Genomic DNA, 57,671 nt, shown 5'->3' with positions numbered 1-57,671 from the left:
GGGAGGGAACGATGAGCGAGGCGGCGTACGTGCTCGACGGACCCGACGCGGTCGGCGACCCGACCACCTCGGAGGCGCCGGCGTCGAGCCTGAGCGAGCGGGACCAGGAGATCCTGGCGTTCGAGCGGCAGTGGTGGAAGTACTCGGGCGCCAAGGAGCAGGCGGTGCGCGAGCTGTTCGACATGTCCGCGACGCGCTACTACCAGGTGCTCAACGCGCTCATCGACTCCCCGGCCGCGCTCGCGCACGACCCCATGCTCGTCAAGCGGCTGCGGCGGATGCGCTCCACCCGGCAGCGGGCGCGCACGGCGCGCCGGCTCGAGGGTCTCTGACCCGGGACGACGGGCCGCGCGTGAAGTCCGGGCGAACAGGGCGTTTAGCCGAGAGCCCCGACCGGGCTACCCTGTCGCCGTGACGAAGAGCCGCTACCCGTACGCGCCCGACGAGTTCGACGCGCCCGCGCCGCAGGGTGCGCCCGTGGGGGTGCACCGCACGCCGCGCAGCGGGTGGAGCAAGACGTGGCCGTTCCTGCTCGTCGCCGTCGTCTTCGCCGGCCTCGCGTACGGGGGCGTCGCGCTGCTGTCCGACAACGGTGCCACGGACGACCCGCCGCAGGCGCAGTCCACGGAGCCGCCGCCCGCGGAGACCGAGGAGCCGCCCGCGGCGGAGGAGCCGCCCGCGACCGAGGAGCCCCCGGCCACGGAGGAGCCGCCCGCGACCGAGGAGACGCCCGAGACCCCGGACCTGGCGACGCTCATGGCGGCGGCCGACCCGAGCGCGTTCGTCCGTGTGCTGAACGACGGCGGTCCGGAGGGCGAGTCGCGCGTCGGCAAGGATGCGCTGGTGTCGCAGGGGTTCACGAACGTCGAGTTCGCGCCCTATCCGGACGGAGGCTCCGGCCAGGACGTCAACACGGTCTGGTACGTGCCGAACCGCAGCGACACCGCCGCTGCCGTCGCCGCGACGCTCGGCATCCCGGCCGAGAACGTCCGGGAGGAGCCGTCGCTGCGCGGAGGCGATGTCGTCGTCGTCGTGAAGTCCGAGCTCGCACCCGTCGGCTGACCTACCCTGTCGGGTCCGGCTGTGGTGCCGCGACCCGAGCTCTGCACCCGCGTGACCTGCTCGTTCGGCCCGGAGTCCGACGAGCGCCACCTGCCGTTCGACCTTCCGTGCACGCCGCCTGCGGGCTAGGCTCGGGCTACCACGGGGCGGCGGTCGCCTCGCGGGCGACGATGCACGAGGAGACGTACATGGCTCAGGGGACCGTGAAGTGGTTCAACGCCGAGAAGGGCTACGGGTTCATCACGCCCGCAGCGGGTGGGCAGGACCTCTTCGTGCACTTCAGCGCGATCCAGACGGACGGCTACCGCACGCTCGACGAGGGCCAGGAGGTCGAGTTCGAGCTCGGCCAGGGCAGCAAGGGCCCGCAGGCCGAGCAGGTGCGGCCGCTCTGAGCCCGGCTCCGAGGGTCGCGTGACGGAGGATCTCGACGCCGTCGTCGTCGGTTCGGGCCCCAACGGCCTGGCCGCCGCCGTGACCCTCGCACGCGCCGGTCTCTCCGTGCGCGTGCTGGAGGCGCAGCCGACGTCGGGCGGCGGGGCCCGCACGCTCGACCTCGGCCTGGCCGACGGCGTCGTGCACGACGTGTGCTCGGCGGTGCACCCGATGGCGTGGGCCTCGCCGTTCTTCGAGGCGTTCGACCTCGGCGCGCGCGGCGTGGAGCTGCTCGCGCCGGAGGTCTCGTACGCCCACCCCCTCGACGGGGGTCGCGCGGGCGTGGCCTATCACGACCTCGAGCGCACGGTCGAACGGCTCGGGGTCGACGGCGCCGCCTGGCGCGCCCTGCTCGGCCCGCTCTCCGAGGGGTGGCGCGACGTCGTCGCGGTCGCCCTCGGCGACAAGCGCTCGGTGCCGGGACGCGTGCTCACGCCGAGCGGCGCCGGTGTGACGGCCCGGTTCGGCGCGGCGGTGCTCGAGCAGGGGAGCCCCGCGTGGACGCGGCGCTTCCGCACCGACGAGGCCGGCGCGCTCCTCACGGGCGTCGCCGCGCACGCGATCTCCCGCCTCCCGTCGCTCGCCGCGGCCGGGACCGCGGTGCTGCTGGCGTCGCTCGGCCACGCGCCGGGCGGCTGGCCGCTGCCGCGCGGCGGCTCCGGCGCGATCGTCGCCGCGCTCGAGGACGACCTGCGCGCCCACGGGGGCGGCGTCGTCACGGGCCATCGGGTCGGCTCGCGCGCCGACCTCCCGCGGGCTCGCGCCTACGTGTTCGACACGACGCCGCGCGTCGTCGCCGACGTGTTCGCGGACCGGCTCCCGCCGCGTGCGGAGGACGCGCTGCGCCGGTTCCGGCACGGCGACGCCGCCGCGAAGGTCGACCTCGTGCTCTCCGGGCCCGTGCCCTGGGCCGACCCGGAGGTGGGGCGCGCGGGGACCGTGCACCTCGGCGGGACGCGCGCCGAGATGGCGCGCAGCGAGGCCGACGTCGCCGCCGGTCGCCACGCCGCCCGGCCCGTGGTGCTGGTGAGCGACCCGACCGTCGTCGACCCCGGGCGCGGGGCGGGCGGGCTGCGCCCGCTGTGGACCTACGCGCACGTGCCCGCGGGGTCGACGCGCGACGTGACGGAGGACGTCGTCGCGCAGGTCGAGCGGTTCGCGCCGGGCTTCCGGGACGTCGTCGTGGCGTCGCGCTGCGTGCCCGCGGCGGAGATGGCGGCGCACGACGAGAGCTACGTGGGTGGCGACATCGCGGGCGGTGCCGTGAGCATGTGGCAGATGGTCGCGCGGCCCACGCCCCGGTTCGACCCCTACGCCGTCGGGCTGGAGGGCGTCTACCTGTGCTCGGCGTCCACGCCGCCCGGGCCGGGCGTGCACGGCCTCGGGGGCTGGTACGCCGCGCAACGGGTGCTGCGACGCGAGTTCGACGTGCGCGACGTGCCCGAGCTGGGGCCCGTCGCGGCGAGCGGCGCGACCACCCGGTAGCCCCGGCGCGCCGGCCGCGGCGGACCGGGAGAGCCCAGGAGGGCCGTCAGCCCGCGCCGCCCGGCGTGCCGTGGGTGTCGAGCTCCACGAGCGCGAGCACGACGAGCGCGGAGCTCCACGACAGCGGCGCGACGGCGGCGGGGGAGCCGTCGGCGAGCACCTTCTCGGGGATGGCCCCGGACGCGGTGCGGTGGTCGTCGACCCAGCGGAGCCAGTCCTCGGCGTCGGCGCGGTCCTCGGGGTCGGACGACGACGCCGCCGCCAGCGCGTACAGCGTGGTCTGGGGCGTCCACGAGATGCCGTCGGCCCGCCAGCCCGCGCCCGGCGCGAGCCCGCCCGCCGGGCGCAGCATCTCGCGCACGGACGCGCGCCAGGCCTCGTCCGCCCCGGCGAGCGGCTCCGGCTGGAACGGCGGCAGCACGAACGCGGTCGAGGCGTCGCGCGCGCCGCCCGTGACGTGGCGCGGGTAGCCCTGGGACCCGAACGAGCGCTCGACCGCCATGCGCAGACGGGCGGCGGCGAGGGTCGCCTCGTGCGCGCGCCCCGTCTCGCCCGCGGCCGCGTACACGTCCGCCGCGGCCTCCAGGCCGGCGAGCAGCGGTCCGGCGGTCCCGAGCGTGAGGGACGTGGGCTCGACCTCCCAGTAGTCGCTCGACGGCGGCGGCAGCGGGTCCTCGCCGTCGACGAGCTCGAGCGCGTGGTCCGTCGCGGCGTCGACCAGCGGGCGCAGCTCGGCGACCACCTCGGGGCGGTCCGCAGCGGGCATCTCCTCCAGCACGACGTCGGTGGCCCACAGGACCCAGCCGACGCCGTCGGACTGGATGCCCCGGTCGTCCGGGACCCCCGACCCGTCGGGGAGGTAGCGCGCGTGGAACGAGCCGTCGTCCTCCTGGACCCGGGCGAGGAAGCCGAGGACGGCGCGCGCGTCGTCGACGTGGCCGGTGCGTGCGAACGCCGCCGCGGTGAACGACGCGTCGCGCGGCCACACGTAGCGCCACTTGGGCGACGGCGCGGCGAGGGCGGCGCCGTCGTCGAGCGTGAGGGCGCGCAGGTCGAGCAGGGCCGCCTCGCCGAGCGCGGCGAACGGCCCGCCCGCACCCGGTACGACGCCGGACGCGAGCCAGGCCCGCGACGCGGCGGCGGTCTGGTGGGCGAGACCGGGATCGACGAGCGCCGTCGCGTCGAGGCGCGCCCCGGCCACCTGCGCGAGCCGGTCCGCCTCGCCGTCCGCGGGGTCGACGCCCGCGGCGAGCGCGCCGGGGTCGAGCGACGTCGGGTCGAGCACGCGGCTGCCCTCGAGGTACGTCGCGCCGACGCCGGGCGCGAGGCGCAGCACCGCGGGGCCGCCGTCGGGTCCGGTCGTCACCGCGACGCCGTCCTGGTAGAGGTCGATGTGCTCGCCCGCGGGCGCCGCGACCGCGGTCGCGGCGGTCAGGCCGAGGGCAGGGACCAGCACGAAGCCGGCCAGGGCTGCGAGGGGGCGCCACGACGGTGTTGCGCGGATCACACCGCGCATCCTAGAGCGAGCCGCGCGGTGCGCGGTTTCGCCCCTCGCGATACGCGGCGGCATGGCGCACCGCTGTCTTGCACTCGCACCGTGCGAGTGCCAATAATGGCGTTAGCACTCTCGTCACGAGAGTGACAGAAGTGACCAGCGCAGGCAGCCGCTCAGGCGGCTGCGGCGCAACCCACCAGGTCGACAGGTGAGGCCCGCCCTGGCGGCGTGACATGAACGCCGCCGTCGTGGGTCGTCCGTCGCGGGCGCCGGCCGACCGCCATACGCCACCAGCGGAGGATCATTCCCCATGGCCAAGATCATCGCCTTCGACGAGGAGGCTCGTCGGAGCATGGAGCGCGGGCTCAACGCCCTCGCCGACACCGTCAAGGTCACCCTCGGCCCCAAGGGCCGCAACGTCGTGCTCGACAAGAAGTGGGGCGCGCCGACCATCACGAACGACGGCGTCTCCATCGCCAAGGAGATCGAGCTCGAGGACCCGTACGAGAAGATCGGTGCGGAGCTCGTCAAGGAGGTCGCCAAGAAGACCGACGACGTCGCGGGTGACGGCACGACCACCGCGACCGTGCTCGCCCAGGCGCTCGTGCGCGAGGGCCTGCGTGTCGTCGCGGCCGGCGCCAACCCGATCGCCGTCAAGCGCGGCATCGAGAAGGCCGTCGACGCGGTGACGGAGCAGCTGCTCAACGCCGCGAAGGACATCGAGACCAAGGAGGAGATCGCCGCCACGGCCGCCATCTCCGCCGGCGACCCCGCGATCGGCGAGCTCATCGCCGAGGCCCTCGACAAGGTGGGCAAGGAGGGCGTCATCACGGTCGAGGAGTCGAACACGTTCGGCCTCGAGCTCGAGCTCACCGAGGGCATGCGCTTCGACAAGGGCTTCCTCGCGCGCTACTTCGAGACGGACCCCGAGCGCCAGGAGGCCGTGCTCGAGGACCCGTACGTCCTCATCGTCGAGTCCAAGATCTCGAACGTGAAGGACCTGCTCCCGGTCCTCGACCAGGTCATGAAGGCCGGCCGCTCGCTCCTCATCATCGCCGAGGACGTCGAGGGCGAGGCGCTCGCGACCCTGGTGCTCAACAAGATCCGTGGCACGTTCAAGTCCGTCGCCGTCAAGGCCCCGGGCTTCGGCGACCGCCGCAAGGCCATGCTCCAGGACATCGCGATCCTCACCGGCGGCCAGGTCATCACCGAGACGGTGGGCCTCAAGCTCGAGAACGCGACGCTGGACCTGCTCGGCCAGGCGCGCAAGGTCGTCGTCACGAAGGACGAGACCACGATCGTCGAGGGCGCGGGCGACGCCGACCTGATCCAGGGTCGCGTCAACCAGATCCGTGGCGAGATCGAGAAGTCGGACTCCGACTACGACCGCGAGAAGCTCCAGGAGCGCCTCGCGAAGCTCGCCGGCGGCGTGGCCGTCATCAAGGCGGGTGCCGCGACGGAGGTCGAGCTCAAGGAGCGCAAGCACCGCATCGAGGACGCCGTCCGCAACGCGAAGGCTGCCGTCGAGGAGGGCATCGTCGCCGGTGGTGGCGTCGCGCTCATCCAGGCCGGTGCCGTCGCGTTCGAGAAGCTCGAGCTCGAGGGCGACGAGGCGACCGGTGCACAGATCGTGCGCGCCGCGATCGACGCCCCGCTCAAGCAGATCGCGGTCAACGCGGGCCTCGAGGGTGGCGTCGTGGCGGAGAAGGTGCGCAACCTCCCGTCGGGCCAGGGCCTCAACGCCGCGACCGGTGAGTACGAGGACCTCCTCGCCGCCGGCGTGAACGACCCGGTCAAGGTCACGCGCTCCGCGCTGCAGAACGCCGCCTCCATCGCGGCGCTGTTCCTCACGACCGAGGCCGTCGTGGCCGACAAGCCGGAGAAGGCCGCCCCCGCGGGCGACCCGACCGGTGGCATGGGCGGCATGGACTTCTGAGCCGACCCGCCTCCCCTCACGGGGAGTCGTAGGACACCGAAGGCCGTCGGCCGGGTTCGCCCGGCCGACGGCCTTCGTCGTGCCCTGAAGAGAGCTCCCGGGCGGGGCCTACCGCGCCGTGAACAGGCGCGCGGCCTGCGACTCGGCGTCGGCGTAGGTCTGCGCGGCGGCGCCGAGCGCGGCCGTGATGTCGTCGAGCGCGACCTCGACCTGGGTCTGCGTCGTCTGCCACTGCGCCATGACGCCCGTGAACGACGTCGCCGCCCCACCACGCCACGACGTCTGCAGGTCCGTGAGGTGCCGCATCATGGCGCCGACCTCCGCACGGATCGCCGTGACCGACCCGTGCACCGCGGCGCTCGCCTGCGCGACGCGCGCGCTGTCCACCTCGTACCGGCTCATCCGAACCTCCGTCGTCCCTCGGCCCGCGGGCCGTCCCTCGCCCCGGTGAGCACCGGGGCGTGGCGACGACGGTAGGCGGACCTCCCCGGGTCCGGAGGGGCGGCGGTCAGGCCTGTGGACGGCGGTTCAGGCGCCGGAGGCTGGGGACGCCGTCGACGCCTCCGCGAGCTTGGCCTGCTCCTTGCGCAGGCGCTGGAGCTCCGCGTCGAGGTTCTGCCGCGCGGCCTCCTCCCAGGCCGCGCCGAGCGGGCTCGAGAAGAGCGTGCGCCGGTCGAGCAGCTTCGTGAGGATCGCGATGCGGGCGCGCACGTAGTCGGGCTTGGGGATGTGCGCGTACTCGTCGCGCACGTCCTTGAGGTACTCCTTGTAGCGCTGCGGCTCGGCCGCGAGCATCGCGAGGTCGGCGTCGCACAGGACCGCGCAGTCGAAGTCGGAGGCGTCCGGGGCGTGGCGGACGAGCGCGTTGACGAGGTGCGCGACGCGCCGCACCGCGGGCTCGGGGACGCCGAGCCGCGTGAGCTCGGCGACGGCGAGCGCGGCGCTCGCGGTCTCGTCCTCGCCGCCCTTGTTGGCGTAGGTCGCGCGGCCCTTCGCGTCGAAGATGGCGCCGTGGTACCAGGCCGCGAGCCGGACGAGGTCGGGGTCGTGCGTCTCCTGCGAGAGCTCGTCGACCCGGCCCAGGACGTCGGCCAGGTGGCGCAGGTTGTGGAAGTGGCGTCCCGGCTGGTCCCAGCGGTCGAGGAGCCCCTGCCCGACGGCGCGGATCTCGTCGTCCGGGGCGGTCGCCCCGGCGCCCCGGGCGCTGCGGACGAACGAGGAGAGGAACCACTGCGGTGCGTCGGCGCTGTTGACGCCCATGAACTTCAGCCTTCTTCGACGGAGACGAGCAGGACGGAGGTCGTCGTCGCCGGGCGTGCTGCCCGGCGCGGAGGCCCCCGCGTCGCCGCGCGGCCTCGTCTTCAGCCTAGGTCTCGCGGGACGACCCGCCATCGTAGCCCCAGCCGGCGGCGCGTCGGGACGCCCCGGCGGGCTCCCACGCGACGTCGCGGACGGTCGTCGACGAACCCGCAGGTCGGGCGGGGTGCGGGCCGTCAGGAGCCGAGCGGGAGGTCCACGCGGACGGTGAGCCCGCCGCCCGGCGTCTCACGGACCGACACGCGGCCGCGGTGCGCCCCGACGATCGCGGCGACGATCGCCAGACCGAGCCCGGACCCGCCGGACGAGCGGTTGCGCGACGTGTCCGCCCGGTAGAACCGCTCGAACAGACGGCCCCGTTGGGTCGTCGGGACGCCCGGGCCGTGGTCGCGGACCTCGAGCACCGCGACGTCGCGCGCGGCGTCGCCGGCCGGGGCGCCGCTCCCGCCCGCGCCGTCGCCCGACGGCGCGTCGTCGGACCGGGGCGCAGGCGCCGCACCGAGCGCGATCTCCACCGGCGTGCCCGACGGCGTGTGGCGCGCGACGTTCCCGACGAGGTTGGCGAGCACCTGCCGCAGCCGGTCCTCGTCGCCCACGACGCGCAGCGCCGCCGGAGCGTCCGCACCCGGCGCGAGCCCGACGACCCGCACGTCGCGCGCGGGGTCGAGCGCGTGCAGGTCCTGTGCGGAGTCCCGCGCGAGGGAGACGAGGTCGACCGGCTCGTGGCGCAGCGGCCGGCCCTCGTCGAGCCGCGCGAGGGCGAGCAGGTCGTTGACGAGCGTGCCCATGCGGGTCGCCGAGTCCTCGATGCGGCCCATCGTGTCGTCGACCTTGTCCGGGGTGTCGAGCGCGCCCATCCGGTACAGCTCGCCGTAGCCGCTGATCGTCGCGAGCGGAGTGCGCAGCTCGTGGCTCGCGTCCGAGACGAAGCGCCGCATCCGTTCCTCGGACGCCTCCTGGACGGCGAACGCCTCCTCGATCTGGGTGAGCATCGCGTTGAGCGACGCCGCGAGCGAGCCGACCTCCGTCGTCGGCGGCGCGGGGCGCACGCGACGCGACAGGTCGCCCGCGGCGATGTCGGCGGCGGTCTCCTCGATCTCTCGCAGCGGGCGCAGCGCGCGGTGGACCGCGAGGTAGGCGACCGCACCCCCGACGAGCGCGATGCCGAGCGCCGACAGCGCGAGCGCCCGGCCGAGCACCTCGACCGTCTCGTGGATGCCCGTGAGCGGCAGGGCGACGAAGACGGTCCCGGCCTGCTGGCCGTCCACGAAGAGGAACCTCCCGACCACGCGCCACTGCGCCGGGTCGGACCCTCCGACGGACCGCACCGTGAAGGGCTCGCCCGCGAGGCGCTCGATCTCCTGGTCGGACAGCGCCGGGATGTCCGGCTTCCCGTACCGCGACACGGTCTCGCCCCAGCCGATGCCTCTCTCGGCACCCGACGACTCCCGCAGCAGCACGAAGTACTCGCTGGGGATCTGGCTCGCGGTCTCGGGGTTGCTGAGCAGCGAGGAGCGGGCGACGGTCGTCGCCGACCCCTGGAGGTCCTGGTCGACCTGCTCGACGAGGTAGCTCGACACGACCGTCGTCGTCACGACCGAGGCCAGCCCGAGCCCCGCCGCGAGCAGGAGCACGGTGATCGCGACGAGGCGCGCGCGCAGCGGCACGCGCGCGAACCAGCCCCACCCCTCGGTGGGGACGGGCCGGCCGAAGGGGCGCTCCGCCGTCGGGCCGTCGGGGACGGGTGCGGACGTCGCGCGCTCGCCCGACGGAGCGCGGCCGGGCTGCGAGGCCGCCCCGGGGGGCGGGGGAGGGGGCGGGACCGGCGGGGACCCGGCCGCCGTGCGGTCGGGGCCGGCCGTCATGACGCCGCGGGCGGCTGGCGCAGCAGGTAGCCGACGCCGCGCTTGGTGTGGATGAGCGGCGGGAGGGTCACGGGCTCGCCGTCCGGGCCGGGCACGGTGAGGTTGTCGATCTTGCGGCGCAGGTAGGAGATGTACGACTCGACGATGTTCGCGTCGCCGCCCCAGTCGTACTGCCACACGTGGTCGAGGATCTGCGCCTTGGACAGCACGCGGCCCGCGTTGAGCATGAGGTAGCGCAGCAGCTTGAACTCGGTGGGGGACAGGTCGATGTCGACGCCGGCGCGGCGGACCTCGTGCGAGTCCTCGTCCATCTCGAGGTCGGCGAAGCGCAGGACCGCGTCGTCGACCGGCTCGGCGTGCGTGCGGCGCAGCACGGCCCGGATGCGCGCCACGACCTCCTCCAGGCTGAAGGGCTTCGTCACGTAGTCGTCGCCGCCCACGGTGAGCCCCGTGACCTTGTCGCGCGTGTCGTCCTTCGCGGTGAGGAAGACGACGGGCGTGTGCTGGCCCTTCTCGCGCAGGCGGCGGGTCACGGTGAACCCGTCCATGTCGGGGAGCATCACGTCGAGCACGACGAGGTCGGGCTCGACGTCGCGCACGAGCCGCAGGGCGCTCTGCCCGTCCGCGGCGGCGTGCACCTCGAACCCGGCGAAGCGCAGGGACGTGGCCAGCAGCTCGCGGATGTTCGGCTCGTCGTCGACGACGACGAGGCGTGCCTCGGGGGTGGTGCTCATACGTCCAGTGTGCTCCCGCGGTCTGGGAGACGCCTGGGAACGTGCTCGACCCCGGCGGCACCGGGCGCGACGCCGGCGCCCGGCCGGGCGCCCGTGGGTGGTCCGGGGCAGGATGGCCGCCGTGCGGATCACGGTGGACCAGAGGCGGCGTCGGCTCGTCGCGCAGCAGCTCGCGCTCGCCGCGGACCTGCCCGGCAGACCGGCGGCCCGGAGCCCGGAGGACGTCGTCGACCGGCTGCTCGCGCTGCACGCGACCGACGCCCCGAGCGTCTACCTGTCGGTGCTCGCGCGGGTCCCCGGCCTCGTGCTCGACGACGTCCGGGACGCCGTCTTCCGGCGGCGCTCGCTCGTCAAGGTGCTCGCCATGCGACGCACGATGTTCGTCGTACGCCGCGAGACGGTGCCCGTCGTGCACGCGGCGGCGGCCCTCGCCGTCGCGCGACGGCTGCGCACGCGCCTGCTCAAGGAGCTCGCGACCCTGCCCACGGACCCGCCCGTCGACGACGCCGCGACCTTCCTCGCCGCGGTCGAGGCCCAGGTGCACGCGGCGCTCGCCGAGCACGGCCCGCTCGACGGCGCGAGCCTGTCGCGGGCCGCGCCGCTGCTGCGGACGGCGTTCCTGCCCACGACCACCAAGACGTGGGACGTGCGCCGCACGATGACCTCCCAGCTCCTCGCGCTGCTGTCGGCCGAGGGCGCGGTGGTGCGGGGCGAGCCGCGGGGCACGTGGTCGTCCAACCGGCACGTCTGGTCGCCCGTCGACGACTGGTTCCCCGGCGGCATCCCCGTGCTCGACGAGGCCGCGGCGCGCACCGCGCTGGCGCGGGCCTGGCTCGACGTGTTCGGGCCCGCGACGGTCGAGGACCTCGTGTGGTGGACCGGCTGGAACCGCCGCGACACGCTCGCGGCGCTCGCGGGTCTCGACGTCGTCGAAGTGGAGGTCGAGGTCGGTGCGGCGGGCGGCGAGGACGCCCGCCCCGGCATCATGCTGCGGGGCACGGACCTGCCCGGCCCGGACGAGGTGCCGATCGAGGGCCGCGTCGCGCTCCTGCCGTCGCTCGACCCGACGACGATGGGCTGGACCGCGCGCGACTGGTACCTCGGGGCGCACAAGGCCGCCGTCTTCGACACGATCGGCAACGCGGGCGCGACCGTCTGGTGGGAGGGCCGGATCGTCGGGGCCTGGGTCGTGCGGCCGGGCGGCGAGCCCGCGTGGCGGCTCCTCGACGACGTCGGCGCCGACGGCGAGCGGGCCGTCGCGGCCGAGGCCGAGCGGATCGCCGGGCTCCTCGGCGGCGACGGCGTGACGGCGTCGTTCCCGACGCCGCTGTACCGCGAGCTCCACGCGTGAGCGACGGAGCCCGCGGTACGGGCGGTCAGAGGTAGCGCATCGGGTCGAACTCGTCGAGCGGGATGATCCGCACGCGCGGCAGCACGGCCGTGAACGCGCCCGCGTGGTCCTCGAGGTCGAAGATCTCGAGACCGCGGCCCGTGAGCTCGGTGAGGCGCACGTTGACGAACTCGCGGAACGCGAGGACGCCCACGCGGCGGTCCTTGTCGTCGAGCAGCGTCTCGACCTGGGGCAGGAAGTCGCCGTCGTGGCTCGCGAGGAGGACGTCGCCGGGCTGGCCGGCGATCGCGTCCAGCATGCGCTGGATACCGATGTCGACGACCTTCTCGTTGCTCGACCCCGACAGCGGGATCGGGCGGTAGCCCATCGCGAGCAGGGCCTGCACGAACGACATCGGCATCTGGCCCGACGACGCGTTGAGGAAGAACAGGGGCGTGACGTCCTGGCCCCAGGCCTGGCGCGCGAAGTCGACGATGCGGTCCCAGCGCGGCCGCTCCTCCGGGGCGGGGCGGTGGCCGAGGACGTTCATGCCGAGCGTCGCGTCGATGTTCTCGCCGTCGACGACGAGGTAGGTGCGGCGCGGCGTCGTCAGCGCTCGGCCGTCGGAGGTCTGGAGGTCGGACATGCCGGTCAGCCTATCCGCGCGCGACCCGCCGCGCTCCGTCCCGGTGCGCCCGCCGCACTGTCCACGACGTGGGTGTTTGCGTCCTCCCACCCCCGAGTGGGTACCGTCAGGGTTCGTGACCACGCACGACACCGACGCCACGACCGCGACCGGGACCGTCCGGCTCACGGTCGTCGAGAACTCCCCGGACGTCACGCTCGACGCCTTCGCCGACCTCCTCGACGCGGAGCTCCGCGTCGTCCGCGCGCACGAGGGCGAGCCCGTCCCCGTCGCGGACCGGCTCGACGAGCTCGGCGACGGCCTCGTCGTCCTCGGGGGCCACGTGTCCGCGTACGACGACGCGCGCGCCCCGTGGCTGCCCGCCCTGCGCGAGACCCTCGTCGCCGCCGCGACGCAGGGCGTCCCGACGCTCGGGATCTGCCTCGGCGCGCAGCTCCTCGCCGTCGCGGGCGGGGGACAGGTGGCGGTCGCCGCCCCGCCCGGCCGCGAGATCGGCGCGACCCGCGTCTTCTGGCGTGCCGAGGCGGACACCGACCCGGTGCTGGCGCCGCTCGCGACCGGCGACGACCCGGTGCGCTGCGTGACGAGCATGCACGGCGACGCGATCGTCGAGCTCCCGGACGGCGCCGTCTGGCTCGCGTCGTCGAACATGTACCCCTACCAGGCGTTCCGCCTCGGGTCCGCGCTCGGCGTCCAGTTCCACCCCGAGGCGTCGCGCGCCGGCTTCGCAGCCTGGTGCGACCGGTACGACGACGTCGACACCGCGGCGGCCCTCGCCGGGTTCGACGAGCACGCCCCCGCGCTGCTCGACGGCGGGCGCCGGCTCGCGGAGTCGTTCGTCACCGCGGTCCGGGTCAGCCGACGACGCGTCCCCGCCTGACCCGGACCGAGGTCACCAGTCGGTCTAGGGGGCGTCCTGGGTGGTCGTCCCGGAACCGATCGCGGGCGTGACCTGGGTGGGCGACACCTGCGCGGCGGGGGCGGAGCCCTGCTTGAGCGCGGCGAGGCGGGCCTCGATCTCGACGGCCTCGCCCGACGTCTCGAGCTCGGCGAACTGGGCGTCGATGCTCGACGCGGCGACCTCCGCCTGGCCGAGCGCCTGCGCCTCCTCGCGGCGGACGATCTCCTCGTAGCGGGAGAGCTCGCTCGTCGGGTCGAGCACGTTGATCGAGCTGAGCGCGCCCTGCACGGTCTGCTGCGCCTGCGCGCTCTTCTGCCGCGCCACGAGCGAGTCGCGCTTCGACTTCAGCTGACCGAGCTTGTCCTTCATCATCGCGAGGCCGGACTTGAGCTTCTCGACCGACTCGCGCTGCGACGCGATGAGCGGCTCGGCCTGGCGGACCTCGCTCTCGGCGGCGATCTGCTTGCCGAGCGCGATCTTCGCGAGGTTGTCGAACTTGTCGGCGTTCGCGGCGTCGCCCTGCTGGCGGTACCGGTCGGCCTGCGCCGACGCGGCCGCGGCCTTCTGGCCCCACTCCTGGACGGCGGCGACGTCCTCGTTGTAGTCCTGCTCGGCGAGGCGCAGGTTGCCGATGGTCTGCGCGACGGCCTGCTCCGCCTCGGCGATGTTGTTCGTGTAGTCGCGCACGAGCTGGTCCAGCATCTTCTGCGGGTCCTCGGCGCTGTCCAGGAGCGCGTTGATGTTCGCGCGGGCGAGCTGCGCGATCCGTCCGAAGATGCTCTGCTTCTCCGCCATGGTCGTCCCTCTCTGGTGAGCCGTCTGGTGCTGGTCGTGTCCGTCGTGCCGTCGTCCCGTGGTGCGGGGCGTCAGGTGCCGCCCGTGCTCAGAAGCGTCCGCCGCGGCCGGAGCGTCCGCCCGACGACCGTCCGCCCGACCGTCCGCCGGAGCGTCCGCCGCCGAACCCGCCACCCCCGTAGCCGCCGCCGAAGCTGCCGCCGCCGAACCCGCCGGAGCGTCCGCCGCCGCCCCCGCCGCGGAGGATGGAGTCGAGGAGGATCCCGCCGAGGACCATGCCCCCGACGTTGCTGCCGCCACCCCCGCCGAACCCGCCACCCTGGGACGACTGCCAGCTCGACGCGTCCTGCTGCGCGCGCTGGGCCGCGGACTGCGCCTGCGCGTCGGCCTGCTGCGCGCGCTGGAGCGCGGAGACCGGGTCGGTCGGCTGGAGCGCGCGGGCCTCGCCGAGCAGGCGGATCGCCTCCGCGAGCCGGGTCCGCGCCTCCGGGCCGACGGCGCCGCGCCGCGTCTCGATGAAGTCGTTCGTCGCGCGGACCTGCGAGTCGACGCGCGCGAGGGTCTCGCGCAGCAGCGCGTTCGCGCGCGCCGCCTGCTCGGCACGCTCGCGGAACGGGGCGAGGACGGCGTCGAGCGCCGCCTCCGCGTCCGTGAGGCGACGGAGCGCGGCGAGCGGGTCGCCGCCGTCGCGCGCGGCCCCGGCCACCGCGACGGCGGCCTGCGCCTCCGCGAGCGCCGGCGCGACCGCGGGGTCCCCGGGGGCGAGCCGCCCCGCGTCCGCGATGTCGGACGTGATCGACGCGACGCCCCGGTCCAGGCGCGGACCGGACTCGGCGAGGTCGGTCCCCGCGCGGTCGACGGCGTCGAGCAGCGTCACCGCCTGCCCGACGGCGTTCTGCGCGGCCCGGGCGAGCGCGACCGCCGTCGCCCGGTCCTTGCCGGCGAGCGCCTCCCGACCGCGCGCCACCGACTCGCGCGCGCCCGCGAGGAGCGCCTGCGCCTGCTCGGGGTTCTGCGCGACGGACGCGAGCGCCGTCGACGGGTACGTGCGCCCGAGCGCCTCGAGCGTCGCGCGCGCGGGCTCGACGCGGGCGAGCACCTCGGTCGCGCGCTGGTCGGTCTCGTCGAGCACCTGCGGCGCGCGGGCCTGCAGGTCGCGCAGCTCGTCGAACGTGCGGGACTGGGCGTCGAGCGAGTCCGCGACCTCGTCGCACAGGGCGACGATGCGCGCCATCATCTGCCGCGCCTGGAGCTCCGCCTCGGGCTGGTCGTCGTCGAGCCGCTGGCGCAGCGCGAACGCCTCCGCGACCCGCTGCTTGCCCTCGGCGAGCGCGGCGGAGAACTGCTGCGTCGCCTCGATCCCGAACTGCGCCTGCGCGAAGCCGAGCTCCTGCTCGGACGTCTTCACGGCGTCGTCGATCGCCACGAGGGCCGCGCTCGCGCGGCGGTCCAGCTCGGCCGTGGGCAGCGCCGCGAGCGGGTCGCCCGCCGGCCCGACGGCGGTCGCGGCCCGGCGGCGTCGTCCCGCCGCGCGGGCGACCACCACGACCACGATCACGAGCACGCCGCCGACGAGCAGGACCCAGAACCACGACACGCCGCCCGAGCCCTGGCTCGCACCCCGTGCCACCTCGGCCGCCGCGATGGCCGCACCCGCCCAGTCGTCGGCGCGCAGCTCGTCCTCCACGGCCGACGTGATCCGGTCCAGCTCGGCGTCCGACAGCGGGACGTTGTTGTCGTACGACAGCCCGTACCGCCGGTCCTGCGTCCCGACGGCCAGCAGCAGGTCGTCGACCCCCAGCCCTGACTGGTTCGCCGTCGCGTTCGCCCAGTCGACGCCGTCCATGCCGTCGAGGTCGTCCACGTACACGACGAAGAGCTGGAGGTCCGTGTCCTGGCCCAGGCGGTCGAGCGCCGCGCGCACGTCGTCCGTGCGGTCCCCGAGGACGCCGGACGGGTCGGTGATCTCGTCCGTCACGTCCATCGGCGGGACGGCGTGCGCGAGGCCCGCCGGGGCGACGAGGGCGACGCACGTCAGCAGCCCGACGAGCGTCGAGACGACGAGGGCGAGGAACGCGCGGGCGCCGCGGCCCCCGGCCGCGCGGGGGTGCCAGGGACGATCGGCCGTGCTCACGGGCCGATCCTTTCCCAGCCGCCCAGGACCCGCAATCGGTGCCGCGGGGCCCTCGGTCACTGCACGGCGCCGGGGTCCTTCGTGTTCCTGGTCGGCCCTGGGCGTCGTTCCGTGCCGGGCGGGTGCTGCGCTCCTACGTGGCGGGGCCCCACCCGTCACTGCACGACGCCCAGGTCCTCCGCGTTCCTGGTCGGCCCTGGGCGTCGTTCCGTGCCGGGCGGGTGTCGCGCTCCTACGTCGCGGGACCCCCACCCGTCACTGCACGACGCCCAGGTCCTCCGCGTCGACGATGCGATAGGCGTACCCCTGCTCCGCCAGGAACCGCTGGCGGTGCGCCGCGAAGTCCTGGTCCACCGTGTCGCGCGCGACGACGGCGTAGAAGTGCGCGGTGCGGCCGTCGGCCTTGGGGCGCATGACGCGACCGAGGCGCTGGGCCTCCTCCTGGCGCGACCCGAACGACCCGGAGACCTGGATCGCGACGGACGCCTCGGGCAGGTCGATGGAGAAGTTCGCGACCTTCGACACGACGAGCCGCGAGATCTCGCCCGTGCGGAACGCGTCGAACAGGCGCTGGCGCTCGCGGACCGTCGTCGCGCCCCTGATGAGCGGCGCGTCGAGGTGCTGCGACAGCTCCTCGAGCTGGTCGAGGTACTGGCCGATCACGAGCACCTGGTCGTCCGGGTGCTGCGCGACGATCTGCTCCACGACCCGGTTCTTGCCGGTGGCGGTCGCGGCGAGCCGGTACTTGTCCTCGGGCTCGGCGACGGCGTACGTCATGCGGTCGGACTCGGGCAGCGTGAGGCGCACCTCGACGCAGTCGGCGGGCGCGATGTACCCCTGCGCCTCGATGTCCTTCCACGGGGCGTCGTACCGCTTGGGGCCGATGAGCGAGAACACCTCGTCCTCCCGGCCGTCCTCGCGCACGAGCGTCGCGGTGAGCCCGAGGCGGCGGCGCGCCTGCAGGTCCGCCGTCATGCGGAAGATCGGCGCGGGCAGCAGGTGCACCTCGTCGTACACGACGAGCCCCCAGTCGCGGGCGTCGAGCAGCTCGAGGTGCGTGTACACGCCCTTCCGCTTGGTCGTCAGCACCTGGTAGGTCGCGATCGTGACGGGCTTGATCTCCTTGCGCGCGCCGGAGTACTCGCCGATCTCGTCCTCGGTGAGCGTCGTGCGCCGCACGAGCTCGTCGCGCCACTGGCGCGCGCTCACCGTGTTCGTCACGAGGATGAGCGTCGTCGTCCCGGACTTCGCCATCGCGCCCGCGCCCACGATCGTCTTGCCGGCGCCGCACGGCAGCACGACGACGCCGCTCCCGCCGTGCCAGAACCCGTCCACCGCCTGCGCCTGGTACGGGCGCATCTCCCAGGGCTTCGGCTCCTCGCCCTCGGCGCGCGGCGGCGTCGTCGGGCTGAGCGCGATGGCGTGCTTCTCGCCGTCGACGTACCCCGCGAGGTCCTCGGCGGGCCAGCCGAGCTTCACGAGCACCTGCTTGAGGTGGCCGCGCTCGGACGGGTGCACGACGACGGTCGTGTCGTCGATCCGGTCGCCCACCAGCCCGGCGGTGCGCTTGGACTTGAGCACCTCGGCGAGGACGGCGCGGTCCGTCGCCTCGAGCACGAGCCCGTGCGTCGGGTGCTGCGCGAGCGTGAGCCGCCCGTACCGCGACATGGTCTCCGCGACGTCGATGAGCAGCGCGTGCGGCACCGGGTAGCGCGAGTACTCGATGAGCGTGTTGACGACCTGCTCGGCGTCGTGCCCGGCCGCGCGCGCGTTCCACAGGCCGAGCGGCGTGAGCCGGTACGTGTGGACGTGCTCGGGGGCGCGCTCGAGCTCGGCGAACGGCGCGATGGCCCGCCGCGCGTCGTCGGCACGGGGGTGGTCGACCTCGAGCAGGAGCGACTTGTCGCTCTGGACGATGAGAGGTCCGTCGGTCATGCGTTCTCCTTGCCGTGGGTGGCCGAGGGTCGTGCGGTCCGGGCGGTCGCCGGGCGGGCCGGTGGTGGTCCGGGGTCGGTCGGGTGCCGGTCCGGGGGTAGTGCCGGGCCGGGCCGGGGTCAGTCCGGGGTCACGGACGCGATGCGGTGGACCGCGACCGTGAGCTCGGCGTCGCGTGCCGGGTCCTGCGCGCGCAGCCGTCCGGCGTCGAGCGTGAGGGGCCGCACGCGGCGGCGGTCCGGCGCGCCCGTCGACCCGACGACCTCGAGCCACACCATGGCGCCGTCCGCGATCGCCTCGCGCAGCAGCCCCAACGCCGCCACCGGGTCGCTTGTTCCCTCGGGGCCGTCGTCCCCGCGTCCCGCCCTGCCCGACGGCGTCCCCCCGCCCCGGCGCGACCCGTCGCCGTCCGCGCGTACCCCTCCGGTCGCGCGGGACCGGGCCTGCTCCGCCGAGCGCGCGTCGGCGGCGCGCAGCCGGGCGACGAGGTCGGCGAACCGCTGCTCGCCACGCCCGGCCCCGTCCCGCGCCTCGTCGACGCGGGCCCCGGAGCCCGGTACGACGCCGGTCCGGGCGCGGCTCCCGCGCCGGCCCACGACCGCCCCGGCCCGTCCCCGCCGGGCCGGGCCCGCGGCGTCGGGCAGGTCGCGACGGCCCGCACGGTCCGCGACGAGCACGCGCCCGTCCGGGCCCTCCACGACCGACGGCACGCCGCGCGCCCGCAGCGCGTCCTGCAGCTCCCCGGCCGGTGCGCCGGACGCGAGCACGGTCGGCGCGAGGAGCACCAGACCGAGGCCGCGCAGCGCAGGGTCCTCCGCGATGCCCGCGAGGAGCACCGGGTCCTCGGCGCGCACGTACGACGACGCCGTCCCGACCCGCACGCGCCCGTGACGTCGCGCGGTGTCGCGCACCAGGTACTCCAGCGGCTGCGGCACGGGAGTGCGGGAGTGCGACGCGAGCTCGGCGAGCAGCTCGTCGGCCGTCGCGCCCCGGTCGAGCGCGCGCAGCACCGACTCCGGCGTGAACCGGACCGTGGTCGCGGCGCCGCGCGACTCGACGTCGGCCGCGACCTCCACGAGGCGCTCGAGCGTGCGCGACGGCCGGCCCGGCACGATGCCGGTGAGGTCGCCCTGGAGCAGGAGGTCGTCCACCTCGGGCGGGAGCACGGCCTCGAACGCGGCGCCCAGGTCCACGGGCTCCGACGGCGCGGGGTCGTCGCCCGCGACGAGCGCGCGGCCCGGGGGAGCGAGCGCGCCCGCGCCCGTCACGCCGAGCAGCGCGGCCTCGCGCAGCAGCCCCGCGACGGCCTGCTCCGGCGGCACCGCGCGCGGCGTGCGCCAGCGCAGGACCGCGACGACGTCCGCCGGGCCGAGCGGCCGGTCGGGCGCGAGGGCGAGCACGTCGAGGACCGAGCGACGCAGCCGTGGGACCCAGGGCCGCCACAGCTCGGGGTCGAGCGCGGCGCGCAGGGCGCCCCTCTCGTCACGGCTCCCGACGAGCCACGGCGTGCGGCGCGACCGCCACCACCCGCGCGCGAGCGCGGCCCACCGGTCGCCCAGGTCGTCGTCGAGCCAGTCCTCGGCCGTCGGCGTCGGGGCGAACGTGGGCGGGTCGTCGCCGTCGTCGGCCACGAGGCCCGCCGCCGCCGCGACCTCGACGACCGCGGCCGCCGTCGCGTCGTCGACCTCGAGGGCGAGGGCCGCGCGGCGCAGGTCGCGCACCCCGAGGCCCCCCGCGCGCAGGACGCCGGGCGGGTGCTCGGTCCAGTGCGTCACGAGGCGCGCGACGAGGCGCACCGCCTCCAGCCCGGCGCTCGCGGACTCCGCCTCGACCGTCGCCGCGGGGAGCTCGCGCGCGTCGGGCACGGGCGGCGCCGTGCGCACGTCGCGGTGGGTGCGCCCGCCGCGCAGCGCGAGCCCGACCTCGCGCGGCAGGACGACGTGCCGCTCGTCGGTCGCACGGAGGTACCCCCGCTCGACCAGCCAGGCCGTCGCCCGGCGCGCCGACGCGTCGGAGCGCGGGGCGACGCCCACGGGCGGCCCCCACGCCAGCGCGTCGAGGATCGCGCGCGCGCCCGGGGGTGCGTCGTCGGGCAGGACCGCGGACGGTGCCGGGGTGTCGCCGGAGACCGGGCCCAGGCCCGCGGGGTGCGGGCCGAGCACCTCCGCCGTCCCGGGCGCCGGGCGGAACCCGGCCGAGCGCGTGCCGGGCGACCACACGAGCGCGAGCTCGTCGAGGCGCGCGAGCGCCGCGGTGACCGACGCGCGGTCCACCCCCGTCGCGCGCGCGACCGCGGCCGCCGTCGCGGGCGTGCCCACCGAGTCGAGCACGAGCACCGACTCGAGCACGTGCAGCGTCAGCTCGTCGAGACCGGCGAGCGCGCGCTCGAGGCTCGTGCGGTTCATCGCGCGCGCGGCGAGCGAGAGCAGCGTCGAGGGGGAGGGCGTGGCGAGGTCGGGACGCCCCGCGAGCAGGGCGACCAGCGCGGCGTCGTCGCGCTGGCGCAGCGACTCGCTGTACGTCGGAGCCCGCTCGGGCCGGGAGGTGGCCATCCGTCCGATGTTACGCGGGTTGTGCTGACGGTTCGGTACCTCCTGTCGTTCGTCGGCACCTCGAGGTGCCGACGAGTGCTGCGAGTGCCGAACCGCTGCCGGGGTGCCGACCGGTCAGCGCAGCGGAGGAAGGTGACGGTCAGGGCGCAGCGACGCGACGACGTCCGGCGGCACCCAGCGCAGGACCCGTTCGCCGACGGCGTCGGGCGCGTCCCTCGCGGTGAACCGCAGCACGCGACGTCCGGTCGCCTCGATCGCCTCGTGCCGTCGCTTCTCCGCGACGAGGACGCGGCCCGGGTCCTCACGGGGAGCGAGGCCGTCGCCCGTCGTGCGGTACTTCACCAGCCCGTCGAACTCCAGCAGCAGCCGCCACGGCTCCCATCCGAGGTCCGCGCGGACCCGGCCGACCGAGGTACGGACCGGGACCTGCGTCGACGGGCGGGGGAGGCCGAGCCGGAGGACGAGGTACCGCAACCACGTCTCCCAGGCCGACTCGGCGCCGGCGTCCGCGAGCCGGAGGACGTGCCGGGCGCGAGGTGCCCCGGCAGCCCGGGGCTGTCGCGCGAGGCAGGCCGCGACGTCCTCGCGGGCGAGACCCCGCGCGAGCGCCGCGTCCGCGACGACCAGCCCCTCGAGCGGGCTCAGGGTGCGCAGGCAGTCGGCGACGGTGCGGGCGGGCGTCGTCACCGGCAGACCGCCGACGACGCACCGGTCGACGGCGTCGACGAGTCCGAGGTGCCTCGCGACCGTGGGGTCCGCGCGCCCGGACCGCCGGTAGGGCTGCACCACGTGCACGTCACGGGGCGCCGTCCACAGGCGCAGGCCGTGGACGAGGGCGGCGGTGGTGTGGCTGAGGACGTGGTCCGCGCGGAGGGTGCGATGGAGCGCGGTCGCCCGGTCCAGCACGAGGTCGCGCTCGTCGGCGGGCCCGATCCTCCTGCCGGTGCCGGTCTCGCGGTAGACGCCCCGACGCACCCGCTCCCAGGACCCGGAGGACGCGGCCTGCCGCACGAGCTGGGGCGGGTGCTCCGCCGCGAGCAGCAACGCGGGTCGTCGAGGGCCGCCGGGGGCGAGAGGGTCGTCGTCGTGCACCGGGCGAGCGTGCCCGGTCCGGGAGCGCGCGCGGGTCGTCCGGACCGGTCCTGTGGACGGTCCCCGGTCGACGGCGCCTGTGCGCGACGGTCAGACGCTTCGGCGATGCGGACGCGGTTCGGCACCGCGTGCGGGACCTCGGCAACCCCAGGTGCCGAACAGCGCACGACGTGCCGACTCGCGCGCCCGGAGGGCCGCGACCGGTCAGCCGCGGGCGGTCCGACGGCAGACCTCGTCCCAGGGCGTGGGCTCGATGCCGAAGCGGTCGCGGGCCGCGGTGTCATCGAGGACGTACGGGCGCTCCCACTGGTAGGCGAGGTCGCGCAGCTCGCGCAGCAGCGGCGAGAACAGCCCGGCGACGGCGAGCCCGGGGCCGCGCAGCGAGCGGACCCGGACCGGCGGCTGCCCGACGCTCGCGAGGACGTCGGTCAGCGCCTCGCGCTGGGTGCACGGCGGGTTGCTCGGGGTGTGCCACGTGCGGCCGAGCGCGCCCGGGTCCGCGGCCGCCGCGACGAGCGTGCGCGCGGCGTCCTGCACGTCGGTGAACGAGTGCGACAGGTCGGTGCGGCCGATCATCGTCACGGCCCGGCCGCGCAGCGCAGCAGGGACGACGCGCGACACGTGGCCGTTGGCGCCGACGCCGGGCCCGACGAAGTCGGAGCTGCGCACCTCGACGACCCGCGCACGGCCGGCGCGGTGCGCGGCGAGGGCGTCGGCCCACAGCCGGGCCCGCAGGACGCCCTTGTGGTCGGTCGCGGCGTCCGGCAGGTCCTCGGTCATAGGTCCGTCGACCGGCCCGTAGGGGTAGAGGTTGCCCGTGATCGCGTAGACCGCTCCCGTCCGCTCCGCCGTGGTGAGCAGCGCGGCGGCGAGCGGCGGCCAGACCTTCTCCCACTGCGTGTAGTCGCCGGGGTTGGCGCAGTTGTAGAGCACGGCGGCACCGTCCGCGGCGCGGGTCAGCGCGTCGGCGTCGGACGCGTCGAGCGCGAGGTGCGTGACGCCGGCGAGCCCGGTGCCGCGCCCGCTGCGGGTGACGACGGTGACGTGCGACCCGCGGGCCGCGAGCTCGGCGGCGACGTGGCGGCCGACGGGGCCGGCGCCGACGACGACGTGCCGGTCGTCGGAGGACGAGGTGCTGGACATGAGGACTCCCTTCCGAGAGCAGTGCTCTCGTTCCGAGAGCCAGCCTGGCACGACGGCCATGACAAAGCAAGAGCACCGCTCTCGTTGGTGGGCGGCGCTCTCGTCTGCGACCCTGACGGGATGACGGCACCTCGGACGGCGCGCGCCCTGGCGCGCGAGACCCTCACGCGCGAGATCCTCGACGCCGCCCGCGCGCGGCTCGTGGCCGACGGGCCCGCCGCGCTCTCGCTGCGGGCCGTCGCGCGCGACGTCGGCATGGTGTCGTCCGCCGTCTACCGCTACTTCCCGAGCCGGGACGCGCTGCTCACCGCGCTCCTCGTCGAGTGCTACGACGAGCTCGGGGCCGCCGTCGAGGCCGCGGAGGCCGCCGTCGCGCGGGACGACCTGCCCGGTCGCTGGCTCGCCGCGTGCCGCGCGCTGCGCGCCTGGTGCGTCGCGCGGCCCGGGGAGTTCGGGCTGCTCTACGGCACCCCCGTGCCGGGGTACGCGGCGCCGCAGGACACGGTCGAGCCCGCGACGCGCGTCGTGCGGACCCTGGTCCGGGTCGTCGCCGACTCCTGGGCGGACGGCGAGGGCCCCGCGCCCGCACCGCCGTCGGGCGGGGACGCGGCCGCGCTCGTGGCCCCCGCCGTCGCGTACGTGAGCGCCCGCGGGCTCACGACGCCCGACGTCCCGCCCGAGGCCGTCGTGCGCACGCTCATGGCGTGGACGACCCTGTTCGGCACGGTGTCGTTCGAGCTGTTCGGCCACCTCCACCGCACGGTCGCCGACTACGCCGACTGGTTCGACGCCGTCGCGCTGCGGGTCGGGGCGGACGCCGGGGTGGTCCCGCGGTCGGCCCCGCGCTGACCGGGACGACGGCGGGGACGCGGCCGGTCGTCCGGGCTCGCCCTGGGCTCGCCCGCGGTATGGATGCGGCTTTGCCGCCGCGTGGCCGGTAACCTGGGGGTTCTGGTTCCTACGAGCACGAACGAGGTCCACGTGCCCACCGGCAAGGTCAAGTGGTTCGACACCGAACGCGGGTTCGGCTTCATCGCCAACGACGACGGCGGCGAGGTCTTCCTGCACGCCTCCGCGCTGCCCGCGGACGCCCCCGCGCCCAAGCCGGGCGCTCGCGTCGACTTCGGCGTCGCCGACGGGCGCCGTGGCCCGCAGGCGCTCGCCGTCACGTTCCTCGACCCGGCGCCCTCGGTCGTCAAGGCGAAGCGTCGCTCGGCGGACGAGATGGCGGTCATCGTCGAGGACCTCATCAAGGAGCTCGACGGGATCGGCAACGGCCTGCGCCGCGGCCGCTACCCGGAGAAGGGCAAGGCCACCAAGGTCGCCGCGGTCCTGCGCGCGGTCGCCGACGAGATCGAGGCCTGACGATGTCCGCCGTGGCAGCCGCAGAGGAGCGCGTCCGAGGAGTCTCCGCACGCGCGGCGCGGGACGCCGTGCTCACGGGCGCGGTCGAGCTCGCGCGCGCCGCGGCGCAGGAGGTGGCCGAGAGCCCGGAGGACGTGGGCGAGCACCTCGGCACGGTCGCCGAGGCGGACCGGCTCATCTCCCACCGGTTCGCGTGCACGATGCGCGGCTACCGCGGCTGGCACTGGACCGTGACGCTCGCGCGCGTGCCGCGCGGCCGGACGGCCACGGTGTGCGAGGTCGAGCTCCTGCCCGGTGACGGTGCGCTGCTCGCGCCGTCGTGGCTCCCGTGGTCCGAGCGCCTGCGCCCGGGCGACGTCGGCCCGGGCGACGTGCTGCCCTTCCGCGCCGACGACCCGCGCCTCGAGCCCGGCTACGTGCCCACGGGCGACGAGGAGCAGGACGCCGTCGCGATCGAGGAGCTCGCGCTCGCGCGTGCCCGCGTGCTGTCGCCGCAGGGCCGCGACGAGGCCGCGGAGCGCTGGTACCGCGGGTCGCGCGGCCCGACGACGCGCGGCGCCGTCGCCGCCGCGGCCGACTGCGGGTCGTGCGGCTTCCTCGTGCCGCTCCAGGGCAGCCTCGGCCAGGTCTTCGGCGTGTGCGCGAACGAGTGGTCGCCCGACGACGGCAAGGTCGTGAGCCTCGACCACGGCTGCGGCGCGCACTCGGAGACGGACGTCGAGCCGCAGCGCAGCGAGTGGCCGGACCCGGACCCGCTCGTCGACGAGCTGCACGTCGAGATCGTCACGCTCCTCGAGTCCGCGGTCGCCCGGAAGGAGGCGGCCCGGGACGGGGCCGCGCCGACGGACACTGCCGCGGACGAGACCGCCCCGGACGAGACGGTTCCGGCGGCGCAGGACGAGCCGACGCCGGTGGCCGACGCCCCGACGCCGACCGACACCGCGCCGGAGGCCCCCGCGGCCGTGGCCGTCGAGCCGGACGCCGTGCCGGACGACGCGGAGACCGCGCCGGTCCCCGACGACGCGCCGGACGACGCGGAGACCACCCCTGACCCCGACGCCACGCCGGACGAGCCCGAGACCGCGCCGGACCCCGCCGTCGACGCCGCGCCGGACGAGCCGCGGGAGTGACGCAGGACGTCTTCGGGACGGCCGCGCTGCGTCGTGCGGTCCTGGAGGCGTGGCGGTCCTCGCCGACGCGCCTGCGCGAGGACGCGAACACGGAGGAGGACCACGCCCACGGGTCGTACCGGGGGCGGGTCGTCGTCGAGCTCGCGCAGAACGCCGCCGACGCCGCCGTCCGCGCGGGTGTCCCCGGTCGCCTCCGGCTGAGCCTGCACGCGCCGTCCGACCCCGACGGGCGCTGGGTGCTGCGCGCGGCCAACACGGGCGAGCCGCTCGACGCGGCGGGCGTCGCGTCGCTCGTCGCGATGCGGGCCTCGGCTACCGGTCGGGGCGCGGGCGCAGCCGGTGGCCCGCGCACGGTGGGTCGGTTCGGGGTCGGCTTCGCGGCGGTCCGCTCGGTCGCGGACCGCGTGCGCGTCGGCGCGGGAGACCACGCCGTCGAGCTCTCGCTCGACCGCACGCGCGCCGCGCTCGACGACGTCGTGGCGGACCGCCCGGACCTCGCCGCCGAGGTCGCGGGGCGCGGCGACCGGCTCCCGGTACTGCGCCTCCCGTTCCCGGCGCGCGTCGAGGTGCCGGCGGGGTACGACACCGTGGTCGAGGTCGAGCTGCGCGACGACGCGGCGCTCGACGCCGTGCGGGCCGAACTCGCGGACGTCGGCGACCCGCTGCTGCTCGCCCTGCCCGCGCTCACGGAGGTCGTCGTGGCGGGCGACGGCGTCGCGGAGCGCCGGGTCGCGGACGTCGACGAGCGCTGGACGGTGCTGCGGCGCGAGGGGACGCTCGACCCCGCGCTCCTGGCGGACCGTCCCGTCGAGGAGCGCGGCGCGGACCGCTGGTCGGTGACCTGGGCGCTGCCCCACGACGCGGCGGCGCCGACCGTGCTGCACGCCCCCACCCCGACGGACGAGCGGCTCACGTTCCCGGCCCTGCTCCTCGCGACGTTCCCGCTCGACCCCGCGCGCCGGCACGTCCCGCGCGGTGCCGTGACGGATCACGTCGCGCACGAGGCGGGTCGCGCGTTCGCGGCGCTCCTCGGGTCGCTCGCGGCCGACCGCGGCGCCGACGTGCTCGCGCTCGTCCCGACCGGGCTGCCGGGGAGCGCGGTCGACGAGGGGGTCCGCACGGCGGCGACGGCGGCCCTGGCCCGCACGCCGCTCCTCCCGCTCGACCTGCCGCCCGACCAGCCCGGTCTCGCGCTCGACGAGACCTGGGAAGACCCGCCGATCCTCGCGGACCGTGACGAGCACGGTGCGCCGCAGCGGGACGAGCGCCGGCTCCTCGCGCCCGCCGAGGCGCGCGTCCTCGCCGGGGACGTGGGCGACGGGCGTGTGCGTGCCGAGCTCGGGGCGGCGCACCTCGTGGACGTGCCGGGCCCGCTGCGCGCGGTCGCGCGGTCGCTCGGGGCGCAGGTCGTCGACCTGGCCGACGTCGTGGACGACCTCCCGCTCGTCGCCGACCCCGAGCGCTGGCGGGCGCTGTACGACGCGCTCGCGCCGCACGCGGGGGACCGGTCGGTGCTCGAGGCGCTGGGCGCGCTCCCAGTCCCGCTGCTCGGCGGGCAAGTCGTGCGCGGGGCGCGCGGCCTGCTGCTCCTCGACGACGGCATGGACGGCGGGACGCTCGACGCGCGGGACGCCGCCGACCTCGGTCTGCGCGTCGTCGACCCGCGGGCTGCGCACCCGCTGCTCGAGCGGCTGGGCGCGCGCGCGACGGACCTGCGCGCGGTGCTCGCCGACGGCGCGGTGCGCGAGCGCGTGCTGGCCGCCGCCGACGCCGCGGAGGCGGACGACGACCCCGCCCCGGAGGTCGAGCGGCTGCTCGCGCTGGTCGCCGCCGCGCTGCGCGACGTGCGGGACCCCGGCGACGCGCTGCCGTTCTGGTGGGGCGAGCTCCCGGTCCCGACGACGGACGGCGGCTGGTCGCCCGCGCGCGGCTGCGCCCTGCCGGGCACCTGGGCGGCGGACGCGCTCGACGGGCTCGACGTCGTCGACCCGGGGGTCGTCGCCCGCTGGGGCGAGCCGACGCTGCGCGCGGTGGGCGCGGCGGCGGGACCGACCGTGCTGCGGGTGCGCGACGTGCTCACACCCGCGCCGGACGACGACGAGCCCGACCTGGACCCGCACGCGCCGGAGGGCTGGCTCTCCGACTGGACCGGGTACCTCGAGCACCTCACGACGACGCTCGGCCCCGAGGCGTACGTGGGGGACGTGCTCGCCGTCGCGGACCTGGACGCGGTGGCCGACGACGCGTGGCCCGACGTGCTCGCCCGGCTCGCGGGCGACCCCGCGGCGCGGGAGGCGCTGCTCACGCCCGTGCGCGCGGAGGGCGGGCGTGCGACGGCGGCGCGCTCGTACACGGCGTGGTGGCTGCGCGAGGAGCTCGGCGGGCCGTTCGCGCTCGACGGCGGCCCCACCGCCGCGTTCCTGCGTCCGGCACCGCCGGAGGTGGCGGGGCTCGACGACGCGGCGCTCGCCGCCGTCGGGGGCGTGCACGACCTCGCCGAGCTCGACCCGGAGGAGTGGGCCGACCTGCTGGACGGGCTGCCGCCCGTCGGGTCACCGGTCGACGCCGCGGCCGCGCTGGCGCTGTGGCGCGCCCTGGAGACGCTGGCGGAGAGCGGCGTGCGGCTCGACCCGGCCCCCGCGCGGGTGCCCGCGCTGCACGGCGGGACGGTCGTCGTCGCGGCGGCCGACGACGTCGCGGTGGCCCCGGACCCGATGTGGGCGCCGCTGCGTCCGCTCGTGCCCGCGGGACGGGACCTGGTCGAGGAGATCGCGGACCTGCTCGACGTCGCGACGGTCGCGGGCCCCGCACCGGCGCCGGACGACGCCGGGCACCGCGAGGACGTCCCGGGCGAGGCGGGGACCGTCGTCGGCGAGCGCCTGCCGCGCACCTGGGAACGGCACGACGACCTCCGTGTCGGCGGGGTCGCGGTCCCGTGGTGGGTCGAGGGTCGTGGGGGAGCGGACGTCGTCGTGCACGCGACCGGTCCGGCGGGGCTCGCGGCGGCGCTCGCCGTCGTCGCGGGGCGCTACCGCGCGCGGCACGTGCTCGAGGAGGTGCTCCGCGACCCGCGCGGGGCGCAGGGCGCTGTGGCGCGGACGGCCTGGGACGACCGTCAGTCGTCGGCGGACGCGCGGTAGCGGGTCCGGTTCCGCCGCTCCCAGCCGAGCCCGAGGGCGCCGAGCGCGAGCCCGACGGCGCACGTCGCGACCGCGCGGGGCGCGAGCGTCCCGGTGGCGAGCAGGACGGCGCACACGACGAGCGCGACCGTCCAGAGCGCCATGCCGGCGAGGATGACGACGCGCAGGTCGACCCGCCAGGGCGCCGGGTCGGGGCGCCGGCGTTCGGGGTGGAGGAGGAGGGTCACGACCGAGGGCACCCGAGCATCGTAGCGACGCGCCGGTTTTTTCACCCCCACGGCGCGTCACAGGCGTGACCTGCGTCTCTTCCCCTCTCGTGTGAGCACACGTCCGGAGCACCCGCAACCGCGCGCTACGATGCAAGCGGCCCACCGCGCTCTCCCGCTCGTGGTCGCCCGTCCAGCTCGAACCGCCCCGGAATCCGGGCGGGCACTCCTCCGTGACTTCTCCGCACGCTGCGTCGCGTGCGGGGGAACGCCGAACCTGGACAGCTGTCCAGTGAATTCCTCCGAGGCCTGCGAGTCCGGTGCGCCAACCGCAGGATCCTGCGGCTCAGGACCTTCCGGACAGCCGTCGTCCGGAACGCCTTCTCACCCGGGTGAAAGCCCTCGTCAACCCTCGTTATCGCACATTCTCGAACCTAGGATGAGTCGCCATGCAGGGTGTGGAGCCGACCGGAGGTGGACGCATGTCCCACAGCGTCACCGACGACACGAGACGAGGTCTGCGCACCCTTCTCACCGCGTCGCCCGCGGCGCGCATCCGCGCCGCCCGGGCCGCGTTCGCCGCGCAGGGCTGGGAGGTCGCCTACCGCCGCCGGCTGCTGCTGACCGACCTCGCCGTGATCGCCGTGGCCGTGCTCGTCGCCTACTTCCTGCGCTGGGAGCAGCTCGCCGACGAACCCGTCCGCGAGGCCCGCGTGCCCTACGTCGTGCTGAGCCTCCTCGTCGGAGCGGCGTGGGCGGTGTCCCTCGTCGCCAGCCGCACCCGAGACCCGCGCGTCATGGGGAGCGGGCCGACGGAGTATCACCGGGTCTTCGACGCGTCGTGGCGGCTCTTCGCCGTGCTCGCCGTGCTCGCGTTCCTGCTGCGCTTCCCCGAGGCTCGCGGCTACCTCGCGTTCGCCTTCCCGATCGGCCTCGCCGGGCTCTTCCTCGCGCGGTACTCCTGGCGCCAGTGGCTCCATCGGCAGCGCGCCGCCGGCGGCATGCGGTCCGCGGTGCTCGCGATCGGGCACCGCGACCAGGCCGAGCGCCTCATCCGGGACCTCAACTCCCGCGACGAGTCGGGCTACCGCGTCGTCGGCGTGTGCGTCCCGTCGGGCGGGTTCGGGGCGGGCGAGGAGATCCACGGCGTCCCGGTGCTCGGCGAGCTCCGGCACGCGGGCGAGGTCGCGACCCGGGTGGGCGCTGACGTCGTCGCGGTCTCCGGCTCGGACGCCATCACGGCCGAGGTCGTGCGCCGCCTGGGCTGGGAGCTCGAGCCGTACGGCGTCGACCTCATGCTCACGGCGGAGCTCGCGGACGTCGCCGGCCCCCGTATCACCATCACGCCCGCCGAGAGCGTCTCGCTCCTGCACGTGGACGCGCCCCGCTTCACGGGGCCCAAGTTCGCCGTGAAGTCGGTCGTGGACTGGACGGGCGCGGCCCTCATCACGCTCGTCGCGCTGCCCGTGCTCGTCGCGGTCGCGCTCGCCGTCCTGCTCACGAGCCGCGGTCCCGTCCTCTACCGCCAGGAGCGCGTCGGACGCAACGGGCGCACGTTCTCGATGTACAAGTTCCGCTCGATGCGCGTGGGCGCCGACCGCGAGGTCGAGCAGCTCGAGGAGCAGAACGACGCCTCCGGCCTGCTGTTCAAGATGCGCGACGACCCGCGCGTGACGCCCGTCGGCCGGGTGCTGCGCCGCTACTCGCTCGACGAGCTGCCGCAGCTCCTCAACGTCCTGCGCGGCGACATGAGCCTCGTCGGCCCGAGGCCCCCGCTCCCGCGCGAGGTGCAGAAGTACGAGACGAAGGTCCGCCGTCGGCTCCTGGTCAAGCCCGGCCTCACGGGCCTGTGGCAGGTCGGCGGCCGGTCGGACCTGTCGTGGGAGGAGAGCGTCCGCCTCGACGTGTACTACGTGGAGAACTGGACGATGTTCGGCGACTTCCTCATCCTCGCGCGCACGGCGCGCGCGGTGTTCTCCGGCTCCGGGGCCTACTGAGGCCCGCCGGGACGTCGGGGCGGGCAGGAGGAGGTGCGTCGTGCGGGTCTCGGTCTCGGGAGGTGGTCGCCGCGGCGTCCTGCACGCGGCCTGCCTCGCCGCCGCCGGGCACGAGGTCGTGCTCCTCGACCCGGACCCGCGCGCGCTCGCTGCGCTTGCTGCGCTCCGCGCGGGGCCGAGGACCGCTGAGCCGCGGCTGCCCCGGCTCCTCGCGCTCGGCCTCGTGAGCGGGCGCCTGCGCCCGACGACCGACCGCACGGCCGTCGCCGGTGCGCGCGTGCACCTGCTCTGCGTCGGCGCCGGGGCCACGCCCGACGCCGGCGGTGCGGCGCGCGTCGCGGCGCTGCGGGACGCGCTCGACGGCCTCGCCCCGCACCTCGGCCCCGGCGACCTCGTCGTCGGGCGGGCCCGCGTCCCGGCGGGCACCGCCGCGCTGCTCGCCGCGTGCATCGCCGCGGACGGCGTCCCTGCCACGGTCGCCTGGGTGCCCGACGAGCACCGGCCGGGCCACGCCGTCGTCGACCTCCTGCACCCCGCCCGGGTCGTGCACGGCGTCCCCGCGGGCCCCGCCGGGGAGCGGGCGAACGCGATCCTCGACGTGCTCCACGCGGTCCAGCTCGCCTCGGGCGCGCCCCGCAGCGTCACCGACCTCGCGACGGCCGAGTCCCTCGGGCACGGTCACGGGGCGCCCCGCGCGCACGACGTCGCCGCGACGCCCGGGCGGACCGACGTGGCGTCGAGCACACCCCGGACGGCGCTCGACGCCGTCGGCGCGGCCTGACGTGCACGGACGACCCCGGCGGGCGATGCCCGACCGTGTCCGGCGCGTTACCGCGCGGTCACACGGTTCTGGCAGCATTCTCCCCATGTCCACCCCCACCTCCGTCCGTGAGGACGAGCACGCCCCCGTGCCTGCGCGCGGCGCGATCGACCGCTTCTTCAAGATCACCGAGCGCGGCTCGACGATCGGCACCGAGATCCGCGGCGGTCTCGTGACGTTCTTCGCGATGGCCTACATCATCGTGCTGAACCCGCTGATCATCGGGACCGTCCAGGACGGCACGGGCCAGTTCCTCGGCGGGGGCGCCGAGCCGGACTTCGGCAAGATCGCTGCGGCCACCGCGCTCGTCGCGGGCGTCATGACGCTCGCCATGGGCGTCTTCGCGAACTTCCCGCTCGGGCTCGCGGCCGGGCTCGGCCTCAACGCCGTGGTCGCGTACTCGATCGCGTCGCTGCCCGGGGTCACGTGGGCGGACGCGATGGGCCTCGTCGTCATCGAGGGCCTCATCATCCTCGTGCTCGTGCTCACCGGGTTCCGCGAGGCCGTCTTCCGGGCCGTGCCGCTCGAGCTGAAGACCGCCATCAGCGTCGGCATCGGTCTGTTCATCGCGCTCATCGGCCTCGTCAACGCGGGCTTCGTCACCGCGGGCAGCGGCACGCTCCTCGCGCTCGGCAACCTCGGCACGTGGCCGATCCTCGTGTTCGTCGTGGGCCTCGTGCTGACGATCGTGCTGTGGGTGCGCAAGGTCAAGGGCGCGCTGCTCGTGGCGATCCTCACGGCGACCGTGCTCGCCGTCGTGCTGGAGAACACGCTCCACATCGGGGCGAAGGCCCCCGACGGCTCGAACCCGGACGGCTTCAACCTCAACGCGCCCACGTTCGACGGCGTCGTGCAGGTCCCGGACTTCGGCCTCCTCGGCCAGTTCTCGCTCCTGGGCTCGTTCCAGAACATCGCGACCGTCACCGTGATCCTGCTGGTGTTCTCGCTCCTGCTCGCGGACTTCTTCGACTCGATGGGCACGATGGTCGCCGTCGGCGCCGAGGCGCGCCTCAACGACGCCGAGGGCGTCCCGCCGCGCTCGCGCGCCATCCTCGTCGTCGACTCGATCGCCGCCGCGGCCGGTGGTGCCGGGTCCGTGTCGTCGAACACGAGCTTCGTCGAGTCGACGACGGGTGCCGGCGAGGGTGCCCGCACGGGCCTCGCGTCGGTCGTCACGGGGATCGCGTTCCTGCTCGCGACCTTCCTGTCGCCGCTCGTCGCGCTCGTGCCGTACGAGGCCGCGGCGCCCGCGCTCGTCTTCGTCGGGTTCCTCATGATGACGCAGATCGCCGGCATCTCCTGGAAGAACGTCGAGATCGGCATCCCCGCGTTCCTCACGATCATCGTCATGCCGTTCACGTACTCGATCGCGGACGGCATCGGGGCGGGCTTCCTCGCCTTCGTGCTCATCAAGCTCGCGCTCGGCAAGGTCCGGGCGATCCACCCGCTGATGTGGGTCGCGGCGGCGATGTTCGTCGTGTACTTCCTCCTCGGCCCCATCCGGGACGCCCTGGGCCTCTAGGCTCGGCCCATGACGAGCGCGGCGGACGAGCGGTCGGGGGAGGCGTCGGTGGACGACGCCCTCCCCGGCGCTCGTCCGTCCGCGTTCTACCGGCTGGAGAACACCGTCCAGCGGTACGACTGGGGCTCGACGTCGGCGATCCAGGACCTCCTGGGGGTGGTACCGGACGGTCGTCCGGCGGCCGAGCTGTGGATGGGGGCGCACCCGCTCGCGCCGTCGCGCGTCGTGCCCGACGGCGGCGCCCGCCCGGGCGGGACGTCGCACCCGGGCGCGGAGACGGCGTCGGGCACGACGCTCGCGGACCTGGTGCGCGCGGACCCGGTGGGGGTGCTGGGCCAGCGCGTCCTCGACCAGTACGGACCCCGGCTGCCGTACCTCCTCAAGGTGCTCGCCGCCGACCGCGCGCTCTCGCTGCAGGTCCACCCGCGCCCGCACCTCGCGCGCGCCGGGTTCAACCGCGAGAACCGGGAGGGCGTCGCGCGCGACTCGCCGCTGCGCAGCTTCCACGACGACCAGCACAAGCCCGAGATGGTCGTGGCGGTCTCCCGCTTCGAGGGCCTCTCCGGGTTCCGCCGGCCCGCGCGCATCCTCGAGCTGCTCGACGGGCTCGACGGCGCGCTCGCCGGACGGATGCGCGACACCCTGCGCGCCCGCCCCACGGAGGCGGGCGTCCGCGACGCGTTCACCCTCGCGCTCCACGCCCGCGCAGAGCCCGACGTCGCGGCCGACCTCGCGCTGACCGTCGCGTCCGTCCGTGCCCGGGCCGAGCGCGAGCCGGCGGTGCCCGCGCCGGGGGGCCGGCGCACGTCGCGCCGCGCCGACGCGACCGTCCTCGCGCTCGCGGAGCAGCACCCGGGCGACCCGGGCGCCGTCGTGTCCCTCATGCTCAACCGCGTCACCCTGGAGCCCGGGGAGTCGATGTTCGTCCCCTCGGGGCACGTGCACGCGTACCTGTCCGGGTGCGCCGTCGAGATCATGGCGAGCTCCGACAACGTGCTGCGGGCCGGGCTGACGAGCAAGCTCGTGGACGTCGACGCCCTGCTCGAGTGCGCCACGTGCACGCCCGGTCCGGCCGCGCGACCGCGGCTGGTCGACGACGGCACCGGCCTCGTCGCCTACCGCCCGCCCGTCGCGGAGTTCGCGCTCCGGGCCGGCCGGGTCGCGGGCGTGGTGCCGCTGCCCGCCGCCGGTCCGCGCGTCGTGCTGTGCCTCGACGGCGCGGTGACGCTCGCGGCCGACCGCGCGGACGCCGGGGCCGGGACGCGGCTCGTCCGGGGGGAGTCCGTGTTCGTCCCGCACGGCACGGGGGCCGTCGTCGCGCGCGGCGAGGGTGACGTCGTCGTCGCGTACGTGCCCTGACCGGCGCCCGGGACGGAGTTCCGGCGGTATCGGCACAGGGGTACCATGTGCGCGGCCGGAGTGCGATGTGAGCGCCGGCTGAGAACGGACGAGACGGTGGCATGGACGCACGGGGGGGCTCTCGCCTCGATGACGCACGCAGAGCCCTCTGGCACCTCCGCCGGGGTGGTTTGTCCCAGTTCCGTACGTATCTCCGCCGTCGTGGCCTGCCGCGGCTCGGCGGCTCCTCGGGCGCGATCCGCTCCGACCACGGGGTGACCTTCGAGCCCTGGACGGTCTCGCAGCGCGCGACCGCCCGCCCGACCCTGCGGGTCGGGGTGATCCTCGACGACTTCTCCCGGCTCGCCTTCGGGTTCGAGTGGGACCAGGTCGCCCTCACCCCGACGTCGTGGCGCGACGAGCTCGACCGCGACCGCGACGGCCGCCCCGGGCTGGACCTGCTGTTCGTCGAGTCCGCGTGGAACGGGAACGGGGGCGCCTGGCAGTACCACCTCACGGGGACCTCGGCCCCCCGCCCCGCGTTCGTCGAGCTCGTCGCCGCGTGCCGCGAGCTCGGCGTGCCCACGGTCTTCTGGAACAAGGAGGACCCCGCGCACTTCGAGGACTTCCTCGACGCGGCGGCGCTGTTCGACCACGTGTACACGACCGACGTCGGGCGGGTCGACGCGTACCGCGAGCGGCTGGGCCACGACCGCGTGGGCGTCCTCGCGTTCGGGGCGCAGCCCGCCATCCACAACCCGGTGCGAGCGCACGGAGACGGGCCGTCCGGCGACGTCGCGTTCGGCGGCATGTACTTCGCGCACAAGTACCCGGAGCGTCGGGCGCAGATGGACCTGCTGCTGGGCGCAGCCGTCGACGTCTCGCCGCGCATGAAGAACGGTCTCGAGATCTTCTCCCGGTTCCAGGGCGGGGACGAGCGGTACCAGTTCCCGCAGCCGTTCGGGTCGCGCGTCGTCGGGTCGCTCGACTACGACCGGATGCTCACCGCGTACCGCGAGTACAAGGTGTTCCTCAACGTGAACTCGGTCGTCGACTCGCCGAGCATGTGCGCGCGCCGCGTCTTCGAGATCACGGCGTGCGGGACGCCCGTGGTGACGACGCCGAGCGCGGCGGTGGGCGAGTTCTTCCCGCCCGACGAGGTGTTCGTCGTGGGGGAGCGGGCCGAGGCCGCGCACACGATCCGTGCGCTCGTGCGCTCGCCCGAGCTGCGCGACCGCGCGACGCACCGTGGCCAGCGCCGCATCTGGCGCGAGCACACCTACGGCGCGCGGGTCCAGCGCGTGCTGCACGACGTCGGGCTGGCCGACTCGGGGACGGTCGCCCGCCCGAGCGTGTCTGCGCTGGTCTCGACCAACCGCCCGGGCCAGCTCGACCACGTGCTGCGGACCGTCGGCGCGCAGCGCGACGTGGACGTGCAGCTCGCGCTCCTCACGCACGGGTTCGCCGTGGACGAGGCGGACGTGCGGCTGCGCGCCAAGGAGGCCGGGGTCGAGGACCTCGTCCTCCTCACGGCAGGTGAGGACGTGCCGCTGGGGGAGTGCCTCAACCGCCTCGTCGCGGCGTCGGACGGTGACGTCGTCGCGAAGATGGACGACGACGACCTGTACGGCGAGCACTACCTGTCCGACCAGCTCGACGCCCTGGCTTACTCCGACGCCGACGTGGTGGGCAAGCAGGCGCACTACCTGTACGTGGCGTCGCTCGACGCGACGCTGCTGCGCTTCGCCGAGCGGGAGCACCGGTACACGGACTTCGTCATGGGCCCGACGATCGTCGCGACCCGCGGTCTCGCCGAGCGGGTGCCCTTCGAGTCCGTCGCCCGGGGCGAGGACACCGGGTTCCTCCGGTCGGCGGTCGACGCCGGGGCGCGGGTCTTCTCCGCGGACCGGTACAACTTCGTCCAGGTGCGCTCGGGCGCGGCACACACGTGGGACGTGTCCGACGCCGAGCTGCTCGCGAGCGGTGAGGTTCAGTTCTACGGGCGTGCCGACCGGCACGCCTTGATCTAAGGGGAAACATGAGCAGCACCAGCGTGTGCGTCGTCGGGCTCGGCTACATCGGCCTCCCGACCGCAGCGATCCTCGCGTCGAACGGCGTGGAGGTCATCGGGGTCGACATCAACGAGCGCACCGTCGAGGCGGTGAACCGTGGCGACGTGCCCTTCGTGGAGCCCGACCTCGCGACCTACGTCGCCGGGGCCGTCACCCAGGGCACGCTGCGTGCGACGACGAAGCCCGAGCCGGCCGACGCCTTCATCGTCGCCGTGCCGACCCCGTTCACCGACGGGCACAAGCCGGACCTCTCCTACATCCAGGCCGCGGCCGAGGCGATCGCGCCGCACCTGTCCGCCGAGGCCCTCGTGATCCTCGAGTCGACGTCCCCGCCCCAGGCGACGCAGCAGATGGCGGAGTGGATCCTCGCGGCGCGCCCCGACCTGTCGCTCGACGGTTCCGAGGGACGCGCGCGCATCCACGTGGCGCACTGCCCCGAGCGTGTGCTCCCGGGCCGGGTCATGATCGAGCTCGTCACGAACGACCGCATCGTCGGTGGTCTGACGGCAGACGCCGCCGAGCGGGCCAAGGAGCTCTACCAGGTGTTCTGCCAGGGCGAGATCCTGCTCACCGACGCGGTCACCGCCGAGATGGCGAAGCTCGTGGAGAACTCGTACCGCGACGTCAACATAGCTTTTGCGAACGAGATTGCGTTGATCTCCGACAATCTGGGAATCAACGCCTGGGAACTCATCAGCCTTGCGAACCACCATCCGCGCGTGGACATACTTTCGCCAAGTTCTGGCGTAGGAGGACACTGCATTGCGGTGGACCCGTGGTTTGTGGTTGCAGCAGCACCCGAGCACTCGCCACTCATTTCTACTGCGCGCAGAATAAATGACGAGCGCCCGGAGGTCGTTGCTCGGAACATCGCGGCTGCGGCACTCTCGCAAAACGCGCGTTCCTTGACCGCGCTTGGCCTGACCTTCAAGCCCGACGTAGATGATCTGCGAAATTCACCAGCGATCCAGGTGATTGATCGGGTAGCCGCTCAACGTCCTGAGCTTACGATTAACATTTACGACCCGCACATCACTAGAGTTCCCGACACGCTGGCGGCGCGACGAAACGTTCTCTTTCATAACGTAGCACCTAAGGCCGAAGACTGTCTAATGGTGGTGCTGGTCGAGCACACGAGACTGCAGAGCCTAATCGAGGCGCACGAACGTACAGGGAGTCTCGTGCTGCGCGCCTCGAATGGATTCTCGCTGGGAGGAGAGGCGCGTGGGTAGGTCAGTTCACGGGAGACTCCTTTCGGGCGCACGTAGCCGGGCAAAGCTCGCTTGGGGGGAGACATTCGCTTTGAACGTGAACCCGGACCGGCCGGAACGACCACAGCTTCGAATACTGGCGCGCGCAACAAAGGACGACGACTCGGTGGCGGCGTTCTTTGTCGGATGCCATCCCCAACCCCTCGGCGGCAAACTGCTGACGCGCTCGACGTCCAACGGCCTGCCCTACGTATATCTACGCGAGATCGGGGAACGTTGGCTCGCTACACCAACGCTCCAAGCGAACGTTGATGGCGCATCGCCTACGGTGCGTCTCGTCATGTGGAATAGAATCAGCAAACCCAGCGACGCGTTGAGCGAAGCGTTTGTCGTACTCAACTCCGGAGTCTACGGCGAAGATGCAATTATCGAGCGAATCCTCTGAAGGGAAACTGATGGACGTCAGCATCATCATTGGATTCCGCGATTGGGGTCTGGACCGCCTCGCCATGTGCATAAGGTCGATGTACGCGGCCATCGGAGAGCATTCAGGCGAAGTAGTTGTTTCTGACTACGGCTCAAATGACGCCCGCTCAGTTGAAGAACTGTGTACACGTGAGGGTGCGGTGTACGTATATACCGAGTCGGCCGTGTGGGCTAGGTCACGGGCACTCAACGCCGGCATCGCGGTTTCCAAAGGCGCGTTGCTCATATTCACGGACGCAGACATGGTTGTCTCGCCCACTACGGTCACCGAAGTCATCGGTGCCGTCCGGAGACGGCCGAACGCGGTGTCCCTTCTTCAGTGTCGAGATCTCCCCGCGGGGATCGCTGTGGCGGACGTTGTCAACGCACGTTACACGTGGCGCACCCTGGACGAGCGATCCCGGCTACGACCTCGGTGGGGAATGGGTGGGTTCGTCGCTGCAACGCGTGAGGCGTTCGAGATCGTCCGAGGGTTGGACGAGCGGATGCAGACCTATGGCGGAGAAGACATAGATCTCATCAACAGAATGCGGCGAGCGGGGATGCCAGTCAACTGGATCGAGGCACCGGAGGCGCGGCTATTTCACGTGTGGCACCCGTCGTCTAAGACGGCCGCCGTCGACGCGGGCGCAGAGGCGGATGTCAACGCGAACCGCAAGATTGTCTACGAGGACACCTCGGTTGTTCGAAACGTGGGCGCGTGGCACGGGCCCAGCCCATTGAGCGCACCTAGTGTCAGTTTCGTGATTGCAACCCACGGGCGGCCGGAAATGCTCCGTGACGCTGTCGCTTCTGCCCTCTACCAAACGACCGCCGACATCGAAGTTATTGTCGTATCGGACGGCCCTAGCAGCGCGAACCGTGAAGTTGTCGAAGGGCTGAGTGCCCTGATCGAGGCAAGAGCAGGGACCAGTCTGCGCTACTTTGAGGCGCCCGCGGACAGCCGGGTAGCGGCTGTCCGTAACATTGGAACCGAGCTGGCGGCCGGGCGCTACATCGCGGTGCTCGATGATGACGACATTGTCCCACCGTGGAGAATTTCGGTCCAACTGGAATCCCTACGCGAGGGCGATTTGGGCTCCTTCGGATCGTTCATGAACTTTGAATGCGGGTCGCGCTCACTGGCGACAATCCACTCAAAGCACTTCACTGCTGCCACCGCTCACGATTCTGGCGGCGCACCGGGGCACGGTACTTGGACCGTTCGGACTGACGTGCTGAAGTCAATCCGGTACGACGAGCGCCTGAGGGCTGGTGTCGACAACGATGTTGCTCTCCGGATGCTCCGCAGCGGTGTGAAGCTCCGACACGCTGCAGATCTAGTGCTCCTCCGTCGACTTCATCCGGACCAGATCAGTTCGATTTCGACGGACAGCCAGCGGCAGACGGCCTTGGGTGCAAAAGCATTCTTTGATTTCTCCATAAGTGACTGGGCGTCAAGAAAGCTCGCCGAAGAGAAGAGCAATAGCTACCCCCAACCACGCACGGAACGAAGGTATCCTAGAGATGTCCTCGCGTTCCTGCCGGACTTTGGCTTTGAGCGGGTGGTCGTTGTTCCTCAAGGTTCGGCAGATGTCCGAGCGGCTGGAACATTACAATTCCGAGGCCACAACTACGCCATACTTCGGGATGTCGGTTGGGACACGTTGCTGCGACTAAGGGTGTCGGGAACATCGCATTGGCTCTTGCCAGTCCCAGCGGGGGCGAGCGATGAGTCGGTCATGTTCGAGGTTTCGTATCATCTAAAGGGCGAGCCTTCGGTGCTGGCGATCGAAGACGAACGGAGCACCGCAGCTGGTAAGGCAGACCCCGCTCGCTTCGATTTTGGCGGGCGACGTAAGAACCTAGTTTTATCTGAACCGGCACGTAGCACGCCCATTGCAAACAGCGTTCGACGGGGCGGTCGCATCATACTTCGCGATGGATTTGGTGATAGCGTTCGGCTGCTGACCGGACAATCTGGAGGGCACTGATGGAATTTAAGTTCTCTAGTGAGTACGTGGGCACGCACGGAATTAAAGCCTACCCTGGGGATTACGACGGTACTCCACATCTGGAGGGTCTATGGTTCGAGCGTAAACCGCAGTCGCTTAATCCTGACAGGCTTGCAGCCGCAGCAATACTGGCGTTCGGCAGGTACTGTAGTGGTCCTGTGAAGTTCCCGAACAAGATCTCACCCGCAATGGCGGGGGCTCTCGTAGATTACCTTAGCCCGATCCGCGCCTACCCCGAACCCATCGAATACTATCCGAAGGCAATTCCCGAAGGATCAAACAGGGTGCGCGTGCGGTGGACTGCGTCTGAATCGCTGGATGAACTCGAGCGTCGTCCAACACTACAACTCGTCCCGTCCTCGGAATTTTCCGGTGCGGTCGGAACGCGAAACTCTCTAATTGTGGCTAGCAACGCACGTCTTATGTCGGCGCTGAGTACTGGAAGAGAGGACGTGCTCACACTTCTGGCCGCAGGAGTTGTTTTCGCACAAGATCTTTCGGCCGATACACTAGTTCTCGACGCGGAGGATTCGACTCGGATCGTGCGTGCGCGGCCCCTGCTCGCTGCAGCGGGCTTGGGACTCGAACTTGAGAACCTATCGTGACTGAGGCGAGGTGGGTGCGGAGTTGAAGATATTCGTTGCCGGGGTGCTCGATTCGTCGGCATTGGGAGCCGGCGCAGAGGGCGTACTCCAGGGAATTGTCGTCGCCGCGCGCGCGGCGTTGCGTGCATCGTTCCCGACTCGAGACGACGATTTGCACATCGAAGTCTGCCAGTACGACAGGTCTTTTCTCGTTGGAGTGTCGAACGACGGGCCAGGGTCGATCGTTCAGCCATTGCCGGACGGCTCGACTATTGCTGTCGCGGGGTATACGGACTGCGAAGCGCTCCAGCATGCCCTGGATGCGAAACGGCCGCTGGATAGCGTGGCTACATCGCTCCCGGGATGCTTCTCTCTCATCCACGTGGGCGATTTCGGGGTTACCGCGTGCACGGATGCGTCGGCTTCAAATATGCTCTACAGGACTGGAATGAGCGGCGTGCACCTAGTTTCAAGCAGGGCATCGACGCTTGCGAGCATACTTACGCAACGATCAGGTGCCGCTCCTCGCTGGAACCTTCGCGGCATGCGACACTTTGCGATTGCTGGCTACTTTCCAGGTGAGCATACGCCCTTCGCAGGTATAGATGCTCTCGCGCCGTCTGTGCTTCTTCGTATCGATCCATGGTACACCCGACGTGCGAGCTATGATGATGGACAACTTCGGGATATCGCTCCGGGGAGAGAGGGCTGGAAGGGCCACGTTGTTGCTGCCTCCGACGCTTTGGTGAGTGCTTTCAACTGCGTGCCAAAGGACCCTGTCAAGCTCACTTTGACAGGAGGTCGTGACAGCAGAATCCTGGCCGCTGCCTTAAGTGCCAGAGGAGACTTCAGTGTCCACTCTTCCACCCTCGGTGTTGAGAACGACCCGGATGTGGTCATAGCGCAGAAAATCAGCTCGATTCTTGGGTTTGAGCATACGCGTGCGTCTCCACCTGGAGTTCTTGACGGGGTGTCGCGATTCGGGGAGCTCCCGTCCGCCCGCATCGAGCGGGTGCTCGATGTATTCGACGGCATGGTGTCGGCTTGGGACGATATCGAGGACTACGGGCCTTTGGTAAGCCAAGCGTCGCTGTCCGGAGTTGGAGGGGAGATCGCGCGAGGAGGGCTGGTGCTGCCGGGTGCAGCCTCTATCTCGTCGACCGACGCTGCTCGCCACATCGAGAACGCACTAGCCGGAGGAGCCTTTTTCACCGGGCCGAGTAATGAAGCGGCGAGAGCGCTCGTCGCGCCTTTGATCGAGTTGGCTCGCTCAGATCCGCATGCTGCAATCGATGATTTCTACTATTTCCATCGTAACGCACGCTGGGTTGCGGCGCGGCGTTCCGGCTCGCGGTTCCGGCGCTATCTCTACGATCCTCTGCTCGACAACCAATTCGTCCGTCTCGTCCGAGCAATCCCTGCCCAGCACCGTTGGTCCGAGCGCCTCATGTTTGACGTCATTGCGACGTTGGAGCCACGTCTGCGCGATGTTCCGATCGAGGGCGCGCGGTGGCGGTTTGAGCTAGAGGGGCCGGACTCGTCTGGGGACGCGGACGAGCGGGACGCTTGGGCGCGGCGATATGCGATGGCTCGGGACGCTCGCACTCAGTCCTTCGCTTGGCAGCGGCTTTCGTCCCCGCGAGCTCGCGCGGCGGTGCATGGCCTCGTGGCAGGCCGGCCGGCGATCCTCGACGAACTCTTTGACCCGGGGAAGCTCACGGAATACCTGGCTCAGGAGCCAGTCAGGTACCCGACTGTGCATTGGCATCTGGCGACTTTGGCGCAAATGGTCGGTTCGGATTGGCTGCGGCCCGAACGGGGACCTAAGCTTGTGAACTGGCCGCTTTCCTAAGCGTGGTGAGAAACCCCTGTCCAGTGCTCCGCTGATTGACGCAGCTTCTCGTGAATTGTGGTGGCTGCGGACTCGCGGTCTTGACATCCACTAGTCTCGTCCGAAGAGATCGCGGGTGTAGACTTTCTCGATCACATCATGTAGAGCAGCCGAGCGCCTGTTTGTTACGATGACGTCCGACCGTCGCTTGAACTCATCGAGGTCGCGCACCACGGTAGAATTGAAGAATGCCGCATCTTTAAGCGTGGGCTCATAGATGATAACTTCGATGCCCTTGGCCCTGACTCGTTTCATGACGCCTTGGATGGATGACGCGCGGATGTTGTCCGAGCCTGATTTCATGATGAGACGGTACATTCCGACCACTTGAGGCCTGCGGCGAAGGATGTCCTCGGCAATGAAGTCCTTTCGCGTAGTGTTGGCATCGACTACAGCGGCGATTAGGTTCTGAGGTACGTCCTCGTAGTTCGCGAGCAGCTGGCGGCTGTCCTTCGGCAGGCAATATCCACCGTATCCAAATGAGGGGTTGTTGTAGTGTGAGCCAATTCGCGGGTCAAGGCCGACTCCATCAATGATCTGTGCGGAACTAAGACCGTGGGTGGCGGCGTAAGTGTCTAGTTCGTTGAAGTAGGCGACGCGAAGCGCGAGATATGTATTGGCGAATAGCTTGATCGCCTCGGCTTCAGTTGGGTCGGTGAGTCGGACGGGAACATCCTTGTCCACTGCGCCCTGGAGCATGAGATTGGCGAACAACTTCCCGTGCTCGCCCCGATCCCCGACGACGATCCGAGAGGGGTGGAGGTTGTCGTACAGCGCCCGTCCTTCCCGGAGGAACTCCGGTGAGAAGAGGATCGCGACCCCAGGCCGACGTTCCCGTAGGCGCTTGGTGAAACCGACAGGGACGGTCGACTTGATCACGATGATCGCCCCCGGGTTGGCGGTGATCACTTGGTCGATGACGCTCTCGACTGTCGAGGTGTCGAAGTAGTTGGTGTCAGGGTCGTAGTCGGTCGGAGTTGCGACGACGACGAGGTCTGCTGCTGCGTACGCGCTCTGTGCGTCTGTGGTTGCGCTCAGGTGGAGGGGTCGATTGTGGAGGTAGTCCTCGAGTTCGGCATCCTCGATCGGAGACTGGCGCCGGTTGAGTAGCGCAACCTTGTCCACGTCGATGTCGACAGCGGTTACGTCGTGATTCTGTGCGAGGACGACAGCATTCGACAGTCCCACGTATCCAGTCCCGGCGATGGCGATCTTCACGGTGAGTGCTTTCTCTAGAGATGGCTGGTAAGGGAGCGCATCATGGCCCGGAGCGCGACGAGAGACTTCGCGGCGCTCCGGCCGTTCCCGTAGGGGCTGGTGAAGGGCGGGTTCGACGAGTGGTCTTGCTGCAGGAGCGCAGCGGCCGCGGCCACGATCTTGTGCTCGTCCGTGCCGATGAGTTGGACGAGCGTTGACTCCAGGGCCTCGGGCCGTTCGGTGTTGTCGCGCATGACCAGCACCGGCTTGCCGAGGCTCGGTGCTTCTTCCTGGATCCCACCGGAGTCGGAGAGGATGACGGCGCAGAGCGCCATCAGGCGCGCGAACTCGCCGTAGGGCAGCGGCTCGGTCACGGTGACGTTCTCGATGCCCTCGAGCTGGGGGAGGACGGCCTCCCGCACGACGGGGTTGCGGTGCGCCGGGAGGACGATTTCCACGTCGGGGAACGACCGTGCGATGCGGGCCAGCGCTCGCCCTACGCCTTCCATCGCGCCGCCCCAGTTCTCGCGGCGGTGGGTGGTCACAAGGAGGATGCGCCGCCCCGACGCCGCGAGGTCCTCGAGGCGCGGGTCGGTGAAGGGGATCTCCTTGCCGACCGTGGTGAGCAGCGCGTCGATGACGGTGTTGCCGGTGACGACGATCGTGGAGTCGTCCACTCCCTCGGCGAGAAGGTTTGCCCGGCTGGTCTCGGTGGGAGCGAGGTGGAGGGCGGCGATCTGAGTCGTGATCTTCCGGTTCGCCTCTTCGGGGAAGGGGGACTGGATGTTCCCGGAGCGCAGACCTGCCTCCAGGTGCACGACGGGGATCTGCCGGTAGAACGCGGCGAGGGCGGCGGCCGTCGAGGTCGAGGTGTCGCCCTGGACGATGACGGCGGTGGGCTTCTCCTTCTCGAGGATCGGGTCGAGGCCCTCGATCACGCGCGCGAAGATCTGCGCCAGCGTCTGCCCGTGGCTCATGACGTTGAGGTCGTGGTCGGGGACGATGCCGAAGAGCTCGTTCACCTGGTCGAGCATCTCGCGGTGCTGGCCGGTCACGACGGTCACCGACTCGAAGTCGGGGCTCTCCTCGAGCGTCTTGATGACGGGAGCGACCTTGATCGCCTCCGGTCGGGTGCCGTAGACGGTCATGATGCGAGCGGTCATGCTTCCCCCTTTTCTGCTGCGGCCGCGTCGCGGCCGTGTCCCCGGACGTGCCGGGGGCGGTAGCTGCGTCCAGGGGACTCCTCCACCTGCACGTGCGTCTCGGTCTTCTCCGCGAGGGCGTCCTCGATGATCTTCTTCGCCTCGTCGGGCTTCTCCTTGGCGATCGCCCAGGCCCACTTGCGGTAGCGCAGCGCGACGTCCTCGGCCGGGCCGTCGAGCACGAGACGGCCGTAGTTGAGCCAGATCGCGCGCGTGCACGTCTCTTCGATGGTCTGCGCCGCGTGACTCACGAGGAACACCGTGCCGGCGTTCTCCCGCAGCCGGTTCATGCGGGCCTCGCTGCGTTCCTTGAACGCGGCGTCGCCGGTGGCGAGGGCTTCGTCGATGAGCATGATGTGCGGGTTCGCGGCGGTCGCGATGGCGAACCGCAGCCGTGCCCCCATGCCCGAGGAGTACGTCTTCATCGGGAGGTAGATCGACTTGCCGAGGCCGGCGAGCTCGACGACGTCGGGAATCGCCCTCTCCGTCTGCTCGGGGGTGAGCCCCATGGCGAGGCAGCCGAGCCGGACGTTCTGCTCTCCCGAGAGGTCGGGCACGAGGGCGGCGTTGACCCCGATGAGGACAGGTGTGCTCTCGGCGAGGACCCGCCCGCGGGCGGGCCGCTCGAGCCCGGCGATGATCCGCAGGAGCGTGCTCTTGCCGGAGCCGTTCTGGCCGACGAGGCCGATCTGCTCGCCCGAGCGCGCGACGAAGGAGATCCCGGAGAGCGCCCGCACGAGCACCATGGGCTGCTGGCCGAGCACGGTCTTGGCGGCCCGGACGAGCCGGTTCGAGCGCCGACGCTCGGCCGCGTCCGTGGACGGGACGCGGTAGCGCACGTGCACGTCCTGGACCGCGACGGTTGCGGAGGCGAAGGGGTCAAGCTCGGCCATAGGACTCCTCCCCGTGGTAGAAGAAGAGGAACCCCACGACGAGCGTCCCGACGGCCCAGGCGCCCAGCCCGAGCCACGACGACAGCGCCGGCGTCACGCCGTAGAGCAGGCAGTCGCGGACCATGCTCAGCACCATGAACATCGGGTTCGCCTCCATGAGGGCGAGCGCCGTCGGGTGGTCGATGAACTGGTCGTAGGAGAAGAACACCGCGGACCCGTAGAGCCACAGCCGCATGCCGAAGCTGATGAGCTGGTTGAGGTCGGGCACGACGGCGACGCACCGCGCGAGCAGCAGTGCCAGGCCGGTGGTGAACAGCACCTGGAGCGCGAGGACGCCGGGCACGAGCACGACGCGCCAGGTGAACACCTCGGCGGGGGGCATGACGGCGAGCAGCACCACCATGGCACCGAGCACCGGGATCATGTCGAGCATCCCGCGCAGGATCACCGAGATGGGTAGGGAGGCGCGGGGGAAGGAGAACGCCCGGATGAGGTTGCGGCCGTTCCTGATGGAGTTGGCCCCGCCCGTCACGGCCTTCGTCGTGAACGAGAAGAGGAACACCCCGACGATGAGGTAGCCGATGAAGTTGTCGATGCCGCGCGACGACTTCAGCAGCAGGCCGAAGATGAGGAAGTACGTCAGCCCGTCGAGCACGGGCTTGAGCACGAGCCACACGGTCCCGAGCAGGTTCTCGCGTGTCCCGCTCGTGACCTTCGCGCGGGCCTCGGCCCACAGGAAGTGCCGGCGGTTCCACAGCTGACCGAGGTACACGCCGAGCGGCGGGCGCGCCCCGACGCGGGTGAGCCGTCCCGCGGAGACGACCTCCGTCGTCGACGGCGGGCCCGCGAACAGCATCGAGTACAGGTCCCCGCGAGGGGACCTGCTCTCGGTGGTGCTCGTCTCTCCGGTCATCGCGGCATCCTAGGATCCCGTCGGCGCGTACGCCGTGCCGTACGTCGCGACGTACTCGTCGAGCGTGTCCGTGCGCACCGCGTCGCCGAGCGCGGCGGTCTGCTCCGCGTCCACGAGGTTGACCGACGCGCCGCCCCTGTCGCCGAACCCGGTGATCGGCACCATGAGCCCGACGACGTCCTCGCGCTCCAGCTCGGCCGCGAGCGGGACGAGCGCGAGCGCGTCGTCCACGTCGAGGTCGCCGGTGATCTTGACGTTGCGCACGAGCATCGGCACGAGCTCGGCGAGCACCTCCGGCTCGTCCGCCCGCTCGGCGATGCGGTCGAGCATCCCGACGACCGCGGCGCGCTGGCGCTCGGTGCGGTCGAGGTCGCCGAGAGGGAGCCGCTTGCGCTCGCGCACGTAGATGAGACCGTCCGTGCCGGACAGCGTGATGCGCCCCTCGGGGAAGTCGACGACGCGTCCCGTGCTCTGCACCGTCACCGTGCTCGCGTGCTGGTTGTCCACCTCGAACCCGTCGAGCGCGCGTGTGAGGGCGATGAACCCCGCGAAGTTCGACTGGACGACGTAGTCGATCTCCGCACCGCCGAGCAGGCCGGACACCGTCTGGACGAGCGTGTCCGTCCCGCCGCGCGAGAACGCCGCGTTGATCTTCCCCTCGCCGAGCCCCGGGATGTCGACCCACATGTCGCGCGTGAAGGACACGAGGTACAGGTTCTCCCGGTCGGCGGGCACGTGGACGAGCAGGATCGTGTCGGCGTTGCCCGTGAGGTCGGCCGGGTCTCGTGAGTCCGTGCCGACGAGGAGCGCGTTCACCGGCCCCTCGGGCAGCGGGTCCGCCGGTCCTGTCGGCGTGGGCGTCGGGCTGGGAGCCGCGGAGCGCGTCGGCGCGGGGGACGCGCTCGTCGCCGACGGCGCGGGCTCCGGCGCCGCCGTCGTGCAGCCGGCGAGCAGGGCCGTCGCGACGAGGGCACCGAGGGTACGGCGCAGGAGGGTGGTGCTCATCGCGTTCCTCCTGCCAGTGCTCGGGCGTACACCTCGCGGTACCGGGCCGCGTTCGCAACCCACGTCCTGGTGGTCGCGAGCTCGCGACCGCGCGCCAGCATGCCACGACGTGCGTCGTCGTCGCCCAGGACGTCCGCGACGGCGGCGGTCCACGCGGCGACGTCCCCCGCGGGCACGAGGCGCCCCGCGTCGCCGACCGCCTCGCGCAGCGCGGGGAGGTCGCTCGCGACGACCGGGCGGCCCACGGCCATCGCCTCGACCGGCTTGAGCGGGGTGACGAGGCGCGTCACGCGGTCGTCCCGGCGCGGGACGAGGACGACGTCGAGCGCCGCGAGGTACGTCGTGGCGAGGGTGCGCGGCACGCGCCCGGGGAGGATCGCGTGCTCGCCGAGGCCCAGCTCGTCGGCGAGGCGGAGGAGGCCGGGGCGGGCGACGCCGTCGCCCACCACGAGCGCGGTCGCGTCGACGCCGTCCGCCCGGAGCGCGGCGACCGTGCGCAGGACCGTGTCGAGACCCTCGTAGTCGACGACGCTGCTCACCGTGCCGACCACGGGCCCGCGCGCCGGGATGCCGAGGCGCTCGCGGGCGGCGTCGGGCGACGGGTGCGTCGTGGCCAGGAGCGACGTCGGCACCGCGTTGGGGACCACCGTGACGCGGGAGCCCGGCACGCCGCGCCCCACGAGCTCGGTCCGCATCGTCTCGCTGAGGGTCACCACATGGTCCGCGGCGAGCGCGAGCTCGGTCTCCTTGGCCCGGATCAGCGCGTAGCGGTCCGACGCCTCGGCGGCACGCCGCGCGTCGGGCGTGCGGTGCGACGCCGCCCAGGTCTCCTCGGGCAGGCCGCGCACCTCGTACACCCACGGCACGCCGAGGCGTCGGGCGGCCGCGCGCGCCGCCGCGCCGGTCGTGTGGGGGGTGGTGGCGTGCACGACGTCGGGCGCGAACCTCCGCGCGGCACGCACGAGCAGGTCGACCTCGACCTCGGCACGCCGCGCCGGGTCGCCGTGCAGCACCCAGGGCAGCAGCCGCTCGTACCGCACGCCGCCCACGACGTCCGCGGCGCGTGCGCCGAGCACGCCGATCGTCACCGGGTAAGCGCCGCGCGTCGTCGCCGCCACGGCCAGCCCGTCCTCGTGCTGCGCGCGGAGGATCGCGTGGCTGCGCAGCGTGTACCCGCTCTGCGTGTGGGGGAGCGAGTTCGTCAGGTGGTGGAGCACCCGCGGCTGCCCGACGTCGCCCCGCGCCGGGTGCGGCGAGGTCCCGCTGGTCGGGGGGTCGGGCCGGAGCGCGTCGACCTGGGCGCGGAGGGCGCGGAGGGTGCGGCGCTCGCCGCGGCCGGACGCCGTGGCGCGCTCGATCGCGTCCACGTCGCCCGCCTGCCAGAGCGCGCGCAGTCGGGCGGGGCCGGGGTGGGGGACGCCGTCGAGCAGCTCGGGGTGGCCGACCGCGACGGCGACCTCGGCGGCCACGCGGCGCGCGAGCCGCGACCCGGGCGCGCGGAGCACCGCGGCGACGGTGCGGGCCGCGTCGTCGGGGGAGCCGTCGAGGAAGAGGCCGAGCGCACGGCGCGCGGACGGGTCGCGCGCCACGAGGAGCAGGCGGACGACGCCGCTCCGGACCGGGGCGGGCGCGCGCCGTGCGGCCTGGATCCCGAGCCACACCGGGTCGTCGACGACGGCGCGCGCCCCGAAGGACAGCGCGAGGACGAGGGCGCGGACGGCGTCGCGCGGTGCCGCCGCCCTCATCGACGCAGCCCGTCGAGCAGCTCGACGTAGCGGGCGGCGAGCGCGTCGTCGTCCGCGTTGAGCGCGACCCACTCCTGGGCGGCGGGACCGATCTCCGGGACCGAGCCCGCGGCCACGAAGCCGGCCCAGAGCGCGGCCAGCGCCTCGACGTCCCCGGGCGGGACGACGTCGCCCGCCTCGAGCGAGAGCACGAGCTCCGCGGCCTCGCCCGCGAGGCACGCCGTGACGTGCCGACGCGTCGCCATCGTCTCGTAGAGCTTCGAGGGCACCGTCCACTGGAAGGGCTCCCAGTCGCGCAGCGACACGAGCACGGTGTCGGCCCACGCGTACAGCGCGGGGACGTCCGTGTGCGGCACACGACCGAGGAACGTCACCGGTGCGCCGAGCGTCGTGGCCAGGGCCTTGAGGTGAGGGACGTCGGCCCCCGTGCCGGCGAGGTGCACCTCGAGCGGCACGCCCCGCGCGGCGAGCGCGGCGGCGGCCTCCACGACGACCTCGAGACCCTGCGACCGGCCGATCGTCCCCACGTAGACGGCGCGCAGCGGCCGGTCCGGGCCCAGGGGGTGGGCGTCGTCGTCGGGCAGGGCGTCGACCTCGTCGTCCACCTTGTCGGCGAGGCGGTCGGTGAACGCGGTGCCGTTGCGCACGACCCCGACGTTCGGGGCGCCCCGGCTCTCGACGACCCCGGCGAACGTCTCCGTCGTCGTCACGACGAGGTCGCTGCGGGTCTGCAGCCGGACGATCGCGCGGTGCGCGAGCGCGACCACCGCGGACCGCGCCCGACGGCCGGAGCCGTCGGCGACGACGCCGGCCGGGCGGATGAGGTCGGGCCACGCGTCGCGCATCTCGACGACGAAGCGGGCGCGGAAGAGCCGGGCCAGGGCCCACGCGGCGAACATGCTGGGGATGCCGGGCACGGTGCCGACGACGACGGTCGGGCGGTGCGCCCGAGCGCGCAGGTGCCGCCACCCGAGGACGACCGAGTGGGCGGCCGCGACCACGTGGTCAGCCGTGCGGGAGACGAGCGAGGACGAGTGCTCGCGGTAGCGCACGCGCAGGATCCGCTCGCCGTGGCGGCCGCGCTGGACGAGCCCGGGGCGCAGGTGCGCGTGCTCGGGGTCGAGCACGCCGGCCGGGTAGTGCGGGGGCGGAGCGAGGACGGTCACGCGGAAGCCCGCGCCGACCAGGCGGGGCACGAGTGCACCCCAGCGGCGCTGCGGCGCGCCCGTCTCGGGCTCGTAGTGGTGGGTGACCAGGAGGAGGTGGTCGTGCCGGTCCCGGCGCCGCGGTCGGGGCGCCGGTCGACGGCGCGCGCGAGCGTGCCGTGCCGCACTCGTAGACATGTCGCCCCCTGCGATCGACGGCTCTCCGGGGCGCGCCCTCCGCCGGTGCCTTCCTGGAACTGAGCGGTACGAGAGTACCGCTCTGGAACGTGGTGAAGTCGTGAGACGGCCGAGCACCGAGGGTGAAGAGGCCGGCGCAGGCGCTCGAAACAGCCGTCGAAGCAGGTCGCGCGCCGTAGGATGCCTGCCGTGGCCGACACCCTGTTCCCGGACCCCTCGCCCGAGCCGCGTGCCGACCGGCGGCACGCGCGTCGTCGTCGTGGAGGCCGGACGGCGCTCGTCGTGCTCGTGTCGCTCCTCGCCGTGCTCGTCCTGGCCGGCGTCGGGGGCGCCTGGTGGTTCCAGCGCCAGCTCGACGGCAACATCGAGAAGCTCGCCGACCCGTTCGAGGGCCTGGAGAACCGTCCCGACCCGGCACCGAGCGACCCCGAGGTCGCGACCGAGGCCGTGAACTTCCTGGTGCTCGGCTCCGACAGCCGTATCTCGGCGGGGGACCCCTCCCAGTGGGAGGCGGGCGCGCAGCGCACGGACGCGATCATGCTCGTGCACCTGCCGGCCGACCGGCAGACGGCGCAGGTGGTCTCCATCCCGCGCGACGCGTGGGTCCCGATCCCCGGTCACGGGGAGGCGAAGATCAACGCCGCCTTCTCCTACGGTGGCCCGCCCCTCATGATCCAGACGGTCGAGGACCTCACCGGGGTGCGGATCGACCACTTCGCCGTGACCGACTTCGAGTCCTTCACGACCCTCACCGACGCGCTGGGCGGCGTGCAGATCCGCATCCCGGAGGACATCGGCGACGGCAAGAAGGTGTTCTTCGAGGCGGGCGTGCACCAGATGACGGGTGAGGAGGCGCTCACCTACACGCGTCAGCGCCACGGCCTGTCGAACGGCGACTTCGGGCGCGTGCAGCGCCAGCAGAACTGGATGCGCGCGATGCTCGGCAAGATCAACAACAACCGCAACGACGTCGCGATGATGACGCGCTTCTTCACCGCGGTGAGCGAGTCCGTGGCGACCGACGACGGCCTGACCATCGACGAGATGCGGAACCTCTACATGAGCGCCCGCGGTCTGAGCACGAACGACGTCACGTTCATGACGGCGCCCAACTCCGGGACCGGGCGCAGCGCCGACGGGCAGTCGATCGTCGTGCTCGACCGTGCCCGGTTCGACCCGCTCATGGCGTCGATCGCGAACGACTCCGTCGGGGACTACCTCGTCCAGAACGCCGAGGCGCTCGAGGTCCTGCCGCCCACGGTCAAGTGATCGGGCGCCGGTGACCGACCGCTCCAGCAGCCCGCAGCGCAGCGTCCTCGTCCACGGGAGCTGCGTCACCCGCGACGCGTTCGCGCTGCCGGAGGAGACGCGGTTCCGCCTCGCCGACTACTACGCACGCAGCTCGCTGGCGTCCGCGTTCGCGTCCGAGGGGCTCTCCGGGGTCGACGTCGCCCGCGTCGAGTCCCCGTTCCAGCGCCGCATGGTCGAACGGGACCTGGGGAAGGACTTCGCGGCGCGGCTCGGGACGACGGACGCGGACGTCGTCGTGCTGGACCTCGTCGACGAGCAGTACGACCTCGTGGTCGGGTCGGACGGCGGGGTGGCGACGCGCTCCATGGAGTTCCTGCGGGCCGGCGGCGACGGCGTGCCGTCGCGTCGCGTCGCGTCGGGGTCGCCGGAGTTCCTCGTCCGGTGGGAGGCCGGCTGGGCTGCGCTCGTGGCCACGGCACGCCGGCAGGGCCGGCTGGGCCGCGTCGTCGTGCACGAGGCGTACTGGGCGCGGGGCGACGCGGCGGGCGGGGCGTTCGACCAGCAGCGCGTCGAGGCGGCGAACCGCACGCTCACCTATCTCTACGCGCGCATGCGCAAGGACCTGCCCGAGGCGCGCTTCCTCCGGGTCCCGGACCGGCTCGTGGTCGGCGACCCGTCCCACCGGTGGGGCCCGTCGCCGGTCCACTACGTCGAGGACTACTACCGCGCCTTCCTCGACCTCCTCGACGAGGCGACGCGCGCCGCCGTCTGACGCGGGTCCCGGCAGGCTGCCGGCCCGCCGCGGGGACGCGGCCCCCGCGGAGCCGGGCTCTCGCGGGAAGGGTCAGGCGACGCCGTCGAGGACGACGACGCCGTCCTTGAACGCCACGCCGCTCACCCGCGCACCCGGGGTGCGTGCCTGGAGGAGACGCTGGACGTCGAGCGCGACGCGCGCGTCCGGGAGCACCCGCACGGACCCGGCGGGGAGACCCTTCGCCGCGACGACGGACTCGATCCGGCTCGCCGCGAGACCGAGAAGCTTGTGCGCGGGCAGGCCGCCGGCGCTCGCGTCGACGGAGATCGTCGCGACGCCGTCCTGCACGTCGACCACGCGCAGCGTGGCGCGGACCGTGGGGGCGAGGCGCGTCGCGAGCCGGAGCGGTGCGGGCAGGCGCTTCACCTGGCGCGGGTCGGCGACGACCTCGAGTGCGTCCCCGCGTCCCGACACCGACGTGACGAACGAGGGGAGCTTGCGGCCCATGAGGCCGAGCAGGTGGAGCGCCTCGGCGAGGGTCAGTTCCTGGTGCACGGCGCACACCCTAGCGGACGTGCGGGACGTCTCGGACGCCTGGCCGTGACGGGCGTCTCCGCCCGCAGACCTTTTCTTACCCAAGGTAATGAGTTAGGGTAACTATCATGCCTGCTGCGGACCTCACTGCTCCTACCCGGAACCAGTACCGGCCCGCGACGCTCGGCGGCGACCTGCGGGTCGCACTCACCCGGATCTCCCGGCGGCTGCGTGCCCAGCGCGGCGAGGCGGACCTCCCCGAGGGGCGGTTCGGCGTCCTCACCGTGCTGCACAAGCACGGCGCCATGTCGCCCAGCGAGCTCGCGGAGCACGAGCGCGTCCGGCCGCCGTCGATGACCCGCGCCGTCAACGCCCTCGTCGAGATGGGTCTCGTCGAGAAGGGGGAGCACGCGAGCGACCGCCGTCAGGTCGTCGTGCGCCTCACGGACGCCGGCGTGCGCGAGGTCAAGGAGACGCGGCGCCGCCGGGACGCGTGGCTCACGCAGCAGCTGTCCTCCCTCACCCCTGACGAAAGAGAGACCTTGGCCCGCGCCAGTGAGCTGTTGACCCGGATCGCCGCCCGATGAGCACCACGTTCTCCTCCCTCCAGTACTACAACTACCGCGTCTGGTTCGGCGCCGCGCTCGTCGCGAACGTCGGCACCTGGATGCAGCGCGTCGCTCAGGACTGGCTCGTCCTCAGCGACCTCACCGACAGCTCCGGCGTCGCCGTCGGCGTCGTCACCGCGCTGCAGTTCGCGCCCGTGCTCGCCCTGTCCGCGTGGGCGGGCCTGCTCGCCGACCGGCTCCCGCGCCGTCGGCTCCTCATGGCCACCCAGGGCGCGATGGGGCTGCTCGCGCTCGGCCTCGGCGCGCTCGTGCTGTCCGGGAACGTCGAGCTGTGGCACGTCTACGTGTTCGCCGGCCTGCTCGGCGTCGTCTCGGCGTTCGACAACCCCGTGCGCCAGACGTTCGTCGCCGAGATGGTGCCCGCCGACAAGCTCTCCAACGCCGTCGGGCTCAACAGCGCGTCGTTCAACGCGGCGCGCCTCGTCGGGCCGGGCGTCGCGGGCCTGCTCATCGCGGCCGTCGGCTCCGGCTGGCTGTTCATCATCAACGGCGTGACGTTCGGGGCGACGATCCTCGCGCTGCTGTACATGCGCACGCGCGAGCTCCACGTGCTGCCGAGCGCCCCGCGAGAAAAGGGTCAGATCCGCGAGGGCATCCGGTACGTGCGCGGACGGACGGACATCATCGTCATCATGGTCGTCGTCGGCGTCGTGTCGACGTTCGGGCTCAACTTCCAGCTCACGTCCGCGATGATGGCGAAGGTCGAGTTCGGCATGGGTCCGGGGGAGTACGGGATCCTCGGGTCCATCCTCGCGATCGGGTCGCTCACCGGGGCCCTGCTCGCCGCGCGCCGGGAGCGCCCGCGCGTCCGGCTCGTCATCGGGTCCGCCTTCGGGTTCGCCGTCGCCACGGGGGTCATGGCGCTCATGCCCACGTACGCGAGCTTCGCCGTCGCGTGCATCCCCGTGGGGCTCGCGTCGCTCACCATGATGACCGCGGCCAACTCGACCATCCAGATGTCCGTGGACCCCGTCATGCGCGGCCGCGTCATGTCGCTCTACATGATCGTGTTCCTCGGTGCGACGCCCGTCGGCTCCCCGCTCGTCGGCTGGATCGCCGAGGCGTGGGGCCCGCGCTGGGCGATCGGCGTCGGGTCGATCACCGCCGCGCTCGTCGCGGTGGGCGCCGCCGTCTGGGCCGTGCGCAACTGGCACCTCGAGGTCCGGTACCGCGTCCTGCAGCGCCCGCACCTCGTGGTGCGCTACCTCGACGCCGGGACCCCGACCGACCGTTCCGCCCGCGCCGAGGCGCGGCGCCGGATCGAGGCCGAGGACGCGCAGGAGGCCGCCCGGGCGGCCTGACGCCGCCCCTCCCGCCGAGCCACGAGGCCGGTGCCGCCCTGGTCTCCCGGGCGGCACCGGCCTCGTGCTGGGCGCGGACCTCGGTCGCGCTCGTCAGCCGAGGTGGTCGACGACGTGGTCCACGCACGCGGTGAGGGCGCGGACGTCGTCGGGCTCGATCGCCGGGAACATGGCGACACGCAGCTGGTTGCGGCCGAGCTTGCGGTACGGGAAGACGTCGAGCACGCCGTTCTCGCGCAGCGCGGCGACGACTGCCGTCGCGTCGATCGCGTCGTCCAGGTCGATCGTGCCGACGACCGTCGACCGCTCCGCCGGGTTCGCGACGAAGGGCGTCGCCCACTCGCGCGAGTCCGCCCACCCGTAGAGGTGCGCGGCCGACTCGGCGGACCGGGCGGCGGCCCACTCCAGACCCCCGTTGCCCAGGAGCCACTCCACCTGCTCCGCGAGCATGACGAGCGTCGCGATCGCGGGCGTGTTGAGCGTCTGGTCCTGGCGCGAGTTCGCCGCCGCCGTGCGCAGCGACAGCGACTCCGGGACCCAGCGCGTGCCGCTGCTCTCGACCTCGTCCGCGCGCGCGAGCGCGTCGGGCGAGCACAGCGCGAGCCACAGGCCGCCGTCCGACCCGAAGACCTTCTGCGGTGCGAAGTAGTAGACGTCGGTCTCCGCGACGTCCACGGGGATCGCGCCCGCGCCGGACGTGGCGTCCACGAGCGTGAGCGCGCCGCGCTCGCGCGAGCCGGGGACGCGGCGCACGGGTGCCATCGCGCCGGTCGAGGTCTCGTTGTGCGGCCACGCGTGCACGTCGACGTCGTCGGCGGGCTCCGGGAGCGCGACGGTCCCCGCAGGGGCCGAGATCACCTGGGACGGCTCGAGGAACGGCGCGGCGGTGGTCGCGGCGGCGAACTTCGCGCCGAACTCGCCGAACGCCGCGTGCTGCGCCCTCGAGCGGACGAGGCACGCCGTCGCGACGTCCCAGAACGTCGTGGAGCCGCCGTTGCCCAGCACGACCTCGTAGCCGTCGGGCAGCGCGAACAGCGTGGCCAGGCCCTCGCGCGTGCGGCGCACGAGCGACCGGACGGGCGCCTGCCGGTGGGACGTCCCCAGCAGGGAGGTACCGGCGTCGGACAGCGCCCGGACCTGCGCGGCGCGGACCTTGGACGGCCCGGACCCGAAGCGGCCGTCGGCCGGCAGGAGGTCCGAGGGGATCGTGATCGAGGTGTTCGCGAGATCGGGCACGGCGTCACCCTACGCGCGCGCGGCGCGCCCCGGGAGCCTCGTCCACAGGCCGTGCGTCACCGCACGGCCCGCGCCGGGGGCCCGCGGGGAGGCGCGGGCCACCAGGCACCACGGGTGCCCCTGGACGACACCCCGGTCGGGTCACGGGCTCGCCATAGACTGACCCCCAGCGGCCCGCCGGTGCGGGCAGGCGCCCCGTGGAGCGACGACCGGGCGCCCCGAGCCGACGAGCGACTGGGAGCGTGACGTGACCGATCTGATCGATACCACCGAGATGTATCTGAAGACGATCTACGAGCTCGTGGAGGAGGGCATCGTCCCTCTGCGCGCGCGCATCGCGGAGCGCCTCGGCCACTCGGGGCCCACGGTGTCGCAGACGGTCGCGCGCATGGAGCGCGACGGGCTCGTCGTCGTCACGGGGGACCGCCACCTCGAGCTCACGCCCGCGGGCCACGAGAAGGCGACGCGCGTCATGCGCAAGCACCGGCTCGCCGAGCGGCTCCTCACAGACGTCATCAAGCTCGACTGGGAGTACGTGCACACCGAGGCGTGCCGCTGGGAGCACGTGATGAGCGAGCTCGTCGAGGAGCGGCTCCTCGGGCTGCTCGACCACCCGCACTTCGACCCGTACGGCAACCCCATCCCGGGCCTGCCGGAGCTCGGGGAGCAGCTCGAGGAGGTCGACTTCCTCGACGGCGTCGTGTCGCTCCCCGTCCACCTCGCCCAGCACGGTCTCGGCGGCGGCGAGGTGCGCGTCGTGCTCCAGCGGATCGCCGAGCCGGTCCAGGTCGACGTCGAGCTCCTCGCGCGGTTCGCCCAGGCCGGGGTGCTGCCGCGCCGCACGCTCGTGGTGCGCCCGGCGCCGGCCGGCGGGGTCACCGTGCAGGGAGAGGGTGCGCCGGTCGTCCTCGACCTGCCCGACGACGTCGCGCGCCACCTCTTCGTCGCCCGCGGATAGCCGCCCGTTCACCGGGGGAAACGCTGTGACCTGCGGCGATGCGTGGAGCCGCGTTCCGTCGTAATGGGAACGTGACTTTTGCCGAGGGGTCCTGTACGGT

Annotated in this window: 48 protein-coding genes; 26 read left to right on the top strand and 22 right to left on the bottom strand. The window is 73.1% G+C overall.

The features are described from left to right. Positions 1–11: 11 nt before the first annotated feature. The 4 genes from RSE42_RS15405 to RSE42_RS15390 all read left to right on the top strand — a co-directional run bounded on the left by RSE42_RS15405 (position 12) and on the right by RSE42_RS15390 (position 2,979). Positions 12–332, top strand: coding sequence for a DUF3263 domain-containing protein (locus tag RSE42_RS15405; protein ID WP_415296981.1), 321 nt, complete (start codon positions 12–14; stop codon positions 330–332). 79 nt (positions 333–411) lie between these two features. Next, complete coding sequence (locus tag RSE42_RS15400) at positions 412–1,062, top strand: LytR C-terminal domain-containing protein (protein ID WP_415296979.1); 651 nt, start codon at positions 412–414, stop codon at positions 1,060–1,062. Positions 1,063–1,250: 188 nt separating this feature from the next. Further along, positions 1,251–1,454: a cold-shock protein gene (locus RSE42_RS15395; RefSeq protein WP_021482750.1), complete on the top strand. Its 204-nt coding sequence runs from the start codon at positions 1,251–1,253 to the stop codon at positions 1,452–1,454. Positions 1,455–1,473: 19 nt separating this feature from the next. Continuing rightward, the gene (locus tag RSE42_RS15390; RefSeq protein ID WP_415296977.1) at positions 1,474–2,979 is read left to right on the top strand and encodes a phytoene desaturase family protein; all 1,506 of its coding nucleotides are present in this window, start codon (positions 1,474–1,476) and stop codon (positions 2,977–2,979) included. A gap of 46 nt (positions 2,980–3,025) precedes the next feature. Here RSE42_RS15390 and RSE42_RS15385 read toward each other — a convergent pair whose 3' ends face one another. Next, a complete protein-coding gene (locus RSE42_RS15385) occupies positions 3,026–4,495 on the bottom strand; it encodes a glycoside hydrolase family 15 (protein ID WP_415298909.1) in 1,470 nt (489 codons plus the stop codon). A gap of 289 nt (positions 4,496–4,784) precedes the next feature. Between RSE42_RS15385 and groL the strand changes: the two genes are divergently transcribed. Beyond that, a complete protein-coding gene (gene groL, locus RSE42_RS15380; RefSeq protein ID WP_086150961.1) occupies positions 4,785–6,410 on the top strand; it encodes a chaperonin GroEL in 1,626 nt (541 codons plus the stop codon). A 108-nt stretch (positions 6,411–6,518) separates the two neighbouring features. Here groL and RSE42_RS15375 read toward each other — a convergent pair whose 3' ends face one another. The 4 genes from RSE42_RS15375 to RSE42_RS15360 all read right to left on the bottom strand — a co-directional run bounded on the left by RSE42_RS15375 (position 6,519) and on the right by RSE42_RS15360 (position 10,326). Beyond that, positions 6,519–6,812, bottom strand: coding sequence for a WXG100 family type VII secretion target (locus RSE42_RS15375; protein WP_114553804.1), 294 nt, complete (start codon positions 6,810–6,812; stop codon positions 6,519–6,521). 126 nt (positions 6,813–6,938) lie between these two features. Beyond that, complete coding sequence (locus RSE42_RS15370; RefSeq protein WP_021479889.1) at positions 6,939–7,670, bottom strand: hypothetical protein; 732 nt, start codon at positions 7,668–7,670, stop codon at positions 6,939–6,941. A 233-nt stretch (positions 7,671–7,903) separates the two neighbouring features. After that, positions 7,904–9,592: a sensor histidine kinase gene (locus RSE42_RS15365; RefSeq protein WP_415296974.1), complete on the bottom strand. Its 1,689-nt coding sequence runs from the start codon at positions 9,590–9,592 to the stop codon at positions 7,904–7,906. Beyond that, the gene (locus RSE42_RS15360) at positions 9,589–10,326 is read right to left on the bottom strand and encodes a response regulator transcription factor (protein ID WP_085387381.1); all 738 of its coding nucleotides are present in this window, start codon (positions 10,324–10,326) and stop codon (positions 9,589–9,591) included. Before RSE42_RS15360 ends, RSE42_RS15365 begins: the two co-directional genes overlap by 4 nt. Positions 10,327–10,447: 121 nt before the next feature. Between RSE42_RS15360 and RSE42_RS15355 the strand changes: the two genes are divergently transcribed. Beyond that, a complete protein-coding gene (locus RSE42_RS15355; RefSeq protein WP_415296972.1) occupies positions 10,448–11,677 on the top strand; it encodes a winged helix DNA-binding domain-containing protein in 1,230 nt (409 codons plus the stop codon). 25 nt (positions 11,678–11,702) lie between these two features. On the opposite strand, the gene RSE42_RS15350 is transcribed toward RSE42_RS15355, so the two are convergent. After that, positions 11,703–12,302, bottom strand: a complete 600-nt coding sequence (locus RSE42_RS15350; RefSeq protein WP_061268040.1) for an NYN domain-containing protein — start codon at positions 12,300–12,302, stop codon at positions 11,703–11,705. 115 nt (positions 12,303–12,417) lie between these two features. Here RSE42_RS15350 and RSE42_RS15345 point away from each other — a divergent pair, with 115 nt between their 5' ends. Next, positions 12,418–13,182 carry a type 1 glutamine amidotransferase gene (locus tag RSE42_RS15345; protein ID WP_415296970.1) on the top strand — a complete coding sequence of 255 codons (765 nt, stop codon included), beginning with the start codon at positions 12,418–12,420 and terminating at the stop codon, positions 13,180–13,182. Between the two features lie 24 nt (positions 13,183–13,206). On the opposite strand, the gene RSE42_RS15340 is transcribed toward RSE42_RS15345, so the two are convergent. The 6 genes from RSE42_RS15340 to RSE42_RS15315 form a co-directional block, all read right to left on the bottom strand. Further along, the gene (locus tag RSE42_RS15340) at positions 13,207–13,998 is read right to left on the bottom strand and encodes a PspA/IM30 family protein (RefSeq protein ID WP_415296968.1); all 792 of its coding nucleotides are present in this window, start codon (positions 13,996–13,998) and stop codon (positions 13,207–13,209) included. A gap of 88 nt (positions 13,999–14,086) precedes the next feature. After that, the gene (locus tag RSE42_RS15335; RefSeq protein WP_415296966.1) at positions 14,087–16,132 is read right to left on the bottom strand and encodes a TPM domain-containing protein; all 2,046 of its coding nucleotides are present in this window, start codon (positions 16,130–16,132) and stop codon (positions 14,087–14,089) included. Positions 16,133–16,387: 255 nt separating this feature from the next. Beyond that, positions 16,388–18,067, bottom strand: coding sequence for a DNA repair helicase XPB (locus tag RSE42_RS15330; RefSeq protein ID WP_415296964.1), 1,680 nt, complete (start codon positions 18,065–18,067; stop codon positions 16,388–16,390). A 119-nt stretch (positions 18,068–18,186) separates the two neighbouring features. Next, complete coding sequence (locus tag RSE42_RS15325) at positions 18,187–20,619, bottom strand: helicase-associated domain-containing protein (protein ID WP_415296962.1); 2,433 nt, start codon at positions 20,617–20,619, stop codon at positions 18,187–18,189. 114 nt (positions 20,620–20,733) lie between these two features. Next, on the bottom strand, positions 20,734–21,711 hold the full coding sequence (locus tag RSE42_RS15320) for a hypothetical protein (RefSeq protein ID WP_415296960.1): 978 nt from the start codon (positions 21,709–21,711) through the stop codon (positions 20,734–20,736). A 204-nt stretch (positions 21,712–21,915) separates the two neighbouring features. Beyond that, entirely contained in the window at positions 21,916–22,854 is a 939-nt protein-coding gene (locus RSE42_RS15315; RefSeq protein ID WP_415296959.1) for an NAD-dependent epimerase/dehydratase family protein, read from the bottom strand. Between the two features lie 120 nt (positions 22,855–22,974). Between RSE42_RS15315 and RSE42_RS15310 the strand changes: the two genes are divergently transcribed. The 4 genes from RSE42_RS15310 (at position 22,975) to RSE42_RS15295 (ending at position 28,489) form a co-directional block, all read left to right on the top strand. After that, positions 22,975–23,703: a TetR/AcrR family transcriptional regulator gene (locus RSE42_RS15310; protein WP_415296957.1), complete on the top strand. Its 729-nt coding sequence runs from the start codon at positions 22,975–22,977 to the stop codon at positions 23,701–23,703. 132 nt (positions 23,704–23,835) lie between these two features. Then, positions 23,836–24,219, top strand: a complete 384-nt coding sequence (locus tag RSE42_RS15305) for a cold-shock protein (protein ID WP_034651071.1) — start codon at positions 23,836–23,838, stop codon at positions 24,217–24,219. Positions 24,220–24,221: 2 nt separating this feature from the next. Next, complete coding sequence (locus RSE42_RS15300) at positions 24,222–25,349, top strand: DUF3027 domain-containing protein (RefSeq protein WP_415296955.1); 1,128 nt, start codon at positions 24,222–24,224, stop codon at positions 25,347–25,349. Next, on the top strand, positions 25,346–28,489 hold the full coding sequence (locus RSE42_RS15295; protein WP_415296953.1) for a sacsin N-terminal ATP-binding-like domain-containing protein: 3,144 nt from the start codon (positions 25,346–25,348) through the stop codon (positions 28,487–28,489). The genes RSE42_RS15300 and RSE42_RS15295 overlap by 4 nt, the downstream gene beginning before the upstream one ends. Here RSE42_RS15295 and RSE42_RS15290 read toward each other — a convergent pair. Further along, entirely contained in the window at positions 28,465–28,728 is a 264-nt protein-coding gene (locus tag RSE42_RS15290; protein ID WP_051028378.1) for a DUF2530 domain-containing protein, read from the bottom strand. The two genes, RSE42_RS15295 and RSE42_RS15290, sit on opposite strands and share 25 nt — an antisense overlap. A 449-nt stretch (positions 28,729–29,177) precedes the next feature. On the opposite strand from RSE42_RS15290, the gene RSE42_RS15285 reads away from it, so the two are divergent. From RSE42_RS15285 to RSE42_RS15240, 10 genes are all read left to right on the top strand, one after another. After that, positions 29,178–30,692, top strand: coding sequence for a sugar transferase (locus RSE42_RS15285; protein ID WP_415296951.1), 1,515 nt, complete (start codon positions 29,178–29,180; stop codon positions 30,690–30,692). A gap of 40 nt (positions 30,693–30,732) precedes the next feature. Next, the gene (locus RSE42_RS15280; RefSeq protein WP_415296949.1) at positions 30,733–31,473 is read left to right on the top strand and encodes a hypothetical protein; all 741 of its coding nucleotides are present in this window, start codon (positions 30,733–30,735) and stop codon (positions 31,471–31,473) included. A gap of 85 nt (positions 31,474–31,558) precedes the next feature. Continuing rightward, entirely contained in the window at positions 31,559–33,034 is a 1,476-nt protein-coding gene (locus RSE42_RS15275) for an NCS2 family permease (RefSeq protein WP_137281497.1), read from the top strand. A 9-nt stretch (positions 33,035–33,043) separates the two neighbouring features. Beyond that, positions 33,044–34,393 carry a mannose-6-phosphate isomerase, class I gene (gene manA / locus RSE42_RS15270; protein ID WP_415296947.1) on the top strand — a complete coding sequence of 450 codons (1,350 nt, stop codon included), beginning with the start codon at positions 33,044–33,046 and terminating at the stop codon, positions 34,391–34,393. Between the two features lie 101 nt (positions 34,394–34,494). Then, entirely contained in the window at positions 34,495–36,402 is a 1,908-nt protein-coding gene (locus RSE42_RS15265) for a glycosyltransferase (RefSeq protein ID WP_415296945.1), read from the top strand. 8 nt (positions 36,403–36,410) lie between these two features. Then, complete coding sequence (gene wecC / locus RSE42_RS15260) at positions 36,411–37,676, top strand: UDP-N-acetyl-D-mannosamine dehydrogenase (protein ID WP_415296943.1); 1,266 nt, start codon at positions 36,411–36,413, stop codon at positions 37,674–37,676. Between the two features lie 76 nt (positions 37,677–37,752). After that, entirely contained in the window at positions 37,753–38,100 is a 348-nt protein-coding gene (locus RSE42_RS15255; protein ID WP_415296941.1) for a hypothetical protein, read from the top strand. Between the two features lie 10 nt (positions 38,101–38,110). After that, positions 38,111–40,114, top strand: a complete 2,004-nt coding sequence (locus RSE42_RS15250; protein WP_415296939.1) for a glycosyltransferase — start codon at positions 38,111–38,113, stop codon at positions 40,112–40,114. Then, positions 40,114–40,740 carry a hypothetical protein gene (locus RSE42_RS15245; RefSeq protein ID WP_415296937.1) on the top strand — a complete coding sequence of 209 codons (627 nt, stop codon included), beginning with the start codon at positions 40,114–40,116 and terminating at the stop codon, positions 40,738–40,740. The genes RSE42_RS15250 and RSE42_RS15245 overlap by 1 nt, the downstream gene beginning before the upstream one ends. A gap of 10 nt (positions 40,741–40,750) precedes the next feature. After that, positions 40,751–42,571, top strand: a complete 1,821-nt coding sequence (locus RSE42_RS15240) for a hypothetical protein (RefSeq protein WP_415296935.1) — start codon at positions 40,751–40,753, stop codon at positions 42,569–42,571. Positions 42,572–42,661: 90 nt separating this feature from the next. Here the strand turns inward: RSE42_RS15240 and RSE42_RS15235 are convergent, their stop codons facing one another. Genes RSE42_RS15235 through RSE42_RS15205 form a run of 7 tightly spaced genes read right to left on the bottom strand, consistent with a single transcriptional unit; the run spans position 42,662 to position 50,761 of the window. Beyond that, positions 42,662–43,828, bottom strand: a complete 1,167-nt coding sequence (locus tag RSE42_RS15235) for a nucleotide sugar dehydrogenase (protein ID WP_415296933.1) — start codon at positions 43,826–43,828, stop codon at positions 42,662–42,664. 14 nt (positions 43,829–43,842) lie between these two features. Further along, positions 43,843–44,970: a non-hydrolyzing UDP-N-acetylglucosamine 2-epimerase gene (wecB, locus tag RSE42_RS15230; RefSeq protein ID WP_415296932.1), complete on the bottom strand. Its 1,128-nt coding sequence runs from the start codon at positions 44,968–44,970 to the stop codon at positions 43,843–43,845. After that, positions 44,967–45,902 carry an ABC transporter ATP-binding protein gene (locus tag RSE42_RS15225; protein ID WP_415296930.1) on the bottom strand — a complete coding sequence of 312 codons (936 nt, stop codon included), beginning with the start codon at positions 45,900–45,902 and terminating at the stop codon, positions 44,967–44,969. The genes wecB and RSE42_RS15225 overlap by 4 nt, the downstream gene beginning before the upstream one ends. Beyond that, entirely contained in the window at positions 45,889–46,815 is a 927-nt protein-coding gene (locus RSE42_RS15220) for an ABC transporter permease (protein WP_114552864.1), read from the bottom strand. Before RSE42_RS15220 ends, RSE42_RS15225 begins: the two co-directional genes overlap by 14 nt. Positions 46,816–46,824: 9 nt before the next feature. Further along, complete coding sequence (locus RSE42_RS15215; protein ID WP_415296928.1) at positions 46,825–47,820, bottom strand: LCP family protein; 996 nt, start codon at positions 47,818–47,820, stop codon at positions 46,825–46,827. Next, the gene (locus RSE42_RS15210; protein ID WP_415296927.1) at positions 47,817–49,565 is read right to left on the bottom strand and encodes a glycosyltransferase; all 1,749 of its coding nucleotides are present in this window, start codon (positions 49,563–49,565) and stop codon (positions 47,817–47,819) included. The genes RSE42_RS15215 and RSE42_RS15210 overlap by 4 nt, the downstream gene beginning before the upstream one ends. After that, positions 49,562–50,761, bottom strand: coding sequence for a glycosyltransferase family 4 protein (locus RSE42_RS15205; RefSeq protein WP_368666456.1), 1,200 nt, complete (start codon positions 50,759–50,761; stop codon positions 49,562–49,564). The genes RSE42_RS15210 and RSE42_RS15205 overlap by 4 nt, the downstream gene beginning before the upstream one ends. A 336-nt stretch (positions 50,762–51,097) precedes the next feature. On the opposite strand from RSE42_RS15205, the gene RSE42_RS15200 reads away from it, so the two are divergent. Together RSE42_RS15200 and RSE42_RS15195 are read left to right on the top strand one after the other, a co-directional pair. After that, complete coding sequence (locus RSE42_RS15200; RefSeq protein WP_415296925.1) at positions 51,098–52,177, top strand: LCP family protein; 1,080 nt, start codon at positions 51,098–51,100, stop codon at positions 52,175–52,177. A 10-nt stretch (positions 52,178–52,187) separates the two neighbouring features. After that, positions 52,188–52,931, top strand: coding sequence for a DUF6270 domain-containing protein (locus tag RSE42_RS15195; RefSeq protein WP_415296923.1), 744 nt, complete (start codon positions 52,188–52,190; stop codon positions 52,929–52,931). A 72-nt stretch (positions 52,932–53,003) separates the two neighbouring features. Here RSE42_RS15195 and RSE42_RS15190 read toward each other — a convergent pair whose 3' ends face one another. Then, positions 53,004–53,468 (bottom strand): hypothetical protein, encoded by a 465-nt coding sequence (locus RSE42_RS15190; protein ID WP_415296921.1) that lies wholly within the window; start codon positions 53,466–53,468, stop codon positions 53,004–53,006. A 107-nt stretch (positions 53,469–53,575) separates the two neighbouring features. Here RSE42_RS15190 and RSE42_RS15185 point away from each other — a divergent pair, with 107 nt between their 5' ends. Then, a complete protein-coding gene (locus RSE42_RS15185; RefSeq protein WP_021483075.1) occupies positions 53,576–54,034 on the top strand; it encodes a MarR family winged helix-turn-helix transcriptional regulator in 459 nt (152 codons plus the stop codon). Then, a complete protein-coding gene (locus tag RSE42_RS15180; protein ID WP_415296919.1) occupies positions 54,031–55,377 on the top strand; it encodes an MFS transporter in 1,347 nt (448 codons plus the stop codon). Before RSE42_RS15185 ends, RSE42_RS15180 begins: the two co-directional genes overlap by 4 nt. 93 nt (positions 55,378–55,470) lie before the next feature. On the opposite strand, the gene serC is transcribed toward RSE42_RS15180, so the two are convergent. Beyond that, positions 55,471–56,613 (bottom strand): phosphoserine transaminase, encoded by a 1,143-nt coding sequence (serC, locus tag RSE42_RS15175; protein WP_249356029.1) that lies wholly within the window; start codon positions 56,611–56,613, stop codon positions 55,471–55,473. Positions 56,614–56,860: 247 nt separating this feature from the next. Between serC and RSE42_RS15170 the strand changes: the two genes are divergently transcribed. Continuing rightward, a complete protein-coding gene (locus tag RSE42_RS15170; RefSeq protein WP_021482469.1) occupies positions 56,861–57,571 on the top strand; it encodes a metal-dependent transcriptional regulator in 711 nt (236 codons plus the stop codon). Positions 57,572–57,671: the final 100 nt, after the last annotated feature.

Origin of the sequence: Cellulosimicrobium sp. SJTW-1, from assembly GCF_047716875.1 — a bacterium.
Lineage (GTDB): Bacteria > Actinomycetota > Actinomycetes > Actinomycetales > Cellulomonadaceae > Cellulosimicrobium > Cellulosimicrobium funkei.
Note: the sequence above shows the minus strand (reverse complement) of the source record. Positions and strands in the feature narration are given on the sequence as shown.

Excerpts from the sequence above, each read along its gene's own strand:
- RSE42_RS15405 (WP_415296981.1), top strand. The coding sequence starts at position 12 with ATGAGCGAGGCGGCGTACGTGCTCGACGGACCCGACGCGGTCGGCGAC.
- RSE42_RS15395 (WP_021482750.1), top strand. The coding sequence starts at position 1,251 with ATGGCTCAGGGGACCGTGAAGTGGTTCAACGCCGAGAAGGGCTACGGG.
- RSE42_RS15385 (WP_415298909.1), bottom strand. The coding sequence starts at position 4,495 with ATGCGCGGTGTGATCCGCGCAACACCGTCGTGGCGCCCCCTCGCAGCC.
- groL (WP_086150961.1), top strand. The coding sequence starts at position 4,785 with ATGGCCAAGATCATCGCCTTCGACGAGGAGGCTCGTCGGAGCATGGAG.
- RSE42_RS15375 (WP_114553804.1), bottom strand. The coding sequence starts at position 6,812 with ATGAGCCGGTACGAGGTGGACAGCGCGCGCGTCGCGCAGGCGAGCGCC.
- RSE42_RS15370 (WP_021479889.1), bottom strand. The coding sequence starts at position 7,670 with ATGGGCGTCAACAGCGCCGACGCACCGCAGTGGTTCCTCTCCTCGTTC.
- RSE42_RS15365 (WP_415296974.1), bottom strand. The coding sequence starts at position 9,592 with ATGACGGCCGGCCCCGACCGCACGGCGGCCGGGTCCCCGCCGGTCCCG.
- RSE42_RS15360 (WP_085387381.1), bottom strand. The coding sequence starts at position 10,326 with ATGAGCACCACCCCCGAGGCACGCCTCGTCGTCGTCGACGACGAGCCG.
- RSE42_RS15350 (WP_061268040.1), bottom strand. The coding sequence starts at position 12,302 with ATGTCCGACCTCCAGACCTCCGACGGCCGAGCGCTGACGACGCCGCGC.
- RSE42_RS15340 (WP_415296968.1), bottom strand. The coding sequence starts at position 13,998 with ATGGCGGAGAAGCAGAGCATCTTCGGACGGATCGCGCAGCTCGCCCGC.
- RSE42_RS15330 (WP_415296964.1), bottom strand. The coding sequence starts at position 18,067 with ATGACCGACGGACCTCTCATCGTCCAGAGCGACAAGTCGCTCCTGCTC.
- RSE42_RS15325 (WP_415296962.1), bottom strand. The coding sequence starts at position 20,619 with ATGGCCACCTCCCGGCCCGAGCGGGCTCCGACGTACAGCGAGTCGCTG.
- RSE42_RS15315 (WP_415296959.1), bottom strand. The coding sequence starts at position 22,854 with ATGTCCAGCACCTCGTCCTCCGACGACCGGCACGTCGTCGTCGGCGCC.
- RSE42_RS15310 (WP_415296957.1), top strand. The coding sequence starts at position 22,975 with ATGACGGCACCTCGGACGGCGCGCGCCCTGGCGCGCGAGACCCTCACG.
- RSE42_RS15300 (WP_415296955.1), top strand. The coding sequence starts at position 24,222 with ATGTCCGCCGTGGCAGCCGCAGAGGAGCGCGTCCGAGGAGTCTCCGCA.
- RSE42_RS15285 (WP_415296951.1), top strand. The coding sequence starts at position 29,178 with ATGTCCCACAGCGTCACCGACGACACGAGACGAGGTCTGCGCACCCTT.
- RSE42_RS15275 (WP_137281497.1), top strand. The coding sequence starts at position 31,559 with ATGTCCACCCCCACCTCCGTCCGTGAGGACGAGCACGCCCCCGTGCCT.
- manA (WP_415296947.1), top strand. The coding sequence starts at position 33,044 with ATGACGAGCGCGGCGGACGAGCGGTCGGGGGAGGCGTCGGTGGACGAC.
- RSE42_RS15265 (WP_415296945.1), top strand. The coding sequence starts at position 34,495 with ATGGACGCACGGGGGGGCTCTCGCCTCGATGACGCACGCAGAGCCCTC.
- wecC (WP_415296943.1), top strand. The coding sequence starts at position 36,411 with ATGAGCAGCACCAGCGTGTGCGTCGTCGGGCTCGGCTACATCGGCCTC.
- RSE42_RS15250 (WP_415296939.1), top strand. The coding sequence starts at position 38,111 with ATGGACGTCAGCATCATCATTGGATTCCGCGATTGGGGTCTGGACCGC.
- RSE42_RS15245 (WP_415296937.1), top strand. The coding sequence starts at position 40,114 with ATGGAATTTAAGTTCTCTAGTGAGTACGTGGGCACGCACGGAATTAAA.
- wecB (WP_415296932.1), bottom strand. The coding sequence starts at position 44,970 with ATGACCGCTCGCATCATGACCGTCTACGGCACCCGACCGGAGGCGATC.
- RSE42_RS15225 (WP_415296930.1), bottom strand. The coding sequence starts at position 45,902 with ATGGCCGAGCTTGACCCCTTCGCCTCCGCAACCGTCGCGGTCCAGGAC.
- RSE42_RS15220 (WP_114552864.1), bottom strand. The coding sequence starts at position 46,815 with ATGACCGGAGAGACGAGCACCACCGAGAGCAGGTCCCCTCGCGGGGAC.
- RSE42_RS15215 (WP_415296928.1), bottom strand. The coding sequence starts at position 47,820 with ATGAGCACCACCCTCCTGCGCCGTACCCTCGGTGCCCTCGTCGCGACG.
- RSE42_RS15210 (WP_415296927.1), bottom strand. The coding sequence starts at position 49,565 with ATGAGGGCGGCGGCACCGCGCGACGCCGTCCGCGCCCTCGTCCTCGCG.
- RSE42_RS15185 (WP_021483075.1), top strand. The coding sequence starts at position 53,576 with ATGCCTGCTGCGGACCTCACTGCTCCTACCCGGAACCAGTACCGGCCC.
- RSE42_RS15180 (WP_415296919.1), top strand. The coding sequence starts at position 54,031 with ATGAGCACCACGTTCTCCTCCCTCCAGTACTACAACTACCGCGTCTGG.